Below are 48,294 nucleotides of genomic sequence, written 5' to 3'. Positions count from 1 at the left end.
GACTCATGAACATCATAACCCAAAAACAAACGTATCGATAAACTATCACTACAAAAAGCGATTAATTGCCTATCTGAATTGATGTTATTCAAATAACCTACCAACAAAATCTTGAAGAAAACAACAGGATCTATACTCTCTTGACCTTCTTTACCATAATACTTTTGGGTAGCTTTATAAATAAAATGTAAATCAAGTTCGGTTAACAATTTTCTGTAAAAATTATCCACTGGAACCATGTCCAACAAATTAACCGAAACAAATAACTGTGGGGTAAAACTTTTCTTTCCTTGCATGAATAAATTTACAAATTATCTCTTTTTTATGCAAGTTTTTGTATATTTGAGTTGTGCAACATGCACAGCGGTTTGCTTCAATGGCTACTTACGGATTTTCCTATGGAAAACCAACTACTCAATAAAATATTTTATTATTTTTGTAAAGACTTGATAGTTAAAAGAATATATTCAAAACAAATTCAGCATGCGATTACTGAAAAAATATTGTGACTGTTTTCACATAAGAAAGACACTTATTTTTGGTCTATTATTTTTTGGACTGTTTATTGGAAAAGCCCAAGAAAAGTATAGTGGCACTATCATTATTTACCCTACTTATGAGGACTACCTTCAAAACTCAGGTATAGTAAATGAAGGCGATTATCTATCAACGGGATCTGGACATTTTTTTGGTCGTGTTTGGTATACTTTTAAAGAAAAAAAGTCAAAGTCTTCTGGAAAGAGGAAAAAACTAAAACTCTATACAAATGATATCTGGGGGTTCAAATGGGGCGATGGATTGTATCGCATTTCTCCTTTTTATGAGCCTATGTATGTTTTTTATAATGGCAAAGTAGTGTATTATGAAGTTTGTGACTTCCATATTTCTATAACACATTTTGTATCACCCACAGACACCGACGTAGATAAAGATGTTGATATCACTGAATGCGTGATATCTGAAGGACTTAATACGGACTTGTTTGTAGTGCGATACAATAACTCAAATAAAAGTAGGAAAGAGAATTTGGAAGGAACAAAGCGCCTTTTGCAAAAACAACCAAATGGAATGCAAGTATTTGAATGTCTTACTCAAACAAAAAACTTTAAGGAACGCAGAAAATGTATTCTGATGCTAGATGAGTAGCATCAATTGACTTTAGAAATATAAAAAAAATAAAAAAAAACTCTTTAGAACTATTCCTAAAGAGTTTTTTTTTATTACCTAGTAAAAACCAATGTATTCCCTTTACTCAAATTGGCATCAAAAGCGTAACCTTCGTAGTTAAAACCTTTTAAGTCTTCAATGGTTTTGACATTGGTATCAATGATGTAGCGTACCATTAAACCTCTGGCTTTTTTGGCGAAGAAACTAATCATTTTCAGTTTTCCGTCTTTGTAATCTTTGAATTCAGGTGTAATTACTGGAACTTTTAAGGCTTTGGTATCAACCGCACTGAAATATTCATTACTCGCTAAATTAATGAACAATTCGTCTTTGGTCAATTCTTTGTTTAACGCATCGGTTATGGTTTTCTTCCAAAATTCGTATAAATTCTTTTTGGTTCCAATGGCAATAGAAGTTCCCATTTCTAAACGGTATTCTTGCATCAAATCCAACGGACGTAAAATTCCATACAAACCTGATAAAATACGAAGTTGGTCTTGCAAATCGTCTAATTTATCCGTTGGAATCGTATAAGCATCCAAACCGGTGTACACATCACCATTAAACGCATAAACCGCCGGACGTGCATTTTCAGGCGTAAAAGGTAATGCCCAATCTTGATTGCGTTGCCAGTTCAAATCGGCCAACTTCTCCGAAATGTCCATCAACTCCATCAAGTCTTTTGGTTTTTTCTTTTTTAATGTTTTTTGAATGGTGTTGGCTTTATCTAAAAATTGAGGTTCCGTAAAACGTTGCGTTGGTAATGCGGTTGTATAATCTAATGACTTGGCTGGTGATATTACGATTTTCATAGTGGTTTCATTTTGAATTTCAAAAATAGCAATTTGGTTTTACAAATCATTTACGTAGTAATGGAAATAATCGATTGAAGTATTGGTATTTTTTATAAAAAAAGCTCCAAAATTTGGAGCTTCACAATTTATTTTTTTTGCTTCTCGTACAAAATAGTTTCTACGGTTTCAAAATCGGTTGGTTTATCGTCGTTATGAAAATACTTCACTAAAATTTGTCCCCAAAAATCGCCATTTGAAAATTCGGCTATAATCCAACGGTGGTTTAAGATTTTCGCTTTATTAACTACGAAGTTTTTTCCATCCATTGGTTCGTATGGAATTAAAGAATTGCCTTTGGGTTGTGTATTCATACTCACCAAATCTTCATTTACTTTTTCCATTACTTTTTCGTAATCCAAGTTTTTGTTGTAAAAGTAATCTTGTGCGTCTTGGTCTTTTTCAATATCAAAATAATCGTTATACATGGCGTTGTTGATAGAATCTCTCGCTACAGTTAAACGCTCTTTCATTTTAGTAACTTCATTTTCTTTGGCATCTAAAATTTTATTGGAATTCACATATTGGTAAACATTAAATAAAACGGCCAAAATGAACAAGTAAAGAAAAGTATTTTTCATAAATATGGATTTGATTAAATTGTAATTTCTAAATTATCGTATGCAATATAAACGTTTTCTGGAAGTTTTTGTTGTATTTCATCGTGAAATCCAAACAAGTGACTGATGTGTGTTAAATAGGTTTTCTCAGGTTGTACTTGTTTTATGAACGCTAAAGCCTCTTCCAAATTGAAATGGGTTTGGTGCGGTTCTTCACGTAAACAATTTATTACCAAAACCTTACATTTTTTTATTTTTTCCAATTCTTCAGATGCAATGGTTTTTACATCCGTTAAGTAAACAAAATCATTTATTTTATAACCAAAAACCTGTAAGTCGCCATGAAATACATTAATTGGTGTGATTTTTTGGTTTTTTATATAGAAATCCTCGTTGTTTTTAACTTCGTTAATCACTACAGAAGGTGCTCCAGGATATCTGTTTTCGGTTGCAAAGATATAATCGAAACGTTTGGTTAAGTTTTCCAAAACACGTTGGTGTGCATAAATGGGCATTGGACCTAGTTTGAAATTAAACGGACGAATGTCATCCATTCCAGCGGTATGATCGGCGTGTTCGTGGGTAAAAAGTATCGCATCAATAGCCGTACAACCCGAAGTTAGCATTTGTTGTCTGAAATCGGGACCACAATCAATAACCAAAGAAAAGTCTTCCGAATGCACCCAAACGGAAACGCGCAATCGTTTGTCTTTGGGATTTGAACTTAAACAAACGGAATGATTGCTTCCAATGACTGGAATTCCTTGTGAAGTGCCTGTTCCTAAAAAATAAATTTTCAATGCGTGCATAGCAAACAAAAATAAGAAAAATTGGGATAATTTTAGCAATTTAATTAACTTTGCAATATAGTTGATACTTATCGACTTATCCTAAATTACCATTTTAAATGAAAAGCATAGTTACAGAAATTGAATTAATCGGTGATAGAAAAATTGAGCAGATCCCTTCAATAAAAGACAAAGCCTTACGAATTAACTTAAACCAAAGTATTTACGGGACATTTGCAGAAATTGGAGCAGGACAAGAAACTGTACGTCATTTTTTTAGAGCTGGAGCAAGTTCAGGAACCATTGCAAAAGCGATGTCGGCCTACGATAAAGACTTTAGTGATGCCATTTACGGAATTGAAGAAGATGGTCGCTATGTTACCGAAAGTCGTTTAAAAAAGATGTTGGCTCATGAAACGCGACTAATTGAAGAACGTTTAAAAAGAGACAAACATCCCAATAAAATTTTCTTTAGTTACGCCAATACGGTTGCAACAATCGATTTTGCAAAACAATATAAAGGTCATGGTTGGGTTGGAATTAGTTTCCAAGTGGCGCCAGGAGAAGAATATAACGAAATCTTATTGCACATTCGCTTCAAAGAAACTGATGCTCGATTACAACAAGAAACATTGGGTATTTTAGGTGTGAATTTAATTTATGGTGCTTTCTACAAACACAACGATCCTAAAAAACTACTTCGCTACTTATACGACCATTTGGATAAAGACCAATTGGAAATTGATACTATTAACTTTTCAGGACCGCGATTTGCTAACATAGACAACCGTTTAATGAGTTTGCAATTGGTTAAAAACGGAATGACTGATGCGGTAATGTTTGGCCCAGATGGGAAAAATATTCTTCCAGCAGCAGTATTGTATAAAAAGAATATTTTAGCATTACGAGGAAGTTTTAGACCTGTTACTAAAGTAAACATGAACATGTATAAGAAATCTTATGACATGTTTATCCAAGAAAACAAAGTAGATAAAGACAATACATTTGTAATTTTCGAAATAACACTTTCCAATCTAAAAGCAGAAGGCGAAATTGATGAAAGAGATTTCTTAGATAGAGCAGAATTACTTTGTTCACTCGGGCAAACCGTAATGATTTCAAATTTCCAAGAGTTCTATAAAGTAGTAGAATACTTCTCTGATTTTACAAAAGCCAGAATGGGATTAGCTATGGGAGTTAACAATCTAGTAGATATTTTTGATGAGAAATATTACCGTCACTTATCGGGTGGTATTTTGGAAGCTTTTGGTAAATTATTCTATCGCGATTTAAAAGTATATTTATATCCGATGAAAGGAGAAGATGGAACAGTAATTAATTCGGACAATCTGAAAGTGCATCCAAGAATGAAAGAGTTGTACAAATTCTTTAAGTTCAATGGAAAAGTAATTGATATAGCCAATTATGACGAACAAAATCTAGAAATTTTCTCTAGACATGTTCTCAAAATGATTGTTAACGGTGAAACAGGTTGGGAGAAAATGCTTCCCGATGGAACCGCAGATATAATCAAACAACAAAAATTATTTGGTTATCAATCTAAAAAGGAATTAGCTGAATAAACATAAAACTAAAAACTGCCTGAAAAATCAGGCAGTTTTTTTATTTTAAAATTTGAGCGGCATGTGCTTTGGTTTTTACATCTGAAATTACTTCTTCTATTTTACCATTTTCATCTATAACAAACGTGGTTCTGTGAATGCCATCGTATTCCCTTCCCATGAATTTTTTCGGTCCCCAAACACCAAATGCTTGAATCACTGATTTATCTTCATCTGCCAATAAAGGAAATGGAAATTGGTATTTTTCTACAAACTTCGCTTGCGCTTTAGCACTATCTGCACTAACTCCAAGTAAGGCGTAATTTTTAGCTTTAAAAGTTTCAAAATTGTCTCTCAAATCGCATGCTTCAGCCGTACAACCAGGCGTATTGGCTTTGGGATAAAAGAAAACAACTAATTTCTTTCCTTTATAATCAGCTAAAGTGTGTTTTTTACCGTCTTGATCTAATCCTGAAAAATTGGGAGCTACATCTCCTTTTTTTAATGTTGTCATTTCTTTCTCTTTTACTGGTTTATCCTTTAATTTTGTATAAATTTACAATTTAATATAAAAGTACCAAAATGACTAAAAGCGAAAAAGTAACATTCGTTATAAATACGTTAAATGAACTTTATCCTGAAATTCCAATTCCTTTAAATCACAAAGATCCTTATACTTTACTTATTGCCGTATTACTTTCTGCGCAATGCACTGATGTTCGTGTAAATCAAATTACGCCTTTACTTTTTGCAAAAGCAGACAATCCGTATGATATGGTAAAAATGAGTATTGAAGAAATCAAAGAAATTATTCGTCCGTGTGGCTTATCTCCAATGAAATCAAAAGGGATTCATGGATTATCAGAAATACTAATTGAAAAACACAATGGAGAAGTGCCTCAAAGTTTTGCCGATTTAGAAGCTTTACCCGCTGTTGGACACAAAACGGCAAGTGTGGTTATGAGTCAGGCTTTTGGCGTGCCAGCCTTTCCTGTTGATACGCATATTCATCGATTATTATATCGTTGGGGTTTTACCAATGGAAAAAATGTACAACAAACTGAAAAAGATGCTAAACGCTTATTTCCCAGAGAACTTTGGAACGAATTACACTTACAAATTATTTGGTATGGAAGAGAATATTCTCCAGCTAGAGGTTGGGATTTAGAAAAAGATATCATCACCAGAACCATTGGAAGAAAATCGGTTTTACAAGAAAAAACAAAATAGGCTATCATTTCTGACAGCCTATTTTTTTATTGGTACATTTTAGCTCGTAATTCTTTCACTTTTGGATCATCTAGATATTCATCAAATGTCATGTAGCGGTCAATGGCGCCGTTTGGTGTTAATTCTAAAATTCTAGTTCCAACCGTTTGTGCAAATTCGTGGTCATGCGTGGTGAACAAAACCGAACCTTTAAAATTATTCAATGAATTATTAAATGCTGTAATTGATTCTAAGTCCAAGTGGTTGGTTGGTTCGTCTAACATTAAAACATTAGCACGCATCATCATCATTCGAGACAACATACAACGCACTTTTTCTCCTCCAGATAAAACGTTACATTTTTTCAAAGCTTCTTCGCCTGAGAAAATCATTTTTCCTAAGAATCCACGAACATAAACTTCATCGCGTTCTTCTTCTGTTTTTACCCATTGGCGTAACCAATCCACTAAGTTTAAATCAACCTTATCAAAATATTCGTGATTGTCAACTGGTAAATAGGATTGTGTGGTTGTAATTCCCCAATCAAATGTTCCTGAATCTGGTGTCATTCTGTTATTCAAGATTTCATAAAAAGCTGTTGTTGCTCTTGAATCTTTTGAGAAAACTACAATTTTATCACCTTTTGCCATGTTTAAATCAACATTTTTAAACAGTGTTTCTCCATCAATTGAAGCGGATAAGTTTTGTACATTTAAAATTTGGTCTCCAGCTTCTCTTTCTACATCAAAAATAATCGCTGGATATCTTCTGCTTGAAGGTTTAATTTCGTCTAGATTTAATTTTTCAATCATTTTTTTACGTGACGTAGCTTGTTTTGATTTGGCTACATTCGCACTAAAACGACGGATAAATTCTTCTAATTCCGCTTTTTTCTCTTCTGCTTTCTTATTTTGTTGTGCTTTTTGACGTGCCGCTAATTGCGAAGACTCATACCAAAACGTATAATTTCCAGAATAATGCGTAATTTTTCCGAAATCAATATCTGAAACATGCGTACAAACGGCATCTAAAAAGTGACGGTCATGCGATACCACTAAAACGGTGTTTTCATAATTCGCTAAGAAATTCTCCAACCAACCAATGGTCTCAAAATCCAAATCATTTGTAGGCTCATCCATAATCAACACATCTGGATTTCCGAATAAAGCTTGTGCTAATAACACACGAACTTTTAATTTTCCATCCAAATCAGCCATTAAAGTATAATGATGTTCTGTTCCAATTTCTAAATTAGATAGCATATTTCCAGCATCACTTTCCGCATTCCAACCGTTCATTTCGTCAAACTGCAATTGCAACTCTCCTATTCTATTGGCATTTTCATCCGTATAATCAGCATACAAAGCATCCATTTCTGTTTTAATAGCATGTAGTACTTTGTTTCCCATTAAAACGGTTTCTAAAACGGTATGTTCGTCAAATAAGTTGTGATTTTGGCTTAAAACCGACATTCTTTTGCCTGGTTCTAAAATCACTCTTCCTGCGGTTGGCTCTATTTCACCAGATAAAATTTTTAAAAAAGTAGATTTTCCAGCACCATTGGCTCCAATGATTCCGTAGCAGTTGCCTTGCGTGAAGGTAACGTTTACTTCGTCGAATAAAATTCGTTTGCCAAACTGCACTGATAAATTTGAAACTGTTAACATTTTTGTATTTGTTTATAAAATTGTTGCAAAAGTAGAAAAAATAGTGCAGTTTTGACGCTACAATTCACAAATAATATAATGTTTAATTTAACGCTCTATTAACAATAGATTAGAAAATTTACCAATATTTTTGTTTACTAGATTATAATTTGATGTTGAAAAATTACCTACTTTATTTGTTGCCCCTTTCTATTGTGACGCTTTCAACACTTTCTTCTTGCAAGAAAGTCTTTGAAGAAGATAATTATGTGGCTTATTTTGGTGGAGAGATTGTGAATCCGCAAAATAATTTCATTTTATTTTTAAAAGATAATGAAGTTATTGATACTATTTTCCTTGACTCAAAAAACCGTTTTCTTCATAAATTTGATTCATTAGCCCCAGGTTTGTATACTTTTAAGCATTTGCCAGAATATCAATATGTTTATTTCGATAAGAATGACAGCTTAATGGTGCGTTTGAATACACAAAATTTTGACAGTTCGATTGCTTTTTGTGGAAGAGGAGACGAAAAAAACAACTATTTAATTGAAACTTTTTTAAAAAACGAAAAAGACCGTTCTTATTTGTATGAAATTTTAGATAAGGATGTTGACCTTTTTACCAAAAAAATAGATTCCAGCTACCAGTTAAGACAAAAAGAATACAAGAAATACAAAGCTGAAATTCAATGGAGTGAAGCTTTTGACAAAGTGGCTCAAGCAGATTTACATTGTAATTATTTCTATAAGAAAGAACTTTATCCCTATGTTCACCAATACCGAACAGGTGAAAAAATCAGAAAGTCACTTCCCAAAGATTTTTATAGCTATAGGAAAACTATAGATTTCAATAATGCTGATTTAACGAATTTCTCTCCGTTCATCAAATTTGTAAATGCGATGTTAAATAACATTACTTATGCAAAAAATGATGGTGTGTATAATGAAATGTCGCTTGAAAATAACATTCATAAATTAAATATTGCAGATACTTTAATTGGAAACACACAAACCAAAAACGTAATTTTAAACAATATTGCTTACATGTATCTTTTAGAAGACCAAAACATGTTCAACAATAAAAAGTTTATTGACCGTTATTTGGAACTTTCAACCGATAAAAAACAACAAGAAGAAGTTTCAAAGATTTCAAATGCAATTCAAAACCTGAAAGCTGGAAACGTTATTCCAACAATTCAATTAATTACACCAAATAATGAAGTTGTTGCTATTAAATCTTTAACAAAAAACAAGGAAACTATCGTTTTCTTCTGGACATCTCATGCAGAGTCGCATTTGAAAGCAGTACATCAAAAAGTTATTGAACTTGAAAAAGAATTTCCAAATTTAAATTTTGTAGCGGTTAACATTAATGATACCAATGAGAATTGGATTAAAACATTAAAGAAGCACAATTTAGAAAATCTAATACCAATGGCAACACAATTAAAAGCCACTGATTTTGAAGCTATTAAAAGGGATTGGGTAATTACAAAAGTGCATCGTGCCATGATTTTAAATCCTGATGGAACTATTAAAAATGCATTTGTGAATTTATTCGATATGAATTTTAAAAATCATTTGAAGTAAAAATAGAACAACAAAAAAAGGGAACCAAAATTGGTTCCCTTTTTTGTTGTATGGAGTAAATTACTTATTCCCTTTTTCGTAATCGGCAATAAACTGAGCAATTCCGATATCCGTTAATGGATGTTTCAATAATCCAGTAATTGAAGATAAAGGTCCAGTCATCACATCAGCACCAATTTTAGCACAATTGATTACATGCATAGTATGACGCACAGAAGCAGCTAAAATTTGAGTTTCAAATCCGTAATTGTCATAAATTTGACGAATTTCATCAATTAAGTTTAAACCATCTGTAGAAACATCATCTAATCTTCCTAAGAAAGGCGAACAATACGTTGCTCCAGCTTTTGCCGCCAATAATGCTTGACCAGCAGAGAAAATTAAGGTTACATTGGTTTTAATACCTTTATCAGAGAAATATTTACAAGCCTTTACACCTTCTTTAGTCATTGGTAATTTTACTACGATTTGCTCGTGTAAGTCAGCCAACTCCTCGCCTTCTCTAATCATTCCTTCTAAATCCATTGCATTTACTTCTGCACTTACATCACCATCAACAATATTACAAATGTCAACGTAATGTTTTAGAATATTATTTTTTCCAGTAATGCCTTCTTTAGCCATTAACGATGGGTTTGTAGTAACGCCATCTAAAATTCCTAATTCTTGTGCTTCTTTAATTTGCTCTAAATTAGCTGTGTCGATAAAAAATTTCATGCTGTTTTAAATTTATTTGTTGTGTGTTGTTTTGAAGTGCAAAAGTAAGAAATCAAAATGCAATGACAATGACAATTTCAAAAATCAATTTTAAAAACAAAACTCATTAGTTAATTAATTGATATTGAAATTGATATTGAATTTTGAAATTATTAAAGCTTGTAATGATTCATCAACATTTTCTCGTAAATTGTGTCAGGCAAAATGCGTTTTAGCACTATGGAGAATTTCTGCATAAAAGCGCCCACTTTATAATGGACTTTAGGTTGTTTGGTTTGAATTATAGCAAAAATTGCTTCGCCCATTTCATTTGGATTACTTCCACTATCCACGTGTGTGTTCATTTCGCTTAAAACCTTACCGTAAACCGTTTCATAAGCCGAACCTTTTATAATTGGTGCATGATAACGACCCGCAGCAATGTTAGTGGCGAAATCGCCAGGAGCCACATTGGTAATTTGAACTCCAAATTGTTTTACTTCCATTCGAAGAGCTTCTGTTACTAATTCCAAAGCACCTTTAGAAGCCGAATAAATTCCACGATAAGGCAAACCCATATAACCTGCAATTGAAGTAATATTGATAATCAAACCTGAATTTTGTTTGCGCATTTGAGGTAAAACCGCTTTCATCACTTCTATGGGACCAAAGAAATTAACTTCGAAATTATTTCGCATCTCATTCGTTGGGATCTCTTCAATGGGTCCAGTTATTCCAACACCTGCGTTATTAATGACTACATCAATTTTAGTTTCTTTTTCAAGAACAGTTGCTATAGCACTTTGAATGGTTTCAGGATTTCTAACATCTAATGTCACTAATGGAAATTTGGAATCACTATAATTCTCAGGATTTCTACTAGTTCCGTATACGATATAAGCTTTTGAAAGTAAAAATTCGCCAATGGCTTTTCCAATTCCAGAGGATGCTCCGGTAATAAAAACAACTTTACTCATGGTAGTTTTTTGATTGGTTACGAAGGTAAGAAACTTTTGGGCATAAAAAAATCTCCACAAAGGAGACACATTTAAAAAAAATGGCAAGCGACCTACATCGCACCGCTACAACCGCTTACCCTTGCTGCGTTCCCACCCTGGGGGAGTCTGCAGGAGCTGGTCGTGTAGGACTTGCCGCTGCAAATATACAAACTTTTTATATTTTTGCAAGGCAATTGCAGCTTTAAAAAATCGTTGTATATTGTACTATTCAAAATTAAATACCATGAAAACGCTTAAGCTATTCGCTTTCATATCTTTAGGATTCTTGTTCGGCAATTGTGAAGATGATAAAAATGCCTTAAATAATTTATTTTCTATCGATACTAGTCAATTAAAGCAAGTATATTCGTTAGAAGATGAAATTATTGTATCTATTAAAAACGACCAAAACAAAGCGGTAGATTCAATAAAATTCTTAATTAACGGAAGTAAAATTGGTACTACAAAAGCTATTGGTACTGTTACTCATAAATTTGAAACGGAAAAGTTAGGAAACCAAAAAATTGAAGCAGAAATATTTGTTGGAAAGCACTCTGTTATTGTGGAAACGAATGTTATGCTTTCTTCCAATGTGGAACCAAAACTGCTAAAATATACTATAGTAAATACCTATCCGCATGACATTACGGCTTACACACAAGGATTGGAATTTCACAGAGACACATTATATGAAGGAACAGGAAATGGCGCTGGAAATGGAACAGGAAAACGCGGAACCTCAAGTCTTAGAAAAGTGAATTACAAAACGGGTGAAGTATACAAAAAAGTAGAATTGGCACCAATTTACTTTGGTGAAGGAATCACAATTTTAAATAACAAAGTGTATCAATTAACCTACCAAAACAATGAAGGTTATATTTATGATGCAGATACTTTCAAAAAGCTAAAAACGTTCCCGTATTTTAAGAAAATGGAAGGTTGGGGATTAACCAATGACGGAGAAAAACTATACATGTCAGACGGAACCGAGAAAATTTATATTTTGAATCCTGAGACTTTGGATAAAATTGATTATATCAATGTTTATACGAAAACAGCAAAAATTGAAAGCTTAAATGAATTGGAATGGATTGACAATAAAATTTGGGCAAACATCTATGGTCGTGATGCTTTGGCAGTTATTAATCCTAAAAATGGTTCAGTTGAAGCTGTGTTGAATTTAAGTGAACTAAAGAGTAAAGTTACCCAACATCCCGATATTGATGTTTTAAACGGAATAGCGTATAATCCAAAAACGAAAACGTATTTTGTAACTGGAAAAAATTGGGATAAAATGTTTGAAATTGCTGTTGAGAAATAAAATTAACCTATCGATTCCTAAGCCTTGCCATGAAAATTGGGAAGCAATGACACCTGCTGAAAAAGGAAGGTTTTGTAGCGTTTGTTCAAAAACAGTTTTGGATTTTACCAAAGCGTCTGATAAAGAAATTATAAGCTATTTAAACAACAATAAAAATGCTTGTGGTAGATTTAATAATTATCAGTTGAATCGTGATTTGATAATTCCAAAACAAAAATCTTCTTATTGGTTTATTACAACAGCATCAGTACTGGGATTTTTAGGCTTAAACAGTCAAACGGTTTTTTCTCAAATTCCGCTAAAAACAGAACAAACTGATAAAATTAAAACAACCCAAGATGCTACAAAAACAACTTTGGGTTTAAAAAAAATAACTGGAGTTGTTTCTGATGATTTGGGACCATTGATTAAGGCAAGCGTTACAGTTAAAGGAACAACAAAAACAACTTTTACAGATTTTGATGGTAATTATACCATAGAGGCAAAGGAAGATGATATTTTAATTTTTCATTACATTGGAAGTAAACCTCAGGAAATAATAATTTCTAACAAAAATCAAATTAATGTTACTTTGTTACCAGAATTTGTTCTAGCTGGTGAAATAGTAATCATAGAAAAAAAGAAAACCTTTTTTGCCAGACAAATTCAAAAAATCAGAAATTGGTTTCGTTAAAACAAAAAGCCTAGAATTTTAAAATTCTAGGCTTTTTTTATTATGATTTCAACATTTGGTTGAGTTTTTCTTCCCATTTTGTTGCTATTCGTAATTCTTCTCCAATCATAAAATTAGTCTCGTCAACTTGAAAAAAAAGTATGACATCCGAATCTTTAGATTTGTCTTTGAAATCAAATGATAATACAACTCTCGATAGTTTTTTGTCACTTTGTTTTCCCATTTTTGTAAACTCTTTTACAACAGAAAATCTGGCAATTTCTTTCCAATTAATGACTTTTGAGACTACTTGATTGTTGCGTTCTTGATAAAAACAAACTTCATTTTCGTGAATTCCAATGATTGAATCTCCACCAAAAGTATCGTAATCAGAGATTTTCATTGGTTTACTGGTGAATAAATTGGCAAGTTTATTTTGTAAAATTATGCGCTTCTTTTTTGAAGCATTATTGATATAATAAATAGGAACTGCAATTGCGAAAAATAACGCAACTCCAATAATAGTATTAGCTAAATCCATTTTTTTAATTATTTGATGTGAAAAATTGTTTCAAAAAAATACTTTTTGAAAACTCTTAAGTCAAAATAGAAATGAATTTACCAAAAATAATGAAAAGGGAAAATTACTTGTAGACTAGTAAAATAAAAGGTAATTGCTGCTGAAAAATGAATTCTTAATATTGCAATTTTTGAAGCAATGAAACTACTATTCGTAATGGAATTTGAAGCAAAAAATAAGTATAAACTTCTGCTATTATCTTTAAGAAAGTTGGAACTTGTGTTAGAAAATACTTCAAAAGAATTTTGATTTTGTATCGCATCACCATTGGAACTATAAGCAAATTGAACCAAAGAAACTGGATAGTTTTGATCTTCAACTAAAGCAATAGAATCATCTCCTTTTTCACTAGTAGCAAAAAAGAATATCCAAAAAACAAAAAAAAGCTTCAAAAAAACTTTCAAACTCAATTTACATTTGGCACAAAGTTATGCAATTAATCGACTCACAATCGCTTTTACTGGCAAAATTGCATTAGTGTCTTCAATACTTGGTCCAGCTACCCAAACGGTTTTATACGTGACTTGTGTTGCTGCTTTTTCAGTAGCTTTCATTCCAATGTAAAAACGAATCATTTTGACCCATTTTTTTAAACTTTTGTTTTTATTCAATAACGTTTCTAGCCAAGTTTGTTTCGTTCCTACTTTTTGAACATAAGGTGTATTGATTACGGTACAAGGTGTTCCCGAAATTCGTTCCGTCATTACAATATCTTTGGCTCCATAATCCACACAAGCTTGTTTGTAATCCTGAGAAACACCTGATTCTTCAGACGCAATAAATGGACTTCCAACGGAGACTCCAATAGCACCATAACTCAACATTCTATCCAAATCAGCCTTATTCCCTACTCCACCAGCTGAGATTACTGGTAGTGAAGTGTTTTTATCCAATTCCTTAATCAATTGTTCTGGGTCGATATTTCCTCTATGTCCGCCCGCTTGATTATTTACAGCAATTAAAGCATCCGCTCCCAAACTTTCTACTTTTTTGGCAAATGCTAAATCTGTAACATCACAAAAAACCTTTATTCCTACTTTATGAGCCTCATTAATTGTTTCCTCAGGCGAACCTAATGATGTGATGATAAAATCGACACCTTCTTCACACAAAACACGTAATTGCTCTTTGTACTTCACATTCGATTTGTTTACAATTAAATTATACCCAAAACTTCCACCTGCCATTTTATTTGCTTTTAACTCTTTTACTGAAGTTCTCAATTCATCTAATGTACGGTAGTTCAAAGCTGGAATACATCCTGCAACGCCACTTTTCATTCCTTCAATGACCATTTTAGTATTGGATACTAAAAACATAGGCGCCATAATTATAGGATGTTGAATTCCTAGCAAAACAGTTAAAGTTTCTTTTTTCATTTTAATCTAATTTAATTCAAATATACAAAAATAAATACTATGCATGCATATAAAAGTAAAATTACATTTACATTTTAAATTGTGATAACACTTGTTAAAATTCTTAATAAAATCATAATTCGTTTAAAATACAAAGTAAAAAAGATAAATTTGAAAAAAAAACCAATCCATATGTTAAGAAAACTTACCTTATTAAGTTGCTGTTTGTTATTTCTATTCACACTAGACGCTACAGCACAAAAGAAAAAAAAGAAAGGAAAACAACCTGCTCCAGTTGCAGTTTCCGCAGATGCCAAAAAACCTGAAGCTAAGAAAGAACCAAAACCTTACAACAAGGTAATTGATTCAATAGCTGTAACCCAACAAGGTTTAATAGATGTTCATAAAGTAGGTGACAAATATTTATTTGAAATCTCTGATGAATTAATTGGTAAAGAAATTATGACTATTACTAGATATTCCAAAACGCCAGCTGGTGGAGGAATTTTTGGTGGTGAAGAAGTCAATCGTCAAGTGATTCGCTTTGAAAAAGGATTAAATCACAACATTTTGATGCGTTCGATTACTTATGTAATTGCAACTCCAGATGAAGATAAGCCAATTACAAAAGCCGTTCAAAACTCAAGTGCTGATCCAATTATTGGAAACTTTGAAGTTATGGCATATAAGAAAAATGGAAAAGATATTAAAGGTTACGTTGTGGACATGTCAAGCACTTTTGATGCGGACAATCAAGTTTTTTCATTAAACCCAATGAACAAGCAAATGCTTAAAATTCAAGCATTCCAAAAAGATCGTTCATTTATTCAAAGTATAAAAAGTTTTCCTATCAATACAGAAATTAGAACGGTTAAAACTTTTACAACAGTACCACGACAAATTTCTTTATCGCCAACACCAAGAATTGGAACAGATTTACCCGCTGGTTTAGATGCTGGAGTAGTAACATTTGAGATGAATACTTCTATGATTTTGTTACCAGAAAAACCAATGCGTAAACGTCCTTTCGACAAGCGAGTTGGTTATTTTGCAAATAGTTATGAAGTTTTCGAAGAGGATTCTCATAAAGCGGATAGAGATATTTTTGCAGTTAGATGGCGTTTAGAACCAAAATCTGAGGAAGATGCAGAAAGACAAAAAAGAGGCGAATTAATCGAACCTAAGAAACCTATTGTTTACTATATCGACCCAGCAACACCAGAAAAATGGAGATCTTTCATCAAACAAGGTATTGATGATTGGCAAGAGGCTTTTGAATTTGCAGGTTGGAAAAATGCGATTCGTGGCGAATATTGGCCAGAAAACGACCCAACTATGAGTTTAGAAGATGCGCGTTTTTCTGTTTTACGTTATTTCGCAGCTGGAATTCAAAATGCATATGGACCAAATGTTCACGACCCAAGAACAGGTGAAATCTTAGAAAGTCACATTGGATGGTATCACAACATCATGAGTTTATTACGTGATTGGTATTTGATTCAAACGGCAGCTGTTGATCCAGCCGCAAGAAACATCAAATTTGATGATAAACTTATGGGCGAATTAATTCGATTTGTCGCTGCGCATGAAGTGGGACACACTTTAGGTTTACGTCACAATATGGGTGCAAGTTTTGCTACACCTGTTGAAAAATTAAGAGACAAAGACTTCCAAAAAGAATTTGGTCACACCTCATCTATTATGGATTATGCGCGTTTTAACTATGTGGCACAACCCGAAGATGGTGTTACTGATTTGTTCCCAAAAATTGGTGATTATGACAAATGGGCAATCAAATGGGGTTATTCGTACTTCAAAGATGCTAAAGATGAAGATGCTGAAAAAGCTATCTTAAACGAAATGACCAAAGACGCTTACAAAAATCGTCGCTTGTGGTTTGGAACAGAAACAAATCCGTATGATCCAAGATACCAAACAGAAGATTTAGGTGATAACGCCATGAGAGCTTCAGAATATGGAATCAAAAACTTGAAACGAATTTTACCCAATTTAATTGAATGGAGTAAAAAAGACGGTGAAGATTATACCGAATTAAATGGTTTATACAATTCATTAACGGGTCAATTTAGACGTTACATGGGTCACGTTACTAAAAATGTTGGTGGAATTTATGAAACACCAAAAACAGCCGACATGGAAGGTGATTTATATGAAGTAACACCAGCAGCTATTCAAGCGGATGCTGTAAAATTCTTGAACGAACAATTATTCAAAACACCAAATTGGTTATTAAACCAAACCGTAATGAGTAAAATTAGTCCTGAAAATGGTGTTGAAGCTATTAAAAGTATTCAAGATGGAACGTTATCAAGTTTATTGGCTGGAGACAGAATGGTTCGTTTAATGGAGACTTCTTCTTTAAACAAAGCCAATTACTCAGTTGATAAATTAATGACGGATTTAAGAAAAGGCATTTTTACAGAATTGAGAACGTATGCACCAATTGACATTTACAGAAGAAACCTGCAAAAACTATTCGTGAGCAAATTAATTGATGCCATGAAGGTGGATAAAAATGCTTCTGTAACCAACTTCAACAGAAGAAGAGTCAATTTAAGTGAAACTGATTTACCATCAATTTCAAGAGGACATTTAATTGAACTTAGAAATCAGATGAGAATGGCTTTACCATCAACTTCAGACCGATTAAGTAAGTTCCACTTACAAGATTTAATTGCAAGAATTGATCAAGCCTTAAAACCAGTCAACTAACAACAAAAAAGGTTTAGCTCTCGCTAAACCTTTTTTTTATTTACCTTCTTTTTGGTTTTGGTTTTGGACTTGCTTTAGAAGTTACTTGTGCTTTTTTAACTTCATATTTATCATTTGCCGCATTGAAAACATAATGACTTTGCTGCGATTTGGAAAAAAGAGAAATATCACCATTTGGAAGTAAATGGAACTCCGATCCTTCTGAACTTTTCTTCTCAACATCATGAGAAGCAGTTTTATTTTTATCTAAAAATTGGGTTTCTTTTAAATAATAACTCTTATGAAAATTATTAAAAAGTTGTTTCCCTGTTGTGGTATTCCAAACTTGATTTTCTGTAATAGATGTGGTTTCTTTTTTAATTTTGGTATCTACTAAAATCATTTCTTGCCAAGAAACATGATACAATTTAGTATCGGAAGTGGTAAACGATTTTAAACTAAAGTTATTAGGCTTATATTTAGCATCTGGTAATTGTTTTATTAGTAAAGTATCAGTTTTTGTTTCATTCTTTACAAATAAAACTAATTTTCTAACCTTATTTTGAACAATAATTTCAGCTGAAACATTATCTACAGTTGCTAGAACTTCATTTTTAGGAGTAACCGGTTTCTTGGTTTTTTGGGCAGTAACTTGCAAACTAGTTAATGTAAGCAAAGCAACTAAAAATATTTTTTTCATTTTATAAGTTTTTGATTGTCACAATGTACAAAAAAACTTGAAACACCAAATAAAAAAAACCGAATCAAAAATGATTCGGTTTTTAGTCAATAAAAATTATTTTTTTATAAATTATAGCTCATTCACTGTATAACTAATATTAGTAAATTGTCCATCGGTTATTTCAATAATAAACGGAACTAAAACACCATCGACAGTTATATCCTCACCTTCAATTGATTCTAAATATGCAGTAAAAGTTGCAGAAATTTTGTTATTGTTACAAAAACTAACATTATAAGCTGAGCTTTCTGGAAAATGATAGAGTTGAAATTGACCGCTAATTTTTTGGTATATAAAAAATTCAGAGTAATCAGTGCTTGTATTTATATTTTCAAAATTATAATCACCAGTTAGCATATTACTATTGTTTGTATTATAATTATCTATCAGTTTTAAATTAAATTTATACTGATTATTTTCTGCTTCAATAAATAAAGTTTGTCTATCAATAGACTCTGCTCTATTCATATATGCTTGAGTAACATTTGCGGTCACAGTTTGTCCATTAATTTTTAAACTTATTGTTTGGTTAGAATTATTAGATGAATCATCACTACTGCAAGAAGTAATAATTATAAAAAAACAAAATAAAAGCGATTTTAAAATTTTAAGTTTCATAAATGTATTTGAGATTAATGATTTAAAGCAAATATAATAAAAAAACCGAATCAAAAATGATTCGGTTTAGTCTTGATACTTTGTACTTAAAACTTTGTACTTCGTACTTTATTTCACTTCTTCGAAATCTACATCTTGTGTTTGATCTCCAGAAGCGCTTGCTTGAGGCTCTGCTTGTTGAGCGCCACCTTCAGCTTGTGCTTTGTACATTTCTTCAGATGCATTTTTCCATGCTTCGTTGATTTTATCTAAAGCTGGAGTAATCGTTGCAACATCTTTTGTTTCGTAAGCTGCTTTCAATTCGTTTAAAGCGCTTTCAATTGCTCCTTTATTAGCTTCTGATAATTTATCACCAAACTCACCTAATTGTTTTTCTGTTTGGAAAATCATAGAATCAGCTTCGTTTAATTTATCTGCTTTTTCTTTTGCTAATTTGTCTGCTTCAGCATTCATTTCAGCATCTTTTTTCATTTTCTCAATTTCTTCTGGAGTTAAACCTGAAGAAGCTTCGATACGAATATCGTGTGATTTTCCAGTTCCTTTGTCTGTAGCAGATACTTTGATGATACCATTAGCATCAATATCAAAAGTTACTTCAATTTGAGGAACACCTCTTGGTGCTGGTGGAATACCATCTAAATGGAAACGACCGATTGTTTTATTATCGCTAGCCATTGGTCTTTCTCCTTGTAAAACATGGATTTCTACCGATGGTTGATTATCTGCTGCTGTTGAGAAAACTTGTGATTTTCTTGTTGGAATAGTCGTGTTAGACTCAATTAATTTTGTCATTACACTTCCCATAGTTTCGATACCTAATGAAAGTGGCGTAACGTCTAATAATAATACGTCTTTTACTTCACCCGTTAAAACTCCACCTTGAATTGCAGCTCCAATTGCTACAACCTCATCAGGATTTACTCCTTTTGATGGTTTTTTACCAAAAAATTTCTCAACTTGTTCTTGAATAACAGGAATACGAGTTGAACCTCCAACTAAAATTACCTCATCAATATCAGAAGTTGATAAACCAGCATCTTTTAATGCTTTAGCAACTGGCTCCATAGAACGTTTTACTAAAGTTTCTGCTAATTGCTCAAATTTTGCTCTTGTTAACGTTTGTACCAAGTGTTTTGGTCCTGAAGCCGTAGCCGTTACATATGGCAAGTTGATTTCAGTTTGAGCAGATGCTGATAATTCAATTTTAGCTTTTTCAGCAGCTTCTTTTAAACGTTGTAATGCCATTGGGTCTTTACGCAAATCAACACCTTCTGCAGCATTGAAATCGTTAGCTAACCAATCGATAATTACTTGGTCAAAATCATCTCCACCTAAGTGTGTATCTCCATTTGTTGATAATACTTCGAAAACGCCATCTCCTAATTCTAAGATAGAAATATCAAAAGTACCACCACCTAAATCGTAAACTGCGATTTTTTGGTCTTTACCTTGTTTGTCTAATCCATAAGCTAAAGCAGCTGCTGTAGGCTCATTGATAATACGCATTACTTTTAAACCTGCAATTTCTCCTGCTTCTTTTGTAGCTTGACGTTGTGCATCGTTAAAATAAGCTGGAACAGTGATAACCGCTTCAGAAACTGAATGACCTAAATAATCTTCAGCTGTTTTTTTCATTTTTTGTAAAGTCATTGCAGACAATTCTTGTGGCGTATACAAACGACCATCAATATCAACACGTGGTGTGTCATTATCTCCTTTAACTACTTTGTAGGCAACAGTTGATGCTTCCTTAGCACTTTCAGAATATTTGTTTCCCATAAAACGTTTGATAGAAGCAATCGTTTTTGTTGGGTTAGTTACTGCTTGTCTTTTAGCTGGATCACCTACTTTAATTTCTCCTCCTTCAACAAATGCGATTACTGAAGGTGTTGTTCTTTTTCCTTCTGCATTTGCAATTACTACTGGCTCTCCACCTTCCATTACAGAAACACAAGAGTTGGTAGTACCTAAATCGATTCCAATAATCTTACTCATAATTTTTAATCTTAATTTATTGTGTGTGTGTTTTATTTCAATTTTAAAACTTGTTATCCTTTATTCAATCATTATGCCAATACAAAATAGGGTTAAAAAATGTCAGTTTTCAATACAAAATATGACAGATTGGCATTATATTTTCAAAAAATTATGTTTTCAAAAGAAAATTTATCTATATTTTTTTATCAAACAGCAAAAACTTCTATATTTATAAAAACGAAACACAAATAACATGGAAGAAAATACAGAATCAAAAGAGCAATCAAATAAACCAGGAGTATGGACAATCCTTATTGGTCTATTTTTAATTATTAGAGGAGCTATGCGAATGGCCGATAAAGAAATGGAAATTTTTGGCATTCTAATGATTGTTGTTGGTGTTGGAAGTATTGTCTATTATTTTGCCAAAAAATAGCGCTTATTTTTTCATTTTTATTTCGAAATTCTAGACTATCTTTGCTATTCATTCTTGTAATTTATGGAAAATATTTCAGTTTTTGATATGTTAAAAATTGGTGTTGGACCTTCGAGTTCGCACACCTTAGGGCCTTGGCGTGCTGCTGAACAATTTTTGACAGAAATTAGAGCCCAAAATCTTATCGACAATATCAATAGAGTTACTGTAGATTTATATGGTTCTTTGTCATTAACTGGTAAAGGTCATGCTACAGATTTGGCTATAATGCTAGGTTTAAGCGGTGCTGATCCAGAATATATTCCTGTTGAAAGTATTGATGTTATTATAACTGCCATCAAAAACAAGAAGGAAATTTTCTTAGGAAACGAAATTCTTATACCGTTTGATGTAGCAACTGATATCGTTTTCAATCGTAATTTTTTACCTTTTCATGCCAATGGTTTAAAATTTACCGCCTATACTTCCGAAACCACTTATGAAAGTATTTTCTATTCAATAGGTGGCGGATTTGTAGTAAAAGAAGAAACAGAAAACACAACTTCAGCTGAAGAAAAAACAAGCACTTTCCCCTATCCTGTTGATAAAGCGTCTGAATTATTAGCTTATTGCATCAAGGAGAATAAAAAAGTTTGGGAAATTGTCTACGAAAACGAAAAATCCCTACGAAGTGAAACTGAAATTCACAATGAATTGATGCGTATTTGGGACACCATGTTAGAATGTATGTACATTGGTTGTCACACCGAAGGCACGCTTCCTGGCGGACTAAACGTAAGACGAAGAGCGTATGACATGCACAAAAACTTAATTGGAGTTTTACCTTATGACAATCCGTATTCTTGGATGCAAATTATCCGTCAAACCGAAGTTAAATTCCGTCAGATTTTGAAATGGGTTAGCTGTTTTGCGCTTTCTGTGAATGAAGTAAATGCTTCTTTGGGAAGAGTGGTTACTGCACCAACCAATGGAAGCGCCGGAGTTATTCCTGCAGTTTTGATGTACTATTTGGTAATTGAAAATCATGAAGCCAATGAAGAACAAATCAAACAATTTTTGATGACAGCGAGTGAAATTGGAAGTATTTTCAAAAAAGGAGCTACTATTTCAGCAGCAATGGGCGGTTGTCAGGCGGAAATTGGCGTTTCAAGTGCTATGGCAGCAGCAGCTTTATGTGAAGCTATGGGAGGAACGCCCGATCAAGTAATGGTAGCAGCAGAAATTGCGATGGAACATCACTTAGGTTTAACTTGTGATCCAATTGCTGGTTTGGTTCAAATTCCATGTATTGAACGCAATACAATGGGAGCTATTAAAGCTATAAATGCAGCTGAATTAGCACTAGAAACCGATGCTAAAAATGTAAAAGTTCCTTTAGATAAAGTAGTTAGCACCATGTGGGAAACCGCAAAAGACATGAACACACGCTACAAAGAAACTTCGGAAGGTGGTTTGGCAGTTGCTGTTGGTTTAGCAGACTGTTAATGCAAAGCGGAAGATTTCAATATTTTTTACTAACTATTTTTATTGTGTTTCTTGGCGTTGGTTCAAGAAAAATAAATGTGTTTCCTTTATTTATTGGTGACATCTTGTATGCAACAATGATGTACTATGGATTACGATTCGTATTAATTCATTGGAAATTAAAAACCATTTTCGTTTTAAGTATATCGTTTTGCTTCTTAATTGAAATTTCACAACTATTCCAATTTGATTGGCTAATTTCACTTCGGAAAACTACTTTCGGAAAATACGTTTTGGGTCAAGGCTTTCTTTGGTCAGATTTAATTTGCTATTTAATTGGCACTTCCTTTAGCTATCTAATTGACTCGAAATTCATCAAAACTCAAAACTTAAACTCGTTGTAAGAAAGAAATTATTCGATTTATTATCATTGAAAATAGGGTTTTTAGCATCTAAATATCGTGCTTCGGTTCTGAGTTTTACTTTTGAATTGGGTAAATAATCAAAATTCCAAGAAAATCCAGATGTTTTAAATGCATCAGAAGTGGCTATGATAACATTATCTTCATCTTGATAATATTCTAGTCGAACAGCAGTTTGCCATTTTGTATTTATCGAATATTGGGCAATTAAAACAGGACTCATCCAATACAAATGCGTATAATTTTGCGAAGAACTATCTTGAATTCCAAAATCAAATCCTAAAATAGTTCGCCATTTTGAATTCCATTGATTATCCCAATATAAATTACTGAAATAACGCACTCCTAATTCGGTTCCATAGAATTCTTTTCCAATGAATGTGCTCCAATTCAAAGTGGATTTTTCAGAAGGTTTATAAACAATTTGTGTTCCAAATGCTGGTGTAACATCTTTTTGTGGTTTATTGATGCGCTGCCAACCATTGGTTACTAATCCCGAAAAACTCCATTTGTCGTTTGGTACGTAATTATACTTAACACCGGTCATAAAATAAGGCGAATTTTCAGCCAATAAAGAACGTGTCAATGTCAAATTTGAATTAGAAATTGCCGACTCAAAACCAATGTAACTTGGCATAATTCCAACTTCTATTGATGATTTTTTTGCATCTGTCAAATACATACCTACAAATGCTTCACTAATTAACTTAATATCTTCTGATGCGTAATTATCTTGCACATAAGTTCCCGCATGAAACGCTACAGAAGCATAAGTGTTTCCGTATTGTAAATGCGTACGAATTAATCCGTTATTCACATTAAACTCGTTATGACGATTGTAATTGTACATAAATGGAAGTTTAGCATCGGTGATTGGATTACTAAAATCATACGCATAATAGGTTTCCAAGTAACCAGAAACTTTAATTGTTAAAGAATCTGTCTCCTGAGCGTTTCCTAAACAGGACAAAAACACTACACTATACAGCCAAATCTGTTTCATTTTTAATTTTTTTTTCTTCGTGTGTCAATCAAATGTACAATTAACCATTTGTTATTTTCTCTTACCAATGTAAAAGAATTGGCACCAATGTGACTCAATGTATCATTCACGTAAAATTCATAAGGTGTCCAAACATGTGCTAAATCGCCATCAATAGTTACTTTATAATCCAATAATTTCTCGTAAATCTTCAACCCATTTGGTATGGAAGCAATTGACTTCAAAAAATCTTCCAATTGATCTGATTTTAATTGGGTTCCATTTTTGGTATTGGCAACTGTTTGCAAACGGATATCTTTATGACAAAATGCCTTTAAGGCAACGCTGTCTTTTTGGTGAAAAGCAGTAAAAAATGCTTCAATAGTTACTTTTGGCGAATTTTCCTGAGAAAAAACAACACCTGAAAGCAATAAAACGATAGTTACAAGTAAATTCTTCATCTTTTGTTTTCCCAATAAGTAGATAAAACCTAATTTTGTTACAATAAATTGAATTAAAATGTCTGTCGCTAAAAAAGATTACAAAAGAATTACGACCAAAACCCTAATTGAAATGAAATCCAATGGGGAAAAAATCTCTATGTTAACCGCTTATGATTTTACAATGGCAAAAATTGTAGATACTGCTGGAGTTGATGTAATATTAGTTGGTGATTCCGCTAGTAATGTAATGGCCGGACATGAAACTACGCTTCCTATTACGTTAGATCAAATGATTTACCATGCTTCAAGTGTGGTTAGAGCGGCTACCAGAGCTTTGGTTGTAGTAGATTTACCTTTTGGTAGTTATCAATCCGATTCAAAAGAAGCTTTGCGTTCTGCGATTCGTGTGATGAAAGAAAGCGGTGGACACGCAGTAAAATTGGAAGGTGGAAAAGAAATTAAAGAATCCATAAAAAAAATTCTTCAAGCAGGAATTCCTGTAATGGGACATCTAGGTTTAACGCCGCAATCTATCTATAAATTTGGAACTTATACCGTTAGAGCTAAAGCCGAAGAAGAAGCAGAACAATTGATTGAAGATGCTAAAATGTTGGAAAAAATTGGCTGTTTTGCCATTGTTTTAGAAAAAATTCCAGCACATTTAGCACAAAAAGTAGCTGAAAGTATTGCTATTCCTGTCATTGGAATTGGGGCAGGAAGCGGAGTTGACGGACAAGTTCTGGTATTGCACGATATGATTGGTATGACACACGAATTTAGTCCAAGATTTTTACGTCGCTATATGAACTTATACGAAGATATGAGCAAAGCTATAGGGCAATACGTTGACGATGTGAAATCGGTTGATTTTCCTAATGCTAATGAACAGTATTAAGCTAGTGTTCAGTGCTCAGTGAAAAGTGTTCAGTGAAAAAATAGCCAATCGAAATTTAATCGCTTATTTTGAATAAAATAATTTCTACCAAAGACAATCTTCAAGTGCTTCACGAAGACAATCATATTATTGTCATCAACAAACGCGTGGGCGATATTGTTCAAGGAGATAAAACAGGAGATGAACCACTTTCTGATGTAGTTAAAGCCTATTTAAAAGAAAAATACAACAAACCGGGTGAAGTTTTTTTGGGAGTTGTACATCGTTTGGATCGTCCTACTACTGGAATTGTTGTTTTTGCTAAGACTTCCAAAGCGTTAACCCGATTGAATGAAACTTTCAAAAACCGAGAAACTCAAAAAACCTATTGGGCAATTGTAAAAAACCAACCACCAAAAGAAACCGATACTTTAGTCCATTTCCTGAAAAGAAATCCAAAAAACAATACTTCAAAAGCGCATAGTAAAGAAGTTCCTGATAGCAAGAAAGCAAGTTTGACTTACAAAATCATCAAAAAACTGGATAATTATTTCGTTCTAGAAATAGATTTACACACGGGAAGACATCACCAAATTAGAGCACAATTACAAGCTATTGGTTGCCCAATAAAAGGCGATTTAAAATATGGTTTTGACCGAAGCAATCCTGATGGTGGTATTCATTTGCATGCCAGAAAATTAGTTTTGACACATCCGGTAACTAAAGAATCACTTTCCTTTACTGCACCAACACCCAATGACGTGATTTGGAATACTTTGTCATAAGAAAATTGTTGTATTTCATTTTTTTTACTAAATTTAATGCAACAAATAATAATAAATGACTAATTCCAATACCAATAATCATCTAGAAAAAATTGAAGCGCTTGAGAAGGAATTAGCCGAATACCGAAGTAGAGATAATCTTTACAATAACTTCAATTATTTCTTTAACGAAACAACCGATCTAATTTGCATTGCCAATTTAGAAGGATACTTCTTAAAGGTTAATAACGCATTTACAAAAACTTTGGGTTATTCAGAAGAAGAATTGTTATCCAAACAATTCATTAATTATGTACATCCAGATGATATTGAAAAAACACTTCAAGAAATTGCTAACTTAAGCGAAGGAAATAATACTGTTGACTTTAGTAATCGCTATGTAAAAAAAGATGGTAGTTTTATTTACTTACAATGGATTTCTACAATAAACCAAAATACCAATATTATTTTCGCCATTGCAAGAGATATTACCATCATTGAAACAACCAAAGAAAAACTTGTTTTAAGCGAACGATTGTTGAATGAGTCACAAAAAATGGCTAAAATTGGAAGTTGGGAATTTGATATTCAAAAACAAGAACTCTTTTGGTCCGATGAGTTATTTACCATTTTTGAATTTGATTCTTCAGAAAAAGAAAATTTATACCAACGCTACATAAACAAAATTAGTCCTGAGTACAGAGATCCGCTAAATCAAATTATCGAAAAAACAGTTATTGAGAAAAACCCTTATGAGATTGAGCATACCATAACTTGCAATGACGGTTCAAAAAAATGGATTTTAGGCTATGGTGAACCAATTTTAAATGAAGAAGATGATGTAATAAAACTTCGCGGAATTGCAAAAGATATTACCACCCAAAAAGAACACGATGAAGCCATAAAAGCCAAGGAATATGCAGAAGCAGCTAGCCAAGCTAAATCAGATTTTCTTGCTAATATGAGTCACGAAATACGAACACCTTTAAACGGAATAGTTGGTTTTTCAGATTTATTAATAAAAACTAAACTCGACGAAAATCAGTTAGTTTATATGCGAAATATCAATCACTCCGCTAATTTACTTTTAGAAATTATTAATGATATTTTAGAGTTTTCCAAAATTGAATCTGGAAAATTAGAACTGTCCATTGAACCCATTTCCATAAAAGAAATTGCCAATCAGGTTATTAGTTTGTTTTTACCACAAGCAACTGCCAAAAAATTACAGTTAAAACTAATCATAGACACAAATATTCCAGATAAAATTGCTGCAGATGCACTTCGACTCAAACAAGTGCTTGTGAATTTATTGAGTAATGCAGTAAAATTTACCAATTTTGGCGAAGTGGTTTTACAAATTGAATTATTAAAAATTGTTAAAAATCAATTTGTTACTCTTCAGTTTTCTGTGATAGATACAGGAAAAGGAATTAAAAGCGAAAATTTAGATAAAATCTTTCATTCTTTTGTTCAAGAAGATGCTTCAACCAATAAGAAATTTGGCGGAACAGGTCTAGGTTTAGCTATAGCCAATAAGATTTTATCTTATTCAAAAAGTCAAATTCACGTCACTAGTATTTGGGGTGAAGGAAGTAACTTTAGCTTTACTCTAAATTTCAAAATAGAAGATGAAACTCCAGAAAATTTTAAAAAATTAGTTCCAGAATTAAGTGAAATTGAAACTTATGAAGAAAGCTTACAAAAAATTATTATCCTCATAGTGGAAGATAACCCAATCAACATGTTATTAGCTAATAAAATGATTCATAAAATTTTTCCTAATAGTACTACATTTGAAGCTGAAAATGGTGAAGTTGCATTAAAAATCATGAACGAACAAAGTATTGACCTAGTTTTACTTGATATTCAAATGCCAGTAAAAAATGGATATGAAACTATTATTGCCATACGTTCCAATGAGACAATTAAAAATACCCCAGTTATTGCTCTCACAGCTGGAATCATGAAAAATGAAAAACAAAAATGTTTAGCACTAGGAATGGATGATTATATATCAAAACCTTTTAATCTATTGGAATTAAAAACAACTATAAATAAATATATTTAATAACTTATCATTCTTATATTAGAACAAAGCACATGAAATGGCAAGGTAAAAAACAATCAGGAAATGTAGAAGACAGAAGAGCAATGTCCTCAGGTGGAAAAGTAGTTGCTGGTGGAGGATTAATTGGAATTATTATCCTATTGATGAATATTTTTGGAGGCGAAACTGGACAGCAACTTGCACCTATTCTAGAACAATTCAATAATACTACAGTACAACAAGAAAGTGGCTACGTTCTTACAGAAAGAGACCAAGACTTAGGAAAAATGGTTGATGTGGTACTAACCAATACAGAAGAAGTTTGGACTAAAATTTTTAATGAAAATGGCTTAGAATACCAAAAATCAACTTTAGTTTTGTTTAGAGGTGAAGTAACTTCTGCTTGTGGAAAAGCGCAAAGTGGCTCTGGCCCTTTTTATTGTACAGGCGATAATAAAGTGTACATGGATTTAGATTTTTTTGAAATTCTACAAACCAGATTTGGCGCTAAAGAAGGCGAATTTGCCATAGCGTACGTAATTGCCCATGAAATTGGACATCACGTACAAAATCAATTGGGAATTTTACAAAAAGTAAACGCTTTAAAAAGACAAAACACCGCAGAAGGAAAAAGAATGTACATAGCCATGGAATTACAGGCTGATTTCTATGCCGGACTGTGGGCGCATCATGCCAAAGACTATTTAGAAATTAATGAAGAAGACATAAAAATTGCTCTAAGCGCTGCTAGCTCCGTGGGTGATGATAACATCCAAAAAAGAACTCAAGGTTATGTAGACCAAGAAAGTTTTACGCATGGAACTTCAGAACAACGTATGCGATGGTTTTTAAAAGGTTTCAGAACTGGCGATGTTAAAGCCGGCGATACCTTTTCTCAAGAAGAATTGTAATTTTGAAAATTGAAGCTCCAGAATCTGATTATTTATTCGTTCAAGATTCGCAACTAGAAAATGCTGGTAAAGGTTTGTTTACAGCCATTACTATTTATCCAAATGAGATTATTTCCATTTTTAAAGGAGAGATTTTGACCGAAAAAGAGGTTCAAAAAAGAAGTGCTGAAGGAAATGATCGCTATTTTATCAATATGTTAGATGGCTCTACAATGGATTCCATGTATATCGATTGTTTTGCTAAATATGCCAATGATGCACAAGCATTTACTAAAACTGGATTAAAAAATAATGCCAAAATATCACTTGACGATGATGATAATGTTTGTCTAATGGCTACAAGAAAGATAAATCCTATGGAAGAAATCTTTTGTAGTTACGGCGCAATTTATTGGAAAAAATATATTTAGTTAAATTCAAATCTCATTGGAAATAATTTTGTAATTTTGTTTAATCATTCTTTAAAAACATTAAACAAATGAGCAACTCATCTATTAAAACCTTCACAGAAATAGAAATTGATAGAATTATCGAGATGGCTTGGGAAGACAGAACACCATTTGATGCTATAAAATTTCAGTTCAATTTGAACGAAGCTGATGTTAAAAAGTTAATGAAAAAAGAACTCAAATTCAGCAGTTATAAATTATGGCGTGAAAGAGTAGAAAATTGCAATACCAAACATGCAGCAAAACGAATGGAAGGAATTGACCGATTCAAATGCAAACTGCAAAGAGCCATTACTAACAACAAAATTTCAAAAAGATAACATGAAAAACAAAATTCCTGATAATGTAGTGTTTTCTGAAGAAAATGGATACAATGCAAGCGTTTTACCTTATGCTACCAATGTTGGAGCACCAGCCATTTCAATTGATAATGTAGTCAATTGGAAAAAAGTTGGGATAACAAACGTAAACAAAGAATTAGCAAGCAAATTCAAAGAACTGAAAGCCGAATACGAAAAACTCATGCAAGAATACGAATGGAACGAAATCTTATACAATGCCAAATATTCTTTCGAACCAATCATTGGCGAAGTATATCATTTGTATTTAGCAAAAGATGGTTCCAATTTTCTTTCTTTAATTCGTTCTGACCAATGGGATAAAGAACACATTGGCTCTTTCAAATTGAACAGCAACAAAAAATGGATTCCTGCTGACGAAAACGAAGCTTTTTTTTAAATAATTGAATTCTTCCCAAATTTTGAGAAGAATTCAATAATATTGGATTAACTAACCCAACCAACCTTCTCTATCCAAACTACGATACTGAATCGCTTCCGCAATATGATGCGATTGAATATTTTCCGAAGCTTCTAAATCGGCAATAGTTCTGGAAACTTTTAGAATTCTGTCGTAAGCTCTTGCTGATAAATTTAAGCGTTCCATTGCTGTTTTTAATAATTGCAAGGAAACTTCATCCAAAACACAAAACTCACGAATCAACTTACTACTCATTTGGGCATTGTAATGGATATAATCCAAATGTTCAAAACGTGCCGATTGAATTTCTCTAGCTTTGGTCACACGTTTTCTAATTTCAACACTACTTTCCGCTTTTCTGGTTTCGGTCAGTTTTTCGAAAGGAACTGGTGTAACTTCAATATGAATATCAATTCTATCCAATAACGGTCCAGAAATTTTACTCAAATAGCGCTGCATTTCCATGGGTGACGAACTCACGGGCGCATTTGGATCATTAAAATATCCGCCTGGACTTGGATTCATACTTGCTACCAACATGAATGATGATGGATACGTTATCGTAAATTTGGCACGAGAAATCGTAACTTCTCTATCTTCCAATGGTTGGCGCATTACTTCTAAAACTTCTCTTTTAAATTCAGGTAATTCATCTAAAAACAAAACACCATTATGTGCCAATGAAATTTCGCCCGGTTGCGGATAACTTCCACCACCAACCAAAGAAACCGAACTGGCAGTATGATGCGGACTACGAAATGGGCGTTGCGCCATCAAACCAACATCCTTAGTTTTTCCAGCAACGGAATGAATTTTAGTAGTTTCCAAAGCTTCTCTCATGGTCATTGGTGGCAAAATACTAGGTAATCGTTTGGCTATCATGGTTTTTCCAGAACCTGGTGGACCAATTAGAATAATGTTATGACCACCAGCTGCTGCAATTTCCATACAACGTTTGATAGATTCTTGTCCTTTGACATCCGCAAAATCGTGTTCTGGAAAATCTAAGGTTTTAGAGAATTCTTCCGTAGTATCAATTACCGTAGGCACTAAATTGCCTCTTCCTTCAAAAAAATCGATAACTTCGGTTACATTGGTAATTCCATAAACATCTAAACCTTCAACAATGGCGGCTTCTTTCACGTTTTGAATTGGAATTAAAACGCCTTTAAAACCTTCTTCTTTGGCTTTAATGGCAATCGACAAAGCGCCTTTTATGGGTTGCAAATTTCCGTCCAAAGACAATTCGCCCATGATGACATAATTTTCAATTTCTTTGGAAGTAATTTGGGAAGAAGCAGCTAAAATTCCAACGGCAATTGTTAAATCGTAGGCAGAACCTTCTTTACGCAAATCGGCGGGCGCCATATTTACAATGATTTTTTTACCGGGAAATTGATAGGAATTGTTCTTGAGTGCGGCAGCAATACGAAAACTGCTTTCTTTTATTGCGGAATCTGGAAGTCCAACTAAGTGATACCCGATTCCTTTTTCTGTGTTTACTTCTACCGTAATGGTAGTCGCTTCAACGCCAAAAACGGCGCTTCCGAATACTTTTACTAACATGGCTTATATTTTTTAAATGGCTTATATTGATGCAAATATCTAAATAATAAATTAAATTATCCAAACATTTATTCCATTTTTTAGTTTAAAAATAGCATTTATTATAAATTTCTTACCTTTGCATCAATATTTTGAAAATAAGGCGGGAATTATATATCCATCTTTGATTTTAATCTTAAATCAATCTTATTTTCATCTTTTGCAAAATTTTGCATCTTGTCTTTTGGAAAAATTCCATCTTAGACAGTTAATCTAAAATAGTAAAAAATGCACACAATAGATTATATAATCTTTGTGGTTTACATGCTAGCAATGCTAGGTGTAGGCTTTTATTTTTATAGAAAAAACACCTCTTCTGAAGACTTTTATGTAAGTGGTAGAAACATGAACAGTTGGCATATTGGATTATCAGTCGTTGCAACAGATGTTGGTGGCGGTTTTTCAATTGGACTTGGAGGCTTAGGCTTTACCATGGGAATTTCAGGTTCATGGATGCTGTTTACAGGTTTAATTGGTGCTTGGTTAAGTGCAGTTTTTCTAATTCCCAAAGTTAGCCAATTGGGGCATCAGTATAAGTTTTTTACTTTTCCACAAATTTTCAATCATTTTTATAATGCCAAAGTAGCACTATTAGCAGGGATAATTTCAGCCATTGGATATATTGGTTTTACAAGTTCGCAAGTACTCGCAGGCGCAAAATTAGCTTCGGCAACAATAGATGGATTGGATATACAATGGGCTTTAATTATTATGGGAATTATTGCAGTGGTTTATACTGCAATAGGTGGTTTAAAAGCCGTAATTTATACTGATACTATTCAATGGTTAATTTTAATTGCTGGTTTGGTTTTCATTGGAATTCCTATTGCATACAATGCAGTTGGTGGTTATGATGTTATCAAAGCCACATTAGCACCTGAATATTTATCTTTAACTAATGTTTCTTGGCATCAACTGTTAAATTGGTCCGTTACAATAATTCCTATTTGGTTTATTGGAATGACTTTATACCAAAGAATCTATGCTTGTAAAGACGAAAAAGAAGCTAAAAAGGCTTGGTTCATAGCAGGTTTATTTGAATGGCCCATAATGGCATTTATGGGTGTTATTCTTGGAATGTTAGCAAAAGTAGCTGCCACACAGGGAATGTTTGACGGGATTACAGATGCTGCATCCATGGATAGTGAAATGGGCTTACCTATACTGTTAAGTACTATTTTACCAATTGGTTTAATGGGGCTAATGTTATCTTCCTATTTTTCTGCAATTCTTTCTACAGCCGATAGTTGTTTAATGGCTGCCTCTGGAAATATAGTAACTGACATCATTTCTAAATTTTATAAAAAAGAGTTAACACAAAAAAAACTGCTACAGTTATCTCAAATTGTAACTCTAGCAGTAGGTGTATTTGCAATAGTATTAGCATCACAAATGCAAAATGTTTTAGAATTAATGCTTTATTCTTACGCCTTTATGGTTTCTGGATTATTTGTCCCTGTTTTAGGAGCATTATTCTGGAAAAAAAGTCACCCAAAAGCTGCTTTTTGGAGTATGCTTTTAGGAGGTTCAACAACCATTGGATTAATTCTTTCCAATAACAAATTACCATTAAACTATTCATTACCAGAACATTTAGATGCTAATATCTTTGGAATTAGCGTATCTTTAATCATATTCATACTATTATCTAATTATCATTATAAAAAAAATAACAATGGAATTTAAAATTATTAACACAGAAACTGGAGAAGACAAAATCTATTCACATAAAACTATAGCTCAATTTTTATTCACTCATTTAGAACAATATGGCGACAAAATTGAAGACATTTTAAAATGCATAGATTATGTTATGAATCCTTCAAAAGGCGGAAATATTATAATTGGTTTAGAGAATGATATAATTGTTGGTGTTGTAATATTAAACAATACTGGAATGAAAGGCTTTATTCCCGAGAATATTTTGGTTTACATAGCTGTAGATAATAGTCAACGTGGAAAAGGTTTTGGTAAAAAACTAATGCAGAAAGCAATAGATACTGCCGAAGGAAATATTGCTCTTCATGTTGAGCCTGATAATCCTGCTAAAGGGCTATATGAAAGTTTAGGTTTTACCAATAAATATTTGGAAATGCGTTTAACAAAATAATATATTTTGAAAGAACTTATTCAACTTAGAAAGGAAATACATCAACACCCTGAAGTATCAGGAAATGAAGCTAAAACAGCGCAACGAATTTTAGCTTTTCTTTCGAAATACAAACCAGATGAAATTAGAACTAATCTTGGTGGTAATGGAGTATTGGCAATTTATAGAGGAAAAAGAGAAGGAAAATCAATCTTATTTCGATGTGAATTAGACGCTTTACCAATTCAAGAAATCAACTCGTTTGACTACAAATCAATAAACAAAGGGATTTCTCATAAATGCGGTCACGATGGACATATGGCTATTTTGTGTGGATTGGCAAAAAAAATAAATGAAAATCCAATAGAACAAGGAACAATATTGCTTTTGTTTCAACCTGCTGAAGAAGATGGTTCAGGTGCAAAATCTGTTGTTACTGATGAAAAATTTAAAGATATTAAAGTAGACTTTGCATTTGCTCTACACAATTTACCGGGTTTTCCACTACATCAAGTTGTGATTGTAGAAAATACATTTACTTGCGCCGTAAACAGTATTATTATTAAACTTCATGGTAAAACTTCACATGCTGGTGAACCTGAAAATGGAATTAATCCAGCACTAGCAATAAGCGAAATTATTTTAGCATTTAATGGAAAAATTCAAGAAGATATTTCACAAGAAAATTACTGTTTAATTACCCCTATTCATATTAATATGGGCGAAAAAGCATACGGTGTTTCAGCAGGATATGGAGAGATTCATTTTACGGTAAGAAGCGATAGTAATTCATTTATGAAAAAAACAGAAAGCGAATTAGAAAAAATTGTTGCCGCTATTGCTATAAAACATAATCTAAAATCAAACATCCATTGGACGGAAAGTTTTCAAGCCAATGAAAATGATTTGGAAGCTATAAAGTATATTAGAAAATCAGCTTCAACACTTAATTTAGCTGTATTAGAAAAAGAACTTCCTTTTACCTTCGGAGAAGATTTTGGATTAATTACCCAACAATTTAAAGGTGCCATGTTTGGACTAGGAGCAGGAAAAAATTCTCCTTCACTTCACAACCCTGATTATGACTTCCCAGATGAAATTATTATGACTGGAACTAGCTTATTTTATCAAATTACAAAAGAAATTTTACATGCATAAAAATTCCGTAATAGAAATTAATTCAATTGCACATAAAGAAAACATAGCTTTTCTGAGAAACGTATTTGGTGAAAAAACTATTATATCGTCAGTTGTAAAAGGAAATGCTTACGGACATGGTTTAAAAGAATTTGTAGAAATGGCTTTTGCTAACGGAGTCACGCATTTTTCTGTTTTTGATGTAGAAGAAGCTAAAATTGTTTTTGATACTTTAGAAGATAAAGTTACCATTTTAATCATGGGGTTTGTCGCTGATGATGATTTAGAATGGGTTATAAAAAATCAAATTGAGTTTTTTGTTTTTGAACGCTATAGATTAGCAAAAACTTCAAAAATTGCAAAAAAGCTGAAGCAAAAAGCAATTGTTCATATTGAAGTTGAAACGGGGATGAATAGAACAGGTTTTGAGTTAAGAACTGTTTCAAGAGTAGCCAAATACCTTATCAAAGAAAAAGAAAATATTTACTTTAAAGGACTTTGTACACATTACGCTGGAGCAGAAAGTATTGCAAATTACTTCAGAGTTTCCAAGCAAATTGAAGTTTTTAAAAAAGCAGAAGCAATTTTTAAATCAGAAGGAATTCAGCCAAAAATAAGGCACTCAGCTTGTTCAGCAGCGTCAATAGCATTTCCCGAAACAAGAATGGATTTAGTTCGTATTGGAATCATTCAATATGGGTTTTGGCCAAGCCAAGAAATATTAGTTAGTTATTTAAATTCTAAAAAAAATAAAATAGATCCATTGCAACGAGTTATTAGTTGGAAGAGTGAAGTAATGAGTATAAAAAGAGTTAAGTCTGGGGAATTTATTGGTTATGGAACCAGTTATATAGCTAGAGATAACATGAAAATCGCCACAATTCCGCTAGGTTATTCCCATGGATATTGTCGTTCTTTAAGTAATCAAGGTAAAGTTTTGATAAACGGACAATATTGTGATGTTATTGGAACAGTAAACATGAATATGTTAACTGTTAATATTACAGAAATTAATAATGTTAAAAAAGGGGACGAAGTTGTACTCATTGGAAATCAAAAAAGCTTATCTTTATCTGTAGCTTCATTTAGTGATTTAAGTAATATGCTGAATTATGAATTACTTTCACGAATTTCTAAAACAATACCTCGAAAAATTTTAAAATAATGGCATTTTTAAAACTATATCGCAAAAAATTACAAGAAAATTATTCGTTTTTGGACATTATTTTCAAAGAACGTAATATTGAATGGGGCGTAGTAACTAAGCTCTTATGCGGAAACACAATTTACCTTAAAGAAATCATTAGTCTTGGAGTCACTGAAATACATGATTCTAGAGTTAGTAACCTTCGAAAGGTAAAAAAACTTAGCCCAACTATACAAACGGTTTATATAAAACCACCGTCTAAACTAAATATTGAAAAAATTGTCCAATATGCTGATGTAAGTTTTAATACTGAAATTTATACCATTCAAATGCTTTCTAAAGAAGCAAAACGACAAAACAAAACCCATAAAATTGTTATTATGATTGAAATGGGCGACTTGCGTGAAGGTGTTTTGGGAGAAGAATTATTGAGTTTCTACGAACAAGTTTTTAGTTTGCCAAATATTGAAATTAGAGGAATTGGAACTAATTTAAATTGCTTAAGTGGTGTTATGCCTACTCAAGATAAATTAATTCAGTTAAGTTTATATAAACAGTTAATTGAAGCAAAGTTTGCTATAAAAATCCCTTGGGTTTCTGGCGGAACTTCTGTAGCCGTACCTTTAATTTTAAAAAACGCCAGACCAATGGCTGTTAATCATTTCCGAATTGGCGAAGCGTTATTCTTTGGTAAAGATTTGTTTACTGGAGAAACTATTAAAGGCATGCACAACGATGTTTTTAAACTCTATGCTGAAATAATTGAGATAACAGAAAAACCGGATAATCCAGTAGGGGAACTTGGTGAAAATGTAGCGGGAAATACCTATGAAATTGATGCCAATACTGATTTAAGTAAAACTTCGTTAAGAGCCATTTTAGATTTAGGCTTACTAGACATGCAACCGCAATACTTAATTCCAGAAGATGAAAACATTACTATTGTAGATGCTAGTTCCGATATGATGGTGATAGATATTTCTTCAACTACCAGAGAATACACTATTGGAAGTTTAATTTCATTCAAACTGCAATACATGGGCGCTTTGTATCTTTTAAATTCAGATTATATCGAGAAAACAATTGAATAAGTATTTTTTTTTTACTTTTAGTAAAATTTATTTGTCAATATGTAAAATAAACTTTACATTTGAACTATAATTTTAAAAACTAAAACAATGAAGACAAATTTCTTATTTCCAAATTCGTGGAAAATTTTCGGTTGGTTATTATTCATTATACCAATTGTTGTAACCACTTATTTTTGGATTACCGGCGGAGAATCTATTGATAATTTTCTTGTTGTAAACACTTTTGCTATTTATGATGACGGATTCATTTTACAGTCAGGTAATGGCTTTTTTAAAATGACTAAAAACGCCATGCTCGATGAAGTTCTTTTAGTTGTCTGTTTAATAGGCGGACTAATTGTAGGCTTCGCCAAAACGAAAAACGAAGATGAAATGATTACACACATTCGTTATACCAGTTTGGTTTGGGCAACTTATTTTAACATCATCATGATGATGATTACCACTTTATTTGTTTTTGGCATGGTGTACTTCAATGCGATGATTTTCTTTATGATCTCTTCACTCCTATTTTTTATTGTTCGTTTTCATTACATGATTTACAAATTCAATAAACTGAATAGCGATGAAGAATAATTTAAAAGTCTTACGAGCGATAAAAAACATTTCGCAAGAAGAATTAGCCAAACAAATCTCCGTAAGCCGACAAACCATCAATGCTATGGAAAAAGGAAAATATGTACCTTCAACAGTATTAGCTTTAAAACTAGCCAAGTATTTTGAGAAAGCTGTGGAAGAAATCTTTGATTTAGAAGATAGTGATTGAAATTCTTAATTTTAATACCAAAATCTCAACTGTTCTAAAGTTACTATTTTACTTTTTTAATTACTATCTTTTAATTTTATTTGTAACTTTGATAAAATTGTCATTTTCTACTAAAAATATAAGCGATGGAATCTATTAATATAACGCTACACGCAAAAGATGATGCTCAAATAGAAGCTGTAAAAGCGTTTATGAAAGCTTTAAAAATTAAGTTTGAAATTTCTAAAGAAAAAACATTTGTTTTATCCAGTGAACAACAAAAAGTATTAGATAGTCAAATAGGTTTAGATAAAAAACACTACAAAGACGCTGATGTTGTTTATACCGATTTAAAAAACAAATATGGCTTATAAGATTATAGTTTCGCCTATAGCAATCAAAAACATTGATCATGCAGTAAACTATTACGTTGAAAAGGTTAGTAAAAAAGTAGCGCTTGACTTTTTAAATGATTATAAGAAAACGTATAAAGATTTACAAAAAAAATCCTTTTTATCCTTTTCATGATAGCAATTACCGATATTTACCTTTTAAAAAATTTCCTTTTATTGCTTTCTTTTTAGTAGATGAACCTACTAAAACCGTTTTTTTAAACGCCGTTTTTAACACCCATCAGAACCCTGATAAAATAGAAAAATTGTAACTTATAAATACAACAAAACCCACTTAACGTGGGCTTTGCTTTTTTAAGCAGTTCCTTAAATGGAACCGTTTATTTTAAAATGGTTGCGGATGGTGCGCGGCTTTGTAATAGCTTTGTGGATTGAGGCGAAACGGTTAAGAATCGCCTTTCAATATTAATTTATCAATTAAGGTAAAATTAAGGCTTGTTTAATGTTGTTCTTTCCTACAGAACTAGAATCACTCACAAAAAGTATTATACTATCTTTTGTTATTGAATAACTATTTAAATAATTAAATCTTTCATATCTGCCTAAAACTTCTTGAACATTGTTTTCTATTTTACGGACTTGGATTGATGATTCTATCGTTGCATCTCCAGGTACATAATATATATGAATTTGATATTTTTTATCAGGTATTGAAATTTTTTCTATTATTGTATAATTCACATCAAATAGTTTGAAAGTAAATAATTGATAAAAAATAATAATGATTGATAAAATAAAAATCAACCCAAGTACTTTAAAAATTGTTTTTCTTTTCATTTTTTACCTATTCTTTTTAAAATAATTAAACCCAGCTTTAATCCATTTTTGGTCTCTAGGGTCATCACCATAAGGAGGAAGCATAGTCCTCTTTTCAGTCCATATAAGTCTGTCACTTTTTGTAAAAGTTGGTACAGTCTCTGTTTTATAAATTTGCCATTCTGGCTTTGAACCTCCCTTATCAATTTGATTATGTCCAGCTTGCTGAAGAATAAATCTTTCACTAAAAAGTCCATACGCTAAAGCAACCGCTCCAAAGTGATGATTTCCAATATCTTGAGAAGCCATTAAATTTCCTTCGAATGAAAATTGAGTTTTACCGTCATTCCCAAGACCAAAAATAGTGTTTTTATTATTCTTCAAGTCCCATTTCCCAAAATCAGTTACATTTTCCTTGAATGTAAATGGATTCCAAATACTTTTAGATTCATCCATGTTTTTGGTTAATGTATTTGAATAAATTTTATTTACGTCAATTACCCCACCCAATTCTCCAATTTTTTCTCCACCAGCACTTGTATTTTCAGAACTATATGTTTTATCTACATCTGCTTCAGATTTAGCATTTTCATGAACATATACACCATTATCACCATCATCTACATTTTTAAGAACATTTCCATATTCATCCAAATGAATAGAGTCAGGTGCCATTCCATCAGGGTCTATAAAAATAACTGGATTATTAAAAGCATAATTATAAGGTGAATGTCTCCTCATTTGTTCCGCCAACGGGTCAATGTTCATCCATCTACCCAAAGCTGGGTCATAATTCCTTGCACCATAGTCGTACATATTAAGCCCCAGCTCGTCCTGATACTCTTTCCCATTATACTTATACTTGTAAATTCACTACTTCTTAAAACTCCCAATTCCCTCCTCTAACCATTTTTTGTATTCCGTTACATCAGGAGTATAACCCACTGGCGTATTTAGATTTTCTTCATCATGTCCCATTAAAACATAATACGGTTGTACATTAGCTTGGTATCTTGAAATACCAAAATCACTCCATTTTTTACCGTAAGTCGTGATTTCTTTTCCGGTTACTGGTGAAACGTATTGTTGGTCTTTGGGTAATTCTTTTTTGTCGTCTACATATAAGGAAACCAAAACTACTTCTTCTTTCAAAAGCTTTAAAATTTCAGGTTTTGCCCAAACCAATTCTTCCATTCTACGGCAATTTACACAAGTAACACCAGTAAAATCAATTAAAACGGGTTTCCCAACTTTTTTGGCATAATCTAAACCGTGTTGGTAATCATGAAATGCTACTATATCATGCGGTCCATAATGAGCATGTTCTGGTAAAGCTTCGGTTGTGCTAGTTCCTCCTTTAGAATTTCCTACTCCATACGGACTTTCACTGTACGACATTGGAGGTGGAAAACCAGAAATTACGTTCAATGGTGCGCCCCATAAACCAGGAATCAAATACACCGTAAATGCCAATGATAACAATCCTAATAACAATCTTCCAACGGAAATATTCGACATTGGACTATCGTGTGGCAAGGTAATTTTTCCAAATAAATACAACGCCAAACCTCCAAAAATAGCAATCCAAATCGCTATAAAAGTTTCTCTTTCTAATAAATGCCAATCCATAACTAAATCAGCCATCGATAAGAATTTGAATGCCAATGCCAATTCAATAAATCCAAAAACTACTTTCACGGTATTTAACCAACCGCCTGATTTTGGTAAATTCCCCATCATACTTGGGAACAAAGCAAATAACATAAACGGCAATGCCAATCCAAAACCAAAACCTAACATCGCAATAGTTAATAACGTTGCGCCACCATCAGTCGATAAAACACTTCCAATAACTAATCCCAATGCTGGTCCAGTACAAGAAAATGACACGATAATTAACGTCAATGCCATGAAGAAAATGCCGATGAATCCGCCGTAATTGGAAGCACTATCTACTTTATTAGCTAAACTTGATGGAATAGTTATCTCAAATGCGCCTAAGAACGAAATCGCAAAGATGACGAAAATGACAAAGAAGAAAATATTCAAATAGACATTGGTAGAAATTTCATAAAAAATATCCGGACTCAAACTTTGGAAGATATGAAACGGCAAAGAAATTAAAACGTAAATAGCAATTATAAAAAAGCCATACATTAAAGCATTCATTCTGCCCTTAGTTTTATCACCTTTAGCACTTTGCTTCAAGAAAAAACTCACGGTCATTGGAATCATTGGAAACACACAAGGTGTAAATGTTACCAAAATTCCAGCCAATAAAGTGATTAAAAACAAGTTCCATTTATCGGTTTTCTTTTCTTCTCTCTTTATTTTTTTTACGGGAACTTCTTGCGTTTTCTCCGTTTTTGTTGTCTGATACACTTCTGTTGTATTGGAAACTGTATCTAAAAGGGTTGGATTTGGAGTTGTAGTAGCTTCAATCGCTTCTGGTTTAATTTCAGGCAATTTAAAAGTAAACGTTTCATCTTGTTGAATACATTGTTCTTTACAAACTTGGTATTCTACATAGACTTTAATTTCTTTCAAATTAGTATTTGTTACCTTAATAACTTGTTTGAATTGCGCCGAATTTTCAAACATGTATTCATCGACTTCAAAAATATCGTTGTATATTTTCTTGTATTTACTTTCGGTTGTTTTACCTACTAATTGGTAGTTGCCTTTCTGATTTTTGTATTCAAAAAGTGTTGGTAACGAACCTCCATCAGGCGTAAATTGGGAAAACATGTGCCATTCGTGCTGAATGGTTGCATCAAGAACCAATTCAAATTCATTGGCTGATTTTTGTATAACTTTTGTTTTCCATTGAACCGGATTTAAAATTTGGGCATTTCCAATAAAAGTCAGAAATAAGGCGATTAAGGCAAAATATTTTCTCATTATTCTAAGGTTATCTTTATGTAATTTTTGGTGTTTTCGTTGGTTAAAAATCTTTGATCGGCGCGTTTTCCAATTACCCAAACAATTTCGTAATTGGAACACAACAACCATTGATTTTGCTTATCAAGAAGCGAATATTTTTCATCTTTAAAAAACTTACTCAACTTCTTTTTTCCAATCATTCCCGTTGGATAAAAAACGTCGCCTTCTTGCCATTTTCTGATTACTAACGGCAATTTTAGCTGATTTTCATCTACAAATATACAATTTGCATTTACATTTGAAATGTTTGCTACTTTACAAAAGCTAAGTTTTAAGGGAATATTAACTTTACTTTCGAAATCCTTAACAAAATAGATTTCAACGTTATGATTTTCTGTTTTCTCAAAAAGCAACAAGCGATTTCTATCTTTCAACAAAACATGGGTTTCCGAAAAAATCTGTTTCCCTGAATTTGCGTTGACTAAGTCATAAATATCGACCCAAGCCGTGAAACCAAAATCTTTAAGCCATTGGTACAAATACGCTTTGTAATTGGGTAATTCCAATACTTTTGGGATATCAAATATATGTTGGTCATCCAATTGTTTTACTACCAAATCATAAGTATTTCTTGAAGCATCATTTACCAAAGCATTGGCTTGATTCAAGTGTTCCAATGTGTTTTCGAAAGTTGGAAGAAAATTGGAATTCAACGTTTTCAAAATCGGAATAACTTCATGTCTGATTTTATTACGAAGGTATTTCGTTGATGTATTACTCGAATCTTCACGCCATGAAAGTGAATTTTCTTCAGCAAAAGCACAAATTTCTTCACGAGAAAAAGGCAACAACGGACGCATAATTTTATCATTTGTCGCAGGAATTCCTGTCAACCCTTCAATTCCTGTGCCACGAGAAAGGTTGATTAAAAAGGTTTCTAATTGGTCATCCAAATGATGCGCTGTTAACAAATAATCGTAATTTTCTTCTTCCAATAACTGATAAAACCAATCATAACGCAACTTTCGAGCGGCTAATTGGATGGAAAGTTTGTTGGTATTCGCAAATTTTTCGGTTTCAAATCGGGTGCTAAAAATTGGAATTTGAAATTTTTCAGCTTGAAGTTTTACAAAGTTTTCATCTGCATCGCTTTCCTTTCCACGCAATTGAAAATTACAATGAGCTATTCCAATTGAGTATCTTAATTCTTGAAACAAATGCATCAAAACCATACTATCCAAGCCACCACTAACCGCTAAAAGCAGTTTTTTCTCCTTTAAATAAGGAAAATTTTGTTCGAGATGATTTTTGAATTTTGTAAGCATTATTAAGTAATTAGTAAAAAGGGAAAAGGGATTAGTTGTCTGATAGTTTATTAATTAGCGAATTTAGCATTTTTTCAATTTCATTAGACAAATCATTAATTTCTTTACAATCTTCTAATGAAATAAATTTTAGTTGAATAGCGATTTCAATTTGTGTTTGACATTCAAATAATGAGCCTCTAGCGATTTGAAGAAATCTTGAATAATCTTTTTTGTAATTTCTACCGTAACCTTCTGCAATGTTAGATGGAATTGAAACCGAACTTCTCTTTATTTGAGAAATTAATCCAAACCTTTCATTTTCAGGCATTTTAGACATTAAAGGATATATTAACGTAACCCAATTCATTGATTTTTGCCAAACAATTAAATCTCTATAACTTTTCATGTCTAATATCTTTTTACTTTTCCCTAATCTCTTTTTACTTTTCCCTTTTCCCTTTTTACTTATCCCTTTTCCCTTTTCCCTAACAAAACCTCAAACATCGCTTTTGCCTTCAATAAACACTCTTCATACTCCATTTCTGGAATAGCCTGAGAAGTTACAGCACTTCCAACAGAAAACGACAAATACTGATTTTTAGCATTATACAAAATACTTCGAATCACTACATTGAAATCGAAATCGTCAGTTGGAGTGAAATAACCTACTGCTCCACTGTATAATCCGCGTTTGGTTTCTTCTAACGCTTCTATGATTTGCATCGCAGAAATTTTTGGTGCTCCAGTCATGCTTCCCATAGGAAAAGTCGTTCTAAGGATTTCAATTGGCGACGTTGTATTTTCCACTTCGGAAACTATTGTTGAAATCATTTGATGCACTTGTTTGAACGAGTAAACTTGGCACAATTCTTCTACTTGAACACTTCCTTTTGTAGCGGTGTGCGATAAATCATTTCGAACTAAATCGACAATCATGATATTTTCGGAACGTTCTTTTTCGTTTTTAGCTAAATCAGTCTTTAATTGTTCGTCTAAAACGGAATCGTCACTTCGTTTTGCGGTTCCTTTTATGGGTTGGGAAATGACTTTTAAACCTTCTTTTCGCAAATAACGTTCGGGAGAAGCGGAAAGTAAATACTGAAAATTGTTCTTGAAATACACCGCAAATGGTGGTTCGGAAATAGCGTTGAGTTTTTGGTAAATTTCCAAAGGTTCAATTTGAGCGTTTTCAGCATAGAATTCCATGCAAAAATTGGCTTCGTAAATGTCGCCACGATGAATGTGCTCGAGCATTTTGGAAACTTTGGAGAGATAGTTTTCTTTTGGGATACGTTGTTGCACTTCGACTTCGCTCAGTGTGACATTAACAGAAATAATTGTACTGATTTCTTCGAAATCAGCTTCTATTTCGTCATCGCACATTCGTAAATATTGAATTTCCACCTCATCATCTTTGATAAAAAACAACTTTTTGGGTTGGAAGAAAAACAAATCTGGGAAATCTAAACCATCGAAATTATTGGATTGTAAAGCTTCAGTATCATTTTTTAAATCGTAGGACAAGTAACCAAACAACCAATCTTTAGTTTGACTTTGGTACTGATACAAATCTTGAAAGGCGTTCTCATAATCGGTTTTAATCGAAGTAAAAGCATCAACCGCCAAAACAGCATCATAACTCGAATACTTTTGATGGTACTGATTCGAATCTAAAAAAACGACTTCTCGGTGTTGGTTGGCCCAATATAAAAGTTGGTTTTTAAAGTCGGAAAAGTGCGAAATATCTTTTGTAATTACTGTTCTCAAGTTGGAAAATTTACTTTCCAAAAGTACAATAAAAAAATAATTTGTATCTTTAAATCACTAACTAAAACTATTCAAATTATGAAAATCACAACTATTATTGTCCGAGTACTTTTAGGAGCTTTGATGTTATTTGCTTCTATTTCTTATTTTTTTAACTTGGGAGAACAACCTGAACCAACAGGTGATATGGCTACCGTTATGGGAGGTTTTATGGCTACAAAATACTTATTTCCGCTCATAAAAACGGTTGAGTTATTAGCAGGATTGATGTTAGTAAGTGGAAAATTTGTGAAACTTGGCGCTATCATTTTACTTCCTGTCTCAGTAAACATCTTCCTAATTCATGCATTTATAGCTCCCGCTGATTTACCAATTGCAGCTTTTGTTTTATTTGCTAATCTTTTTTTAATTTATGCTAATTGGGATAGTTATAAAGAAATTGTAAAACCGTAATTTGAAATAAAAACCAAATAAAAAATCCCAAAATCTGCTGGATATTTTTTGTTTATAAGATTGTATTGCGACTAATATTGTATTAGATTTTTTTATTATTTTTGAAAAAAGATAAAATTGACATTTGTCATACATATACACCCAAAATTGGATTGCTAAGTATGATTTTGTCAGACATAAACAAGTTGTAAAACATTTTGAAACAAACTTTATGAGAAAAATTACTTTATTAGGAATATTTATTCCAATACTATCTTTTGCTCAAATAGACAATAAAATTGAAGGTCTAACTTTAGATATGCCTTGCGAATTAGAATATACTCGAAATCTTGGGAATCAGAATAACTATGCTTGTGTTGTTCAAGACAACAATGACAGAATTAAACAATATTCTGTTACTGTTCAAAATCTATTTGAGGATATGAATGGATTAGACCAAGAAACATTAAAAGCTTACAAAGACCAATTTTTAAAAACCGCAAAGGAAAACGCTACATCAAATGGCGAAAAAACAGAATCGATTGTTTTACCAAATGGACAAAAAGCATTGAAAATAGAATCATATTTAACTTATTCAGGACACAAGTTTCTAAATACATCAATTGTCTTTTTATACAAACAGAAAAGCTTTATTGTAAACCTAACAACAAATGATTTGGAAAAATCTAACAACCTTACTAACCGGATAAAAATAAAGTAATGAAGTATTATTCAGAATTTACAACAGAATATGTCAATGACATTTGCAAAGAATTAAGTGCAAAAGGAGTCATGGCTGACAAATTTGAGAACAAACCATTTGAGCCAGAAAGTTTTGAAACACTAACTAACTTTCTGCAAAATCATATAGTTAGGTCGCTTGACATTTTTACTTATTTGGACAATTTAGGTTTAGTCAATAGAGGAAAGTGCCCATATACTGGACAAAGAATTGACGAATCTTTTCCAAGTTGGTCTTTTATGAATAATCGAAGAGTTTATGTTTCTCACGAGGGTTATGCAATAATGCAAAAAGAAGACGATGAAGAATATGAAAAAATTATGGGACAACCTAAACCTCAAAAAAGTGCATCAAGTGAAAAAAGTGGATGTTACATTGCAACTGCTTGCTATGGAAATGAATTTGCACCTGAAGTTTTACATTTAAAGCTTTTCCGAGATAATATTTTAGCTAAAAACTATTTTGGTAGACTTTTTATAAAAACGTATTATCTGGTTTCGCCACCAATTGCAGAAAAACTAAAAAACAAAGAGAAATTAAATGCTTTTATCCGAAATCAGATTTTAAACAAAATCGTAAAACACATTAAATAATGGTTTGGTTTATTTTAATTTTAATTATTGTTGGTTATGTAATTTGGAAATTTAATGATGATTCCAAAAAAGTAGCGAGAAGAAATGAATCATTCGGAGGAATGAAAAAAATGTTTCCCGAATTTGTTCAGCACTTTGAAAATAACGGATTTGAACTTGTCGAAAATTCTGGAGCAAAATTGATTTATAAAAAAGCTTTAACCAATAATCCACCTTACAATAAATATTTTTTTTTAGGTATAGAAAGTAAATTTACGAATATTGCATTTGGTTATGTTATAAACGGAAATGGAGAAAAAATAAACGGACTAAATGTTGAGTTTGCCAAAAATTATAGACTTGAAGAAGTAGAAATGATTGTCCGAAAAATAACTGGAAATTTACAAATAACTGGAGCAATCTGAAAAAAAACGTTTTATAATCGAGTAGACTGCCCTGCCAGAAACTGACAGGGTGAGCCTCTCACACCACCGAGCATACGGGTCACGTACTCGGCGGTTCGCAAAAAGATGGGTTGAGTTGAATGTAGATTTCCGTTAAGGATTCGTATCCTTTTTGTTTCAAGCGTTTCAAGGTAATAGTTGTTCCTAAAATGGGACTTTGGGCAATCGCCCAACCACCTTTTCGAGTTCTGCTCCATGCATAGGCGTGGTCTTGGTCAACCCCCAATCGAATCAGGTTTTTCCTTTTCCTTTCAGGTTTCTTCCAGTCGTGCCAAATACAATAGCGGATGCGATTCCGCAGCCAACCATCCATATCTCGTAGTTTTCCCATGATGTTGGTTCCTCGAAAATAGTTTAGCCATCCTCGTTGGATTTCCTTTATCTTGGTGATACGTTCTTCTAGTTTGGCTGGGGTGGTTTTTCGGGTAATGCTTTTGAATCGCATCTTTAGGTTTTTCCATGCCTTTTCGGCTACTACGAGTTGGTATTGATTCTTGTTTCCTTTATTGTAAACGGGCACAAATCCAAAGCCAAGTAACGTAAAGTTAGAGGGTTTTCTAA

General features: G+C 32.6%; 53 protein-coding genes, 1 other RNA gene and 1 pseudogene. 29 read left to right on the top strand and 26 right to left on the bottom strand.

Features of this window, described 5'->3' with window-relative positions:
* Positions 1 to 296, bottom strand: a 296-nt coding sequence (locus DPN68_RS11815) for a transposase (RefSeq protein ID WP_162298406.1), incomplete at its 3' end; no start/stop codon positions are given.
* A gap of 187 nt (positions 297 to 483) precedes the next feature.
* Here DPN68_RS11815 and DPN68_RS11810 point away from each other — a divergent pair.
* A complete protein-coding gene (locus DPN68_RS11810; RefSeq protein ID WP_113989847.1) occupies positions 484 to 1,146 on the top strand; it encodes a hypothetical protein in 663 nt (220 codons plus the stop codon).
* A gap of 74 nt (positions 1,147 to 1,220) precedes the next feature.
* Here the strand turns inward: DPN68_RS11810 and yaaA are convergent, their stop codons facing one another.
* From yaaA to DPN68_RS11795, 3 genes are all read right to left on the bottom strand, one after another.
* Positions 1,221 to 1,979: a peroxide stress protein YaaA gene (gene yaaA, locus DPN68_RS11805; RefSeq protein ID WP_113989846.1), complete on the bottom strand. Its 759-nt coding sequence runs from the start codon at positions 1,977 to 1,979 to the stop codon at positions 1,221 to 1,223.
* Between the two features lie 128 nt (positions 1,980 to 2,107).
* Complete coding sequence (locus tag DPN68_RS11800; RefSeq protein ID WP_113989845.1) at positions 2,108 to 2,599, bottom strand: hypothetical protein; 492 nt, start codon at positions 2,597 to 2,599, stop codon at positions 2,108 to 2,110.
* Between the two features lie 14 nt (positions 2,600 to 2,613).
* Positions 2,614 to 3,378 carry an MBL fold metallo-hydrolase gene (locus tag DPN68_RS11795; RefSeq protein ID WP_113989851.1) on the bottom strand — a complete coding sequence of 255 codons (765 nt, stop codon included), beginning with the start codon at positions 3,376 to 3,378 and terminating at the stop codon, positions 2,614 to 2,616.
* A gap of 116 nt (positions 3,379 to 3,494) precedes the next feature.
* On the opposite strand from DPN68_RS11795, the gene DPN68_RS11790 reads away from it, so the two are divergent.
* Positions 3,495 to 4,949, top strand: a complete 1,455-nt coding sequence (locus DPN68_RS11790) for a TonB-dependent receptor (protein ID WP_162298419.1) — start codon at positions 3,495 to 3,497, stop codon at positions 4,947 to 4,949.
* A 40-nt stretch (positions 4,950 to 4,989) separates the two neighbouring features.
* Here DPN68_RS11790 and bcp read toward each other — a convergent pair whose 3' ends face one another.
* Entirely contained in the window at positions 4,990 to 5,442 is a 453-nt protein-coding gene (gene bcp, locus DPN68_RS11785) for a thioredoxin-dependent thiol peroxidase (RefSeq protein ID WP_113989843.1), read from the bottom strand.
* A 68-nt stretch (positions 5,443 to 5,510) separates the two neighbouring features.
* Here bcp and DPN68_RS11780 point away from each other — a divergent pair, with 68 nt between their 5' ends.
* On the top strand, positions 5,511 to 6,158 hold the full coding sequence (locus DPN68_RS11780) for an endonuclease III domain-containing protein (RefSeq protein WP_113989842.1): 648 nt from the start codon (positions 5,511 to 5,513) through the stop codon (positions 6,156 to 6,158).
* A 26-nt stretch (positions 6,159 to 6,184) separates the two neighbouring features.
* Here DPN68_RS11780 and DPN68_RS11775 read toward each other — a convergent pair whose 3' ends face one another.
* A complete protein-coding gene (locus DPN68_RS11775; protein WP_113989841.1) occupies positions 6,185 to 7,804 on the bottom strand; it encodes an ABC-F family ATP-binding cassette domain-containing protein in 1,620 nt (539 codons plus the stop codon).
* 152 nt (positions 7,805 to 7,956) lie between these two features.
* On the opposite strand from DPN68_RS11775, the gene DPN68_RS11770 reads away from it, so the two are divergent.
* Positions 7,957 to 9,375 carry a TlpA family protein disulfide reductase gene (locus DPN68_RS11770; protein WP_113989840.1) on the top strand — a complete coding sequence of 473 codons (1,419 nt, stop codon included), beginning with the start codon at positions 7,957 to 7,959 and terminating at the stop codon, positions 9,373 to 9,375.
* A 60-nt stretch (positions 9,376 to 9,435) separates the two neighbouring features.
* Here DPN68_RS11770 and fsa read toward each other — a convergent pair whose 3' ends face one another.
* The 3 genes from fsa to ffs all read right to left on the bottom strand — a co-directional run bounded on the left by fsa (position 9,436) and on the right by ffs (position 11,225).
* On the bottom strand, positions 9,436 to 10,092 hold the full coding sequence (gene fsa / locus DPN68_RS11765; RefSeq protein ID WP_026726663.1) for a fructose-6-phosphate aldolase: 657 nt from the start codon (positions 10,090 to 10,092) through the stop codon (positions 9,436 to 9,438).
* 152 nt (positions 10,093 to 10,244) lie between these two features.
* Positions 10,245 to 11,048: an SDR family oxidoreductase gene (locus DPN68_RS11760; protein WP_113989850.1), complete on the bottom strand. Its 804-nt coding sequence runs from the start codon at positions 11,046 to 11,048 to the stop codon at positions 10,245 to 10,247.
* A 78-nt stretch (positions 11,049 to 11,126) separates the two neighbouring features.
* Positions 11,127 to 11,225, bottom strand: an RNA gene (gene ffs, locus DPN68_RS11755) — signal recognition particle sRNA small type.
* Positions 11,226 to 11,313: 88 nt separating this feature from the next.
* Between ffs and DPN68_RS11750 the strand changes: the two genes are divergently transcribed.
* Together DPN68_RS11750 and DPN68_RS11745 are read left to right on the top strand one after the other, a co-directional pair.
* The gene (locus tag DPN68_RS11750; RefSeq protein WP_113989849.1) at positions 11,314 to 12,390 is read left to right on the top strand and encodes a glutaminyl-peptide cyclotransferase; all 1,077 of its coding nucleotides are present in this window, start codon (positions 11,314 to 11,316) and stop codon (positions 12,388 to 12,390) included.
* Positions 12,391 to 12,436: 46 nt separating this feature from the next.
* Positions 12,437 to 13,063: a carboxypeptidase-like regulatory domain-containing protein gene (locus DPN68_RS11745; protein WP_133256602.1), complete on the top strand. Its 627-nt coding sequence runs from the start codon at positions 12,437 to 12,439 to the stop codon at positions 13,061 to 13,063.
* Positions 13,064 to 13,103: 40 nt separating this feature from the next.
* Here the strand turns inward: DPN68_RS11745 and DPN68_RS11740 are convergent, their stop codons facing one another.
* From DPN68_RS11740 to DPN68_RS11730, 3 genes are all read right to left on the bottom strand, one after another.
* Entirely contained in the window at positions 13,104 to 13,583 is a 480-nt protein-coding gene (locus DPN68_RS11740) for a hypothetical protein (RefSeq protein WP_113989838.1), read from the bottom strand.
* Positions 13,584 to 13,660: 77 nt separating this feature from the next.
* Complete coding sequence (locus DPN68_RS11735) at positions 13,661 to 14,014, bottom strand: hypothetical protein (RefSeq protein WP_133256601.1); 354 nt, start codon at positions 14,012 to 14,014, stop codon at positions 13,661 to 13,663.
* A gap of 36 nt (positions 14,015 to 14,050) precedes the next feature.
* Positions 14,051 to 15,001: an NAD(P)H-dependent flavin oxidoreductase gene (locus DPN68_RS11730; RefSeq protein WP_113989836.1), complete on the bottom strand. Its 951-nt coding sequence runs from the start codon at positions 14,999 to 15,001 to the stop codon at positions 14,051 to 14,053.
* Between the two features lie 171 nt (positions 15,002 to 15,172).
* Between DPN68_RS11730 and DPN68_RS11725 the strand changes: the two genes are divergently transcribed.
* The gene (locus DPN68_RS11725; RefSeq protein ID WP_113989835.1) at positions 15,173 to 17,713 is read left to right on the top strand and encodes a zinc-dependent metalloprotease; all 2,541 of its coding nucleotides are present in this window, start codon (positions 15,173 to 15,175) and stop codon (positions 17,711 to 17,713) included.
* Between the two features lie 40 nt (positions 17,714 to 17,753).
* Here DPN68_RS11725 and DPN68_RS11720 read toward each other — a convergent pair whose 3' ends face one another.
* From DPN68_RS11720 to dnaK, 3 genes are all read right to left on the bottom strand, one after another.
* On the bottom strand, positions 17,754 to 18,392 hold the full coding sequence (locus tag DPN68_RS11720; RefSeq protein WP_113989834.1) for a hypothetical protein: 639 nt from the start codon (positions 18,390 to 18,392) through the stop codon (positions 17,754 to 17,756).
* 111 nt (positions 18,393 to 18,503) lie between these two features.
* Positions 18,504 to 19,052 (bottom strand): hypothetical protein, encoded by a 549-nt coding sequence (locus DPN68_RS11715; protein WP_113989833.1) that lies wholly within the window; start codon positions 19,050 to 19,052, stop codon positions 18,504 to 18,506.
* A 108-nt stretch (positions 19,053 to 19,160) separates the two neighbouring features.
* A complete protein-coding gene (gene dnaK / locus DPN68_RS11710) occupies positions 19,161 to 21,047 on the bottom strand; it encodes a molecular chaperone DnaK (protein WP_113989832.1) in 1,887 nt (628 codons plus the stop codon).
* Between the two features lie 235 nt (positions 21,048 to 21,282).
* Here dnaK and DPN68_RS11705 point away from each other — a divergent pair, with 235 nt between their 5' ends.
* The 3 genes from DPN68_RS11705 to DPN68_RS11695 all read left to right on the top strand — a co-directional run bounded on the left by DPN68_RS11705 (position 21,283) and on the right by DPN68_RS11695 (position 23,333).
* A complete protein-coding gene (locus DPN68_RS11705; protein ID WP_113989831.1) occupies positions 21,283 to 21,465 on the top strand; it encodes a hypothetical protein in 183 nt (60 codons plus the stop codon).
* 63 nt (positions 21,466 to 21,528) lie between these two features.
* Positions 21,529 to 22,950 (top strand): L-serine ammonia-lyase, encoded by a 1,422-nt coding sequence (locus DPN68_RS11700; RefSeq protein ID WP_113989830.1) that lies wholly within the window; start codon positions 21,529 to 21,531, stop codon positions 22,948 to 22,950.
* Positions 22,950 to 23,333 (top strand): ribosomal maturation YjgA family protein, encoded by a 384-nt coding sequence (locus DPN68_RS11695; RefSeq protein WP_113989829.1) that lies wholly within the window; start codon positions 22,950 to 22,952, stop codon positions 23,331 to 23,333. The genes DPN68_RS11700 and DPN68_RS11695 overlap by 1 nt, the downstream gene beginning before the upstream one ends.
* On the opposite strand, the gene DPN68_RS11690 is transcribed toward DPN68_RS11695, so the two are convergent.
* The gene (locus DPN68_RS11690; protein ID WP_113989828.1) at positions 23,305 to 24,354 is read right to left on the bottom strand and encodes a porin; all 1,050 of its coding nucleotides are present in this window, start codon (positions 24,352 to 24,354) and stop codon (positions 23,305 to 23,307) included. The genes DPN68_RS11695 and DPN68_RS11690 overlap by 29 nt on opposite strands.
* 2 nt (positions 24,355 to 24,356) lie before the next feature.
* Positions 24,357 to 24,794, bottom strand: a complete 438-nt coding sequence (locus DPN68_RS11685) for a Cif family virulence factor (protein ID WP_113989827.1) — start codon at positions 24,792 to 24,794, stop codon at positions 24,357 to 24,359.
* A 58-nt stretch (positions 24,795 to 24,852) separates the two neighbouring features.
* On the opposite strand from DPN68_RS11685, the gene panB reads away from it, so the two are divergent.
* The 7 genes from panB (at position 24,853) to DPN68_RS11650 (ending at position 30,562) form a co-directional block, all read left to right on the top strand.
* Positions 24,853 to 25,671 carry a 3-methyl-2-oxobutanoate hydroxymethyltransferase gene (gene panB / locus DPN68_RS11680; protein WP_113989826.1) on the top strand — a complete coding sequence of 273 codons (819 nt, stop codon included), beginning with the start codon at positions 24,853 to 24,855 and terminating at the stop codon, positions 25,669 to 25,671.
* 65 nt (positions 25,672 to 25,736) lie between these two features.
* Positions 25,737 to 26,435, top strand: coding sequence for an RluA family pseudouridine synthase (locus DPN68_RS11675; RefSeq protein WP_113989825.1), 699 nt, complete (start codon positions 25,737 to 25,739; stop codon positions 26,433 to 26,435).
* Between the two features lie 55 nt (positions 26,436 to 26,490).
* Positions 26,491 to 28,485, top strand: coding sequence for a PAS domain S-box protein (locus DPN68_RS11670; protein WP_113989824.1), 1,995 nt, complete (start codon positions 26,491 to 26,493; stop codon positions 28,483 to 28,485).
* A gap of 32 nt (positions 28,486 to 28,517) precedes the next feature.
* Positions 28,518 to 29,375 carry a KPN_02809 family neutral zinc metallopeptidase gene (ypfJ, locus tag DPN68_RS11665; RefSeq protein WP_113989823.1) on the top strand — a complete coding sequence of 286 codons (858 nt, stop codon included), beginning with the start codon at positions 28,518 to 28,520 and terminating at the stop codon, positions 29,373 to 29,375.
* A gap of 2 nt (positions 29,376 to 29,377) precedes the next feature.
* On the top strand, positions 29,378 to 29,785 hold the full coding sequence (locus tag DPN68_RS11660; RefSeq protein ID WP_239987118.1) for an SET domain-containing protein-lysine N-methyltransferase: 408 nt from the start codon (positions 29,378 to 29,380) through the stop codon (positions 29,783 to 29,785).
* A gap of 68 nt (positions 29,786 to 29,853) precedes the next feature.
* Positions 29,854 to 30,144: a TIGR03643 family protein gene (locus DPN68_RS11655; protein ID WP_113989822.1), complete on the top strand. Its 291-nt coding sequence runs from the start codon at positions 29,854 to 29,856 to the stop codon at positions 30,142 to 30,144.
* 1 nt (position 30,145) lies between these two features.
* The gene (locus tag DPN68_RS11650; protein ID WP_113989821.1) at positions 30,146 to 30,562 is read left to right on the top strand and encodes a DUF2452 domain-containing protein; all 417 of its coding nucleotides are present in this window, start codon (positions 30,146 to 30,148) and stop codon (positions 30,560 to 30,562) included.
* Between the two features lie 51 nt (positions 30,563 to 30,613).
* On the opposite strand, the gene DPN68_RS11645 is transcribed toward DPN68_RS11650, so the two are convergent.
* Complete coding sequence (locus DPN68_RS11645; RefSeq protein ID WP_113989820.1) at positions 30,614 to 32,149, bottom strand: YifB family Mg chelatase-like AAA ATPase; 1,536 nt, start codon at positions 32,147 to 32,149, stop codon at positions 30,614 to 30,616.
* Positions 32,150 to 32,416: 267 nt separating this feature from the next.
* Between DPN68_RS11645 and DPN68_RS11640 the strand changes: the two genes are divergently transcribed.
* The 8 genes from DPN68_RS11640 (at position 32,417) to DPN68_RS11605 (ending at position 38,771) form a co-directional block, all read left to right on the top strand.
* Positions 32,417 to 33,874, top strand: a complete 1,458-nt coding sequence (locus DPN68_RS11640; protein ID WP_113989819.1) for a sodium:solute symporter family protein — start codon at positions 32,417 to 32,419, stop codon at positions 33,872 to 33,874.
* Positions 33,864 to 34,298, top strand: coding sequence for a GNAT family N-acetyltransferase (locus tag DPN68_RS11635; RefSeq protein WP_113989818.1), 435 nt, complete (start codon positions 33,864 to 33,866; stop codon positions 34,296 to 34,298). Before DPN68_RS11640 ends, DPN68_RS11635 begins: the two co-directional genes overlap by 11 nt.
* 6 nt (positions 34,299 to 34,304) lie before the next feature.
* Positions 34,305 to 35,435, top strand: coding sequence for an amidohydrolase (locus DPN68_RS11630; RefSeq protein ID WP_239987109.1), 1,131 nt, complete (start codon positions 34,305 to 34,307; stop codon positions 35,433 to 35,435).
* A complete protein-coding gene (alr, locus tag DPN68_RS11625) occupies positions 35,428 to 36,579 on the top strand; it encodes an alanine racemase (protein WP_113989816.1) in 1,152 nt (383 codons plus the stop codon). Before DPN68_RS11630 ends, alr begins: the two co-directional genes overlap by 8 nt.
* Positions 36,579 to 37,652, top strand: coding sequence for an alanine/ornithine racemase family PLP-dependent enzyme (locus DPN68_RS11620; RefSeq protein ID WP_113989815.1), 1,074 nt, complete (start codon positions 36,579 to 36,581; stop codon positions 37,650 to 37,652). Before alr ends, DPN68_RS11620 begins: the two co-directional genes overlap by 1 nt.
* Positions 37,653 to 37,739: 87 nt before the next feature.
* Positions 37,740 to 38,228 (top strand): hypothetical protein, encoded by a 489-nt coding sequence (locus DPN68_RS11615; RefSeq protein ID WP_113989814.1) that lies wholly within the window; start codon positions 37,740 to 37,742, stop codon positions 38,226 to 38,228.
* Entirely contained in the window at positions 38,218 to 38,418 is a 201-nt protein-coding gene (locus DPN68_RS11610; protein WP_113989813.1) for a helix-turn-helix transcriptional regulator, read from the top strand. Before DPN68_RS11615 ends, DPN68_RS11610 begins: the two co-directional genes overlap by 11 nt.
* A gap of 125 nt (positions 38,419 to 38,543) precedes the next feature.
* Positions 38,544 to 38,771: a DUF2683 family protein gene (locus DPN68_RS11605; RefSeq protein ID WP_113989812.1), complete on the top strand. Its 228-nt coding sequence runs from the start codon at positions 38,544 to 38,546 to the stop codon at positions 38,769 to 38,771.
* A 456-nt stretch (positions 38,772 to 39,227) separates the two neighbouring features.
* Here DPN68_RS11605 and DPN68_RS11595 read toward each other — a convergent pair whose 3' ends face one another.
* From DPN68_RS11595 to DPN68_RS11570, 7 genes and pseudogenes are all read right to left on the bottom strand, one after another.
* Positions 39,228 to 39,587: a DUF5412 family protein gene (locus DPN68_RS11595; protein WP_113989811.1), complete on the bottom strand. Its 360-nt coding sequence runs from the start codon at positions 39,585 to 39,587 to the stop codon at positions 39,228 to 39,230.
* 3 nt (positions 39,588 to 39,590) lie between these two features.
* A complete protein-coding gene (locus DPN68_RS13330) occupies positions 39,591 to 40,241 on the bottom strand; it encodes a polymorphic toxin type 44 domain-containing protein (RefSeq protein WP_394336428.1) in 651 nt (216 codons plus the stop codon).
* A pseudogene (locus DPN68_RS11590) lies at positions 40,239 to 40,433 on the bottom strand (RHS repeat domain-containing protein); the annotation flags it as partial. The gene DPN68_RS13330 and the pseudogene DPN68_RS11590, both read right to left, overlap by 3 nt.
* A gap of 6 nt (positions 40,434 to 40,439) precedes the next feature.
* On the bottom strand, positions 40,440 to 42,467 hold the full coding sequence (locus DPN68_RS11585; RefSeq protein ID WP_113989810.1) for a protein-disulfide reductase DsbD family protein: 2,028 nt from the start codon (positions 42,465 to 42,467) through the stop codon (positions 40,440 to 40,442).
* The gene (tilS, locus tag DPN68_RS11580) at positions 42,467 to 43,774 is read right to left on the bottom strand and encodes a tRNA lysidine(34) synthetase TilS (protein WP_113989809.1); all 1,308 of its coding nucleotides are present in this window, start codon (positions 43,772 to 43,774) and stop codon (positions 42,467 to 42,469) included. Before tilS ends, DPN68_RS11585 begins: the two co-directional genes overlap by 1 nt.
* Before the next feature lie 31 nt (positions 43,775 to 43,805).
* Complete coding sequence (locus DPN68_RS11575; RefSeq protein ID WP_113989808.1) at positions 43,806 to 44,162, bottom strand: four helix bundle protein; 357 nt, start codon at positions 44,160 to 44,162, stop codon at positions 43,806 to 43,808.
* Between the two features lie 59 nt (positions 44,163 to 44,221).
* Positions 44,222 to 45,523, bottom strand: a complete 1,302-nt coding sequence (locus tag DPN68_RS11570) for an anthranilate synthase component I family protein (RefSeq protein WP_113989807.1) — start codon at positions 45,521 to 45,523, stop codon at positions 44,222 to 44,224.
* Between the two features lie 78 nt (positions 45,524 to 45,601).
* On the opposite strand from DPN68_RS11570, the gene DPN68_RS11565 reads away from it, so the two are divergent.
* The 4 genes from DPN68_RS11565 to DPN68_RS11550 all read left to right on the top strand — a co-directional run bounded on the left by DPN68_RS11565 (position 45,602) and on the right by DPN68_RS11550 (position 47,694).
* A complete protein-coding gene (locus DPN68_RS11565; protein WP_113989806.1) occupies positions 45,602 to 45,976 on the top strand; it encodes a DoxX family membrane protein in 375 nt (124 codons plus the stop codon).
* Positions 45,977 to 46,187: 211 nt separating this feature from the next.
* Positions 46,188 to 46,676, top strand: a complete 489-nt coding sequence (locus DPN68_RS11560; protein ID WP_113989805.1) for a hypothetical protein — start codon at positions 46,188 to 46,190, stop codon at positions 46,674 to 46,676.
* Positions 46,676 to 47,290 carry a CFI-box-CTERM domain-containing protein gene (locus tag DPN68_RS11555; RefSeq protein ID WP_113989804.1) on the top strand — a complete coding sequence of 205 codons (615 nt, stop codon included), beginning with the start codon at positions 46,676 to 46,678 and terminating at the stop codon, positions 47,288 to 47,290. The genes DPN68_RS11560 and DPN68_RS11555 overlap by 1 nt, the downstream gene beginning before the upstream one ends.
* Positions 47,290 to 47,694 (top strand): hypothetical protein, encoded by a 405-nt coding sequence (locus tag DPN68_RS11550; RefSeq protein ID WP_113989803.1) that lies wholly within the window; start codon positions 47,290 to 47,292, stop codon positions 47,692 to 47,694. Before DPN68_RS11555 ends, DPN68_RS11550 begins: the two co-directional genes overlap by 1 nt.
* Before the next feature lie 79 nt (positions 47,695 to 47,773).
* On the opposite strand, the gene DPN68_RS11545 is transcribed toward DPN68_RS11550, so the two are convergent.
* Positions 47,774 to 48,294: group II intron maturase-specific domain-containing protein (locus tag DPN68_RS11545; RefSeq protein ID WP_317047776.1), on the bottom strand; the 521-nt coding region annotated here is incomplete at its 5' end.

Source organism: Flavobacterium tibetense (assembly GCF_003293845.1).
GTDB classification, from domain to species: Bacteria; Bacteroidota; Bacteroidia; order Flavobacteriales; family Flavobacteriaceae; genus Flavobacterium; species Flavobacterium tibetense.
The sequence above is the reverse complement of the archived record's forward strand: the minus strand, read 5'-3'. Positions and strand labels throughout refer to the sequence as shown.

Bases quoted from the DNA above. Each gene is read 5' to 3' on its own strand.
- DPN68_RS11810 (WP_113989847.1), top strand. From the start codon at position 484: ATGCGATTACTGAAAAAATATTGTGACTGTTTTCACATAAGAAAGACA.
- yaaA (WP_113989846.1), bottom strand. From the start codon at position 1,979: ATGAAAATCGTAATATCACCAGCCAAGTCATTAGATTATACAACCGCA.
- DPN68_RS11800 (WP_113989845.1), bottom strand. From the start codon at position 2,599: ATGAAAAATACTTTTCTTTACTTGTTCATTTTGGCCGTTTTATTTAAT.
- bcp (WP_113989843.1), bottom strand. From the start codon at position 5,442: ATGACAACATTAAAAAAAGGAGATGTAGCTCCCAATTTTTCAGGATTA.
- DPN68_RS11780 (WP_113989842.1), top strand. From the start codon at position 5,511: ATGACTAAAAGCGAAAAAGTAACATTCGTTATAAATACGTTAAATGAA.
- DPN68_RS11775 (WP_113989841.1), bottom strand. From the start codon at position 7,804: ATGTTAACAGTTTCAAATTTATCAGTGCAGTTTGGCAAACGAATTTTA.
- DPN68_RS11770 (WP_113989840.1), top strand. From the start codon at position 7,957: ATGTTGAAAAATTACCTACTTTATTTGTTGCCCCTTTCTATTGTGACG.
- fsa (WP_026726663.1), bottom strand. From the start codon at position 10,092: ATGAAATTTTTTATCGACACAGCTAATTTAGAGCAAATTAAAGAAGCA.
- DPN68_RS11760 (WP_113989850.1), bottom strand. From the start codon at position 11,048: ATGAGTAAAGTTGTTTTTATTACCGGAGCATCCTCTGGAATTGGAAAA.
- DPN68_RS11750 (WP_113989849.1), top strand. From the start codon at position 11,314: ATGAAAACGCTTAAGCTATTCGCTTTCATATCTTTAGGATTCTTGTTC.
- DPN68_RS11745 (WP_133256602.1), top strand. From the start codon at position 12,437: ATGACACCTGCTGAAAAAGGAAGGTTTTGTAGCGTTTGTTCAAAAACA.
- DPN68_RS11740 (WP_113989838.1), bottom strand. From the start codon at position 13,583: ATGGATTTAGCTAATACTATTATTGGAGTTGCGTTATTTTTCGCAATT.
- DPN68_RS11730 (WP_113989836.1), bottom strand. From the start codon at position 15,001: ATGAAAAAAGAAACTTTAACTGTTTTGCTAGGAATTCAACATCCTATA.
- DPN68_RS11725 (WP_113989835.1), top strand. From the start codon at position 15,173: ATGTTAAGAAAACTTACCTTATTAAGTTGCTGTTTGTTATTTCTATTC.
- DPN68_RS11720 (WP_113989834.1), bottom strand. From the start codon at position 18,392: ATGAAAAAAATATTTTTAGTTGCTTTGCTTACATTAACTAGTTTGCAA.
- DPN68_RS11715 (WP_113989833.1), bottom strand. From the start codon at position 19,052: ATGAAACTTAAAATTTTAAAATCGCTTTTATTTTGTTTTTTTATAATT.
- dnaK (WP_113989832.1), bottom strand. From the start codon at position 21,047: ATGAGTAAGATTATTGGAATCGATTTAGGTACTACCAACTCTTGTGTT.
- DPN68_RS11705 (WP_113989831.1), top strand. From the start codon at position 21,283: ATGGAAGAAAATACAGAATCAAAAGAGCAATCAAATAAACCAGGAGTA.
- DPN68_RS11700 (WP_113989830.1), top strand. From the start codon at position 21,529: ATGGAAAATATTTCAGTTTTTGATATGTTAAAAATTGGTGTTGGACCT.
- DPN68_RS11695 (WP_113989829.1), top strand. From the start codon at position 22,950: ATGCAAAGCGGAAGATTTCAATATTTTTTACTAACTATTTTTATTGTG.
- DPN68_RS11690 (WP_113989828.1), bottom strand. From the start codon at position 24,354: ATGAAACAGATTTGGCTGTATAGTGTAGTGTTTTTGTCCTGTTTAGGA.
- DPN68_RS11685 (WP_113989827.1), bottom strand. From the start codon at position 24,794: ATGAAGAATTTACTTGTAACTATCGTTTTATTGCTTTCAGGTGTTGTT.
- panB (WP_113989826.1), top strand. From the start codon at position 24,853: ATGTCTGTCGCTAAAAAAGATTACAAAAGAATTACGACCAAAACCCTA.
- DPN68_RS11670 (WP_113989824.1), top strand. From the start codon at position 26,491: ATGACTAATTCCAATACCAATAATCATCTAGAAAAAATTGAAGCGCTT.
- ypfJ (WP_113989823.1), top strand. From the start codon at position 28,518: ATGAAATGGCAAGGTAAAAAACAATCAGGAAATGTAGAAGACAGAAGA.
- DPN68_RS11655 (WP_113989822.1), top strand. From the start codon at position 29,854: ATGAGCAACTCATCTATTAAAACCTTCACAGAAATAGAAATTGATAGA.
- DPN68_RS11650 (WP_113989821.1), top strand. From the start codon at position 30,146: ATGAAAAACAAAATTCCTGATAATGTAGTGTTTTCTGAAGAAAATGGA.
- DPN68_RS11645 (WP_113989820.1), bottom strand. From the start codon at position 32,149: ATGTTAGTAAAAGTATTCGGAAGCGCCGTTTTTGGCGTTGAAGCGACT.
- DPN68_RS11640 (WP_113989819.1), top strand. From the start codon at position 32,417: ATGCACACAATAGATTATATAATCTTTGTGGTTTACATGCTAGCAATG.
- DPN68_RS11635 (WP_113989818.1), top strand. From the start codon at position 33,864: ATGGAATTTAAAATTATTAACACAGAAACTGGAGAAGACAAAATCTAT.
- alr (WP_113989816.1), top strand. From the start codon at position 35,428: ATGCATAAAAATTCCGTAATAGAAATTAATTCAATTGCACATAAAGAA.
- DPN68_RS11620 (WP_113989815.1), top strand. From the start codon at position 36,579: ATGGCATTTTTAAAACTATATCGCAAAAAATTACAAGAAAATTATTCG.
- DPN68_RS11615 (WP_113989814.1), top strand. From the start codon at position 37,740: ATGAAGACAAATTTCTTATTTCCAAATTCGTGGAAAATTTTCGGTTGG.
- DPN68_RS11610 (WP_113989813.1), top strand. From the start codon at position 38,218: ATGAAGAATAATTTAAAAGTCTTACGAGCGATAAAAAACATTTCGCAA.
- DPN68_RS11605 (WP_113989812.1), top strand. From the start codon at position 38,544: ATGGAATCTATTAATATAACGCTACACGCAAAAGATGATGCTCAAATA.
- DPN68_RS11595 (WP_113989811.1), bottom strand. From the start codon at position 39,587: ATGAAAAGAAAAACAATTTTTAAAGTACTTGGGTTGATTTTTATTTTA.
- DPN68_RS13330 (WP_394336428.1), bottom strand. From the start codon at position 40,241: ATGGCACCTGACTCTATTCATTTGGATGAATATGGAAATGTTCTTAAA.
- DPN68_RS11585 (WP_113989810.1), bottom strand. From the start codon at position 42,467: ATGAGAAAATATTTTGCCTTAATCGCCTTATTTCTGACTTTTATTGGA.
- tilS (WP_113989809.1), bottom strand. From the start codon at position 43,774: ATGCTTACAAAATTCAAAAATCATCTCGAACAAAATTTTCCTTATTTA.
- DPN68_RS11575 (WP_113989808.1), bottom strand. From the start codon at position 44,162: ATGAAAAGTTATAGAGATTTAATTGTTTGGCAAAAATCAATGAATTGG.
- DPN68_RS11565 (WP_113989806.1), top strand. From the start codon at position 45,602: ATGAAAATCACAACTATTATTGTCCGAGTACTTTTAGGAGCTTTGATG.
- DPN68_RS11560 (WP_113989805.1), top strand. From the start codon at position 46,188: ATGAGAAAAATTACTTTATTAGGAATATTTATTCCAATACTATCTTTT.
- DPN68_RS11555 (WP_113989804.1), top strand. From the start codon at position 46,676: ATGAAGTATTATTCAGAATTTACAACAGAATATGTCAATGACATTTGC.
- DPN68_RS11550 (WP_113989803.1), top strand. From the start codon at position 47,290: ATGGTTTGGTTTATTTTAATTTTAATTATTGTTGGTTATGTAATTTGG.